The 55,643-nt window shown below is 62.8% G+C and carries 55 protein-coding genes and 1 other RNA gene (2 of these 56 cut by a window edge); 26 read left to right on the top strand and 30 right to left on the bottom strand.

Annotated elements, in window-relative coordinates:
- The 4 genes in view from JAB1_RS26965 to JAB1_RS26950 are tightly spaced (at most 38 nt apart) and all read left to right on the top strand, a layout consistent with a single transcriptional unit that may run on beyond the window.
- Positions 1-882, top strand: the 3' end of a protein-coding gene (locus JAB1_RS26965; protein ID WP_070282677.1) for an FUSC family protein. Its footprint begins 1,263 nt before the window's first position; the window shows 882 of its 2,145 coding nt (coding positions 1,264-2,145); its start codon lies beyond the left edge, outside the window; it ends in the stop codon at positions 880-882.
- Positions 872-1,072, top strand: a complete 201-nt coding sequence (locus JAB1_RS26960; RefSeq protein ID WP_070224633.1) for a DUF1656 domain-containing protein — start codon at positions 872-874, stop codon at positions 1,070-1,072. The genes JAB1_RS26965 and JAB1_RS26960 overlap by 11 nt, the downstream gene beginning before the upstream one ends.
- 38 nt (positions 1,073-1,110) lie before the next feature.
- Positions 1,111-2,007 carry an efflux RND transporter periplasmic adaptor subunit gene (locus tag JAB1_RS26955; RefSeq protein ID WP_034782060.1) on the top strand — a complete coding sequence of 299 codons (897 nt, stop codon included), beginning with the start codon at positions 1,111-1,113 and terminating at the stop codon, positions 2,005-2,007.
- Positions 2,004-2,924 carry a LysR substrate-binding domain-containing protein gene (locus JAB1_RS26950; RefSeq protein WP_070282675.1) on the top strand — a complete coding sequence of 307 codons (921 nt, stop codon included), beginning with the start codon at positions 2,004-2,006 and terminating at the stop codon, positions 2,922-2,924. Before JAB1_RS26955 ends, JAB1_RS26950 begins: the two co-directional genes overlap by 4 nt.
- A gap of 10 nt (positions 2,925-2,934) precedes the next feature.
- On the opposite strand, the gene JAB1_RS26945 is transcribed toward JAB1_RS26950, so the two are convergent.
- The 5 genes from JAB1_RS26945 to JAB1_RS26925 form a co-directional block, all read right to left on the bottom strand.
- Positions 2,935-3,471: an ester cyclase gene (locus JAB1_RS26945; protein WP_070282673.1), complete on the bottom strand. Its 537-nt coding sequence runs from the start codon at positions 3,469-3,471 to the stop codon at positions 2,935-2,937.
- Between the two features lie 131 nt (positions 3,472-3,602).
- A complete protein-coding gene (locus JAB1_RS26940; protein WP_070282671.1) occupies positions 3,603-4,349 on the bottom strand; it encodes an SDR family oxidoreductase in 747 nt (248 codons plus the stop codon).
- A gap of 81 nt (positions 4,350-4,430) precedes the next feature.
- Positions 4,431-4,655, bottom strand: a complete 225-nt coding sequence (locus JAB1_RS26935) for a hypothetical protein (protein WP_070282668.1) — start codon at positions 4,653-4,655, stop codon at positions 4,431-4,433.
- A 12-nt stretch (positions 4,656-4,667) separates the two neighbouring features.
- Positions 4,668-5,339, bottom strand: coding sequence for a thiol:disulfide interchange protein DsbA/DsbL (locus JAB1_RS26930; RefSeq protein WP_070282666.1), 672 nt, complete (start codon positions 5,337-5,339; stop codon positions 4,668-4,670).
- Positions 5,340-5,485: 146 nt separating this feature from the next.
- Positions 5,486-7,021: a TonB-dependent receptor gene (locus tag JAB1_RS26925; RefSeq protein ID WP_070282665.1), complete on the bottom strand. Its 1,536-nt coding sequence runs from the start codon at positions 7,019-7,021 to the stop codon at positions 5,486-5,488.
- A 245-nt stretch (positions 7,022-7,266) separates the two neighbouring features.
- Between JAB1_RS26925 and JAB1_RS26920 the strand changes: the two genes are divergently transcribed.
- On the top strand, positions 7,267-9,555 hold the full coding sequence (locus JAB1_RS26920; RefSeq protein ID WP_217494325.1) for a M1 family metallopeptidase: 2,289 nt from the start codon (positions 7,267-7,269) through the stop codon (positions 9,553-9,555).
- The gene (locus JAB1_RS30050; RefSeq protein WP_070282664.1) at positions 9,552-10,436 is read left to right on the top strand and encodes a hypothetical protein; all 885 of its coding nucleotides are present in this window, start codon (positions 9,552-9,554) and stop codon (positions 10,434-10,436) included. Before JAB1_RS26920 ends, JAB1_RS30050 begins: the two co-directional genes overlap by 4 nt.
- Here the strand turns inward: JAB1_RS30050 and JAB1_RS26910 are convergent, their stop codons facing one another.
- On the bottom strand, positions 10,437-11,327 hold the full coding sequence (locus JAB1_RS26910) for a LysR family transcriptional regulator (RefSeq protein ID WP_034782047.1): 891 nt from the start codon (positions 11,325-11,327) through the stop codon (positions 10,437-10,439). It abuts the gene before it with no gap.
- Positions 11,328-11,440: 113 nt separating this feature from the next.
- Between JAB1_RS26910 and JAB1_RS26905 the strand changes: the two genes are divergently transcribed.
- The gene (locus tag JAB1_RS26905; RefSeq protein ID WP_070282663.1) at positions 11,441-12,256 is read left to right on the top strand and encodes a class III extradiol ring-cleavage dioxygenase; all 816 of its coding nucleotides are present in this window, start codon (positions 11,441-11,443) and stop codon (positions 12,254-12,256) included.
- Between the two features lie 113 nt (positions 12,257-12,369).
- On the opposite strand, the gene ylqF is transcribed toward JAB1_RS26905, so the two are convergent.
- Positions 12,370-13,317, bottom strand: a complete 948-nt coding sequence (ylqF, locus tag JAB1_RS26900; RefSeq protein WP_071653427.1) for a ribosome biogenesis GTPase YlqF — start codon at positions 13,315-13,317, stop codon at positions 12,370-12,372.
- Between the two features lie 257 nt (positions 13,318-13,574).
- Between ylqF and JAB1_RS26895 the strand changes: the two genes are divergently transcribed.
- Positions 13,575-14,315: a hypothetical protein gene (locus JAB1_RS26895; protein ID WP_139144699.1), complete on the top strand. Its 741-nt coding sequence runs from the start codon at positions 13,575-13,577 to the stop codon at positions 14,313-14,315.
- 155 nt (positions 14,316-14,470) lie between these two features.
- Complete coding sequence (locus JAB1_RS26890; protein WP_070257584.1) at positions 14,471-14,797, top strand: hypothetical protein; 327 nt, start codon at positions 14,471-14,473, stop codon at positions 14,795-14,797.
- 13 nt (positions 14,798-14,810) lie between these two features.
- Here the strand turns inward: JAB1_RS26890 and JAB1_RS26885 are convergent, their stop codons facing one another.
- Positions 14,811-15,737 carry a histone deacetylase family protein gene (locus tag JAB1_RS26885; protein ID WP_034782036.1) on the bottom strand — a complete coding sequence of 309 codons (927 nt, stop codon included), beginning with the start codon at positions 15,735-15,737 and terminating at the stop codon, positions 14,811-14,813.
- A 219-nt stretch (positions 15,738-15,956) separates the two neighbouring features.
- On the opposite strand from JAB1_RS26885, the gene JAB1_RS26880 reads away from it, so the two are divergent.
- The 5 genes from JAB1_RS26880 (at position 15,957) to JAB1_RS26860 (ending at position 21,828) form a co-directional block, all read left to right on the top strand.
- Positions 15,957-16,865: an AAA family ATPase gene (locus JAB1_RS26880; RefSeq protein WP_070282660.1), complete on the top strand. Its 909-nt coding sequence runs from the start codon at positions 15,957-15,959 to the stop codon at positions 16,863-16,865.
- A gap of 29 nt (positions 16,866-16,894) precedes the next feature.
- Positions 16,895-17,869, top strand: a complete 975-nt coding sequence (locus tag JAB1_RS26875; RefSeq protein ID WP_139144698.1) for a DUF58 domain-containing protein — start codon at positions 16,895-16,897, stop codon at positions 17,867-17,869.
- Positions 17,866-19,887: a DUF3488 and transglutaminase-like domain-containing protein gene (locus JAB1_RS26870; protein ID WP_070282657.1), complete on the top strand. Its 2,022-nt coding sequence runs from the start codon at positions 17,866-17,868 to the stop codon at positions 19,885-19,887. The genes JAB1_RS26875 and JAB1_RS26870 overlap by 4 nt, the downstream gene beginning before the upstream one ends.
- Before the next feature lie 8 nt (positions 19,888-19,895).
- Positions 19,896-21,056 (top strand): lytic murein transglycosylase B, encoded by a 1,161-nt coding sequence (gene mltB, locus JAB1_RS26865; protein ID WP_083300023.1) that lies wholly within the window; start codon positions 19,896-19,898, stop codon positions 21,054-21,056.
- 439 nt (positions 21,057-21,495) lie between these two features.
- Positions 21,496-21,828 (top strand): hypothetical protein, encoded by a 333-nt coding sequence (locus tag JAB1_RS26860; RefSeq protein WP_034751784.1) that lies wholly within the window; start codon positions 21,496-21,498, stop codon positions 21,826-21,828.
- A gap of 97 nt (positions 21,829-21,925) precedes the next feature.
- Here the strand turns inward: JAB1_RS26860 and cysM are convergent, their stop codons facing one another.
- Positions 21,926-22,828, bottom strand: a complete 903-nt coding sequence (gene cysM, locus JAB1_RS26855) for a cysteine synthase CysM (protein WP_034782030.1) — start codon at positions 22,826-22,828, stop codon at positions 21,926-21,928.
- A 252-nt stretch (positions 22,829-23,080) separates the two neighbouring features.
- Between cysM and JAB1_RS26850 the strand changes: the two genes are divergently transcribed.
- The 4 genes from JAB1_RS26850 to JAB1_RS26835 all read left to right on the top strand — a co-directional run bounded on the left by JAB1_RS26850 (position 23,081) and on the right by JAB1_RS26835 (position 28,447).
- Positions 23,081-24,844, top strand: a complete 1,764-nt coding sequence (locus JAB1_RS26850; protein ID WP_070282653.1) for a cyclic nucleotide-binding domain-containing thioredoxin-disulfide reductase — start codon at positions 23,081-23,083, stop codon at positions 24,842-24,844.
- Positions 24,845-24,969: 125 nt separating this feature from the next.
- Positions 24,970-26,535: a phospholipase D family protein gene (locus JAB1_RS26845; protein WP_070282651.1), complete on the top strand. Its 1,566-nt coding sequence runs from the start codon at positions 24,970-24,972 to the stop codon at positions 26,533-26,535.
- Positions 26,536-26,765: 230 nt separating this feature from the next.
- Complete coding sequence (locus JAB1_RS26840; RefSeq protein ID WP_070282647.1) at positions 26,766-27,524, top strand: PEPxxWA-CTERM sorting domain-containing protein; 759 nt, start codon at positions 26,766-26,768, stop codon at positions 27,522-27,524.
- Between the two features lie 77 nt (positions 27,525-27,601).
- A complete protein-coding gene (locus tag JAB1_RS26835) occupies positions 27,602-28,447 on the top strand; it encodes a sterol desaturase family protein (protein WP_070282645.1) in 846 nt (281 codons plus the stop codon).
- A gap of 85 nt (positions 28,448-28,532) precedes the next feature.
- Here the strand turns inward: JAB1_RS26835 and JAB1_RS26830 are convergent, their stop codons facing one another.
- The 15 genes from JAB1_RS26830 to gyrA all read right to left on the bottom strand — a co-directional run bounded on the left by JAB1_RS26830 (position 28,533) and on the right by gyrA (position 45,523).
- Positions 28,533-29,243, bottom strand: a complete 711-nt coding sequence (locus JAB1_RS26830; RefSeq protein WP_070282643.1) for a helix-hairpin-helix domain-containing protein — start codon at positions 29,241-29,243, stop codon at positions 28,533-28,535.
- 166 nt (positions 29,244-29,409) lie between these two features.
- Positions 29,410-30,363 (bottom strand): D-glycero-beta-D-manno-heptose-7-phosphate kinase, encoded by a 954-nt coding sequence (rfaE1, locus tag JAB1_RS26825; protein ID WP_052140095.1) that lies wholly within the window; start codon positions 30,361-30,363, stop codon positions 29,410-29,412.
- The gene (locus JAB1_RS26820; protein ID WP_070282641.1) at positions 30,360-31,727 is read right to left on the bottom strand and encodes a UDP-glucose/GDP-mannose dehydrogenase family protein; all 1,368 of its coding nucleotides are present in this window, start codon (positions 31,725-31,727) and stop codon (positions 30,360-30,362) included. The genes rfaE1 and JAB1_RS26820 overlap by 4 nt, the downstream gene beginning before the upstream one ends.
- A 79-nt stretch (positions 31,728-31,806) precedes the next feature.
- Entirely contained in the window at positions 31,807-32,982 is a 1,176-nt protein-coding gene (lapB, locus tag JAB1_RS26815) for a lipopolysaccharide assembly protein LapB (protein WP_070282639.1), read from the bottom strand.
- Between the two features lie 46 nt (positions 32,983-33,028).
- On the bottom strand, positions 33,029-33,331 hold the full coding sequence (locus tag JAB1_RS26810) for a LapA family protein (RefSeq protein ID WP_034751796.1): 303 nt from the start codon (positions 33,329-33,331) through the stop codon (positions 33,029-33,031).
- Positions 33,332-33,585: 254 nt separating this feature from the next.
- A complete protein-coding gene (locus JAB1_RS26805; RefSeq protein WP_008446215.1) occupies positions 33,586-33,891 on the bottom strand; it encodes an integration host factor subunit beta in 306 nt (101 codons plus the stop codon).
- Positions 33,892-33,908: 17 nt separating this feature from the next.
- Complete coding sequence (gene rpsA, locus JAB1_RS26800; protein ID WP_071650172.1) at positions 33,909-35,621, bottom strand: 30S ribosomal protein S1; 1,713 nt, start codon at positions 35,619-35,621, stop codon at positions 33,909-33,911.
- Positions 35,622-35,763: 142 nt separating this feature from the next.
- Positions 35,764-36,432 (bottom strand): (d)CMP kinase, encoded by a 669-nt coding sequence (cmk, locus tag JAB1_RS26795; RefSeq protein ID WP_070257574.1) that lies wholly within the window; start codon positions 36,430-36,432, stop codon positions 35,764-35,766.
- 15 nt (positions 36,433-36,447) lie between these two features.
- Complete coding sequence (aroA, locus tag JAB1_RS26790) at positions 36,448-37,803, bottom strand: 3-phosphoshikimate 1-carboxyvinyltransferase (RefSeq protein ID WP_070282638.1); 1,356 nt, start codon at positions 37,801-37,803, stop codon at positions 36,448-36,450.
- Between the two features lie 18 nt (positions 37,804-37,821).
- Complete coding sequence (locus tag JAB1_RS26785; RefSeq protein ID WP_175445122.1) at positions 37,822-38,730, bottom strand: prephenate dehydrogenase/arogenate dehydrogenase family protein; 909 nt, start codon at positions 38,728-38,730, stop codon at positions 37,822-37,824.
- A 4-nt stretch (positions 38,731-38,734) separates the two neighbouring features.
- Positions 38,735-39,841 (bottom strand): histidinol-phosphate transaminase, encoded by a 1,107-nt coding sequence (gene hisC, locus JAB1_RS26780; protein WP_034782010.1) that lies wholly within the window; start codon positions 39,839-39,841, stop codon positions 38,735-38,737.
- A 44-nt stretch (positions 39,842-39,885) separates the two neighbouring features.
- A complete protein-coding gene (pheA, locus tag JAB1_RS26775; protein ID WP_070282825.1) occupies positions 39,886-40,956 on the bottom strand; it encodes a prephenate dehydratase in 1,071 nt (356 codons plus the stop codon).
- An 82-nt stretch (positions 40,957-41,038) separates the two neighbouring features.
- The gene (serC, locus tag JAB1_RS26770) at positions 41,039-42,130 is read right to left on the bottom strand and encodes a 3-phosphoserine/phosphohydroxythreonine transaminase (RefSeq protein WP_034782008.1); all 1,092 of its coding nucleotides are present in this window, start codon (positions 42,128-42,130) and stop codon (positions 41,039-41,041) included.
- A gap of 24 nt (positions 42,131-42,154) precedes the next feature.
- Complete coding sequence (locus tag JAB1_RS26765) at positions 42,155-42,739, bottom strand: DUF2059 domain-containing protein (RefSeq protein WP_070257570.1); 585 nt, start codon at positions 42,737-42,739, stop codon at positions 42,155-42,157.
- A gap of 105 nt (positions 42,740-42,844) precedes the next feature.
- Positions 42,845-45,523 carry a DNA gyrase subunit A gene (gene gyrA / locus JAB1_RS26760; protein ID WP_070257569.1) on the bottom strand — a complete coding sequence of 893 codons (2,679 nt, stop codon included), beginning with the start codon at positions 45,521-45,523 and terminating at the stop codon, positions 42,845-42,847.
- Positions 45,524-46,178: 655 nt separating this feature from the next.
- Between gyrA and ompA the strand changes: the two genes are divergently transcribed.
- The 5 genes from ompA to JAB1_RS26735 all read left to right on the top strand — a co-directional run bounded on the left by ompA (position 46,179) and on the right by JAB1_RS26735 (position 49,705).
- Positions 46,179-46,889: an outer membrane protein OmpA gene (gene ompA / locus JAB1_RS26755; protein WP_034782001.1), complete on the top strand. Its 711-nt coding sequence runs from the start codon at positions 46,179-46,181 to the stop codon at positions 46,887-46,889.
- A gap of 127 nt (positions 46,890-47,016) precedes the next feature.
- On the top strand, positions 47,017-47,712 hold the full coding sequence (gene ubiG / locus JAB1_RS26750) for a bifunctional 2-polyprenyl-6-hydroxyphenol methylase/3-demethylubiquinol 3-O-methyltransferase UbiG (RefSeq protein ID WP_034751812.1): 696 nt from the start codon (positions 47,017-47,019) through the stop codon (positions 47,710-47,712).
- Between the two features lie 68 nt (positions 47,713-47,780).
- Complete coding sequence (locus tag JAB1_RS26745; protein WP_070282823.1) at positions 47,781-48,485, top strand: HAD-IA family hydrolase; 705 nt, start codon at positions 47,781-47,783, stop codon at positions 48,483-48,485.
- Between the two features lie 82 nt (positions 48,486-48,567).
- Positions 48,568-48,928: a transfer-messenger RNA gene (gene ssrA / locus JAB1_RS26740) on the top strand.
- A 474-nt stretch (positions 48,929-49,402) separates the two neighbouring features.
- A complete protein-coding gene (locus tag JAB1_RS26735; RefSeq protein WP_070282821.1) occupies positions 49,403-49,705 on the top strand; it encodes an HNH endonuclease in 303 nt (100 codons plus the stop codon).
- Positions 49,706-49,946: 241 nt separating this feature from the next.
- On the opposite strand, the gene JAB1_RS26730 is transcribed toward JAB1_RS26735, so the two are convergent.
- From JAB1_RS26730 to JAB1_RS26720, 3 genes are all read right to left on the bottom strand, one after another.
- Positions 49,947-50,459 (bottom strand): hypothetical protein, encoded by a 513-nt coding sequence (locus tag JAB1_RS26730; RefSeq protein ID WP_070282636.1) that lies wholly within the window; start codon positions 50,457-50,459, stop codon positions 49,947-49,949.
- A gap of 75 nt (positions 50,460-50,534) precedes the next feature.
- Positions 50,535-50,834 carry a hypothetical protein gene (locus JAB1_RS26725; RefSeq protein ID WP_139144697.1) on the bottom strand — a complete coding sequence of 100 codons (300 nt, stop codon included), beginning with the start codon at positions 50,832-50,834 and terminating at the stop codon, positions 50,535-50,537.
- A gap of 155 nt (positions 50,835-50,989) precedes the next feature.
- Entirely contained in the window at positions 50,990-51,424 is a 435-nt protein-coding gene (locus JAB1_RS26720) for a hypothetical protein (protein ID WP_139144696.1), read from the bottom strand.
- A gap of 476 nt (positions 51,425-51,900) precedes the next feature.
- Between JAB1_RS26720 and JAB1_RS26715 the strand changes: the two genes are divergently transcribed.
- A complete protein-coding gene (locus JAB1_RS26715) occupies positions 51,901-52,320 on the top strand; it encodes a hypothetical protein (RefSeq protein ID WP_070282632.1) in 420 nt (139 codons plus the stop codon).
- A 45-nt stretch (positions 52,321-52,365) separates the two neighbouring features.
- Here the strand turns inward: JAB1_RS26715 and JAB1_RS30610 are convergent, their stop codons facing one another.
- Both JAB1_RS30610 and JAB1_RS26705 read right to left on the bottom strand, forming a co-directional pair.
- A complete protein-coding gene (locus JAB1_RS30610) occupies positions 52,366-52,815 on the bottom strand; it encodes an HD domain-containing protein (protein ID WP_070282623.1) in 450 nt (149 codons plus the stop codon).
- Between the two features lie 13 nt (positions 52,816-52,828).
- Positions 52,829-53,668 (bottom strand): hypothetical protein, encoded by an 840-nt coding sequence (locus tag JAB1_RS26705; RefSeq protein WP_139144695.1) that lies wholly within the window; start codon positions 53,666-53,668, stop codon positions 52,829-52,831.
- Between the two features lie 174 nt (positions 53,669-53,842).
- Between JAB1_RS26705 and JAB1_RS26700 the strand changes: the two genes are divergently transcribed.
- Positions 53,843-54,997 (top strand): HAMP domain-containing sensor histidine kinase, encoded by a 1,155-nt coding sequence (locus JAB1_RS26700; protein ID WP_070282619.1) that lies wholly within the window; start codon positions 53,843-53,845, stop codon positions 54,995-54,997.
- 48 nt (positions 54,998-55,045) lie between these two features.
- On the opposite strand, the gene JAB1_RS26695 is transcribed toward JAB1_RS26700, so the two are convergent.
- Entirely contained in the window at positions 55,046-55,288 is a 243-nt protein-coding gene (locus tag JAB1_RS26695; RefSeq protein ID WP_070282617.1) for a hypothetical protein, read from the bottom strand.
- 272 nt (positions 55,289-55,560) lie between these two features.
- Here JAB1_RS26695 and JAB1_RS26690 point away from each other — a divergent pair, with 272 nt between their 5' ends.
- Positions 55,561-55,643, top strand: the 5' end (the start) of a protein-coding gene (locus JAB1_RS26690; RefSeq protein ID WP_070282615.1) for a hypothetical protein. It continues 667 nt past the right edge of the window; the window shows 83 of its 750 coding nt (coding positions 1-83); it begins with the start codon at positions 55,561-55,563; its stop codon lies beyond the right edge, outside the window.

Here is a 55,643-nt window from a genome sequence, read left to right as displayed (position 1 = left end):
GCGATGCTGATGGCGGCCGTGTTCTGCGCGCTGGCCTCGTCCTCGCCGCGCCCCATCATGATGATCCGCCAGGTGCTGGCGGGCTTCCTCATCGCCATGCCGCTGTCGCTGGTGTGCGTGTATTTCGTGCTGGTGCACGGCGACGGCTTCCCCATGCTGGTGCTCAGTTTTGCGCCCTTCCTCGCCGTCGGCCTGTACCTGATGACGAATCCCGCCAAGCTGGGCGTGGGCCTGGGCGTGTCGACCTTCATCACGCAGATGGCGCCGACGAATCTGATGCATGTCGACGGCGCGGCCTTCTTGAACACGGGCATGGCCCTGATCGTGGGCCTGATGCTGGCGGCCCTCGTGTTTGCCGTGCTGCTGCCCGAGCACACGATGGGCCACAAGGACCACATCGGCCGTGCCCTGTGGCGCGAAGCGCTGCATGCGTGCACGGCGCCCGCGCGGCGCGTGAAACACCGTTTCGACAACCGCGTGCGCGACTTGCTCAGCCAGCTCAATGCGGCGGCCGGACCGGCGCCGGGCGAGGCTGCGCGCGCCGTCGTGCGCCAGGCCTTGACCTTGCTGGAAATCGGCCATTCGGTGATCGAATTGCGCGAACTGATCGCGACGGCCCGGCCAGGCGCCACGCGCCACGCGCTGCAGCAGTGCGTGGACCACATCGCCGCCTGGCTGCGCACGCGCAGCGACACGGCACTGCAGGCGGCGCTGGCAGCCACCCTGCAGGCGGGCGCCGTGGTGCGCGCCGCGCAAAACGAAGCTGGCATTGCACCGGAACGTAGCGCGCGCCTGCACACGGCATTGGCCGACCTGCATTCGATCTACACCTCATTACTCGACCATATGGCGCCTGGCGCCGGAGACCACCATGCCGCGTGAATTCGCCCTGTTCGGAATTCTGATTCCTACCCTGCTGCCCCTGTTCATCCTCAGCATCGGCCTGCAAACCCTGCTCGACCGCGTGCTGGGCTGGCTGGGCGTGTACCGCATGGTGTGGCACCCGTCGCTGGCGCGGCTGTGCATTTTCATCGCCATCTTTGGCGCGCTGGCTTTATCGCTTTACAAATAAAAAAAACTGTTCAACCCCATCAAGGAAAGGCTGCCGACATGGTAAGCAAACTGACCCGCTATGCAATCACCTTGCTGCTCCTGGCCGCCGCGCTGTGGATAGGCAAGACCGTCTGGGACCGCTACATGGAGTCGCCGTGGACGCGCGACGGACGCATCAAGGCCGACATCGTCAACATCAGCGCCGACGTGGCCGGCACCGTCACGGACGTGCTGGTGCGCGACAACCAGGTGGTGCAAAAGGGCGACGTGCTGTTCGTCGTCGACAAGGAACGCTACACGAGCGCACTGGCGCAAGCCGACGCCGTGCTGGCCGCGCAAAGGACGGAACAGGGACGCCGCGGCAAGGAGGCGCAGCGCCGCGCAGGCCTTGACGCCAGCATCATCTCGACGGAAAGCCGCGAAAGCGCCGCCTTTGCCGCCAGCTCCGCCTCGTCGCAGGTGCAGGCCGCCGTGGCCGCGCGCGCGCTGGCGCAATTGAACCTGGAACGCACCACCGTGCGCGCGCCCGTCAGCGGCTACGTGACGAACCTGAACGTGCACAAGGGCGATTTCGCCGCCGTCGGCGCGGCCAAGCTGGCCGTCATCGACAGCGCCTCGTACTACGTCGTCGGCTATTTCGAAGAGACCAAGCTGGGCATGCTGGCGCAGGACGACAAGGCGGAAATGAATCTGATGAGCGGCGGCACCCTGCACGGCCACATCGAGAGCATCGCGCGCGGCATCACCGACCGCGACGCCGCCACGGGCCGCGAACTGCTGGCCGACGTCAATCCCACCTTCAACTGGGTGCGCCTGGCGCAGCGCGTACCCGTGCGCATCCACATCGACGAGCAGCCGAAAGGGCAATTGCTGGTAGCCGGCACCACTTGCACCGTGGTGATCACGCCCCATTCTGCGCCGGCGCCGAAGCCCGCGGCCGCGCACCCGGCATGATCCGCAGCGGCGGCGCCGGGCGCCTGGCGGAAATCGCCCTGTTCCTCGACGCTGCGGTGCTGGGCAGTTTTTCCGCGGCGGGCCGCAAGCACGGCCTGTCGCCGGCCGCCGCCAGCGCCGCCATCGCGCGCCTGGAAACGGCGCTGGGCGTCACCCTGTTCGAGCGCACCACGCGCCAGCTGCGCCTGACGGAAGAGGGTTTGCACTACCGCCATTACAGCGAGCAGGCGCTGGACTTGCTGGCGCAGGCCGAAGACGGCTTGCATGCAGGCGGCGCTGCCGTGCGCGGCGTGGTGCGCATCTCGGCGCCGTCCGACATCGGCCGCCAGCTGCTGCTGCCCATGCTCGACCGCTTTGCCGCCCAGCACCCGCAGGTGCGCCATGCGCTGACCTTGACGGATGCCACGGCCAGGCTGCTGCAGGACGACATCGACCTGGCCATCCGCTACGGCGAACTGCCCGACAGCGACATGGTGGCGCGCCTGCTGCACCCTGGCCGGCGCGTCGTGTGCGTGTCTCCCGCGCTGGCCGCCAGGGTGGGCGTGCCGGCCACGCCGCGCGACCTGGCGATGCTGCCGACCCTCGTACTCACGGCGGGCGACGGCGCGCCGCAGGAGTGGCGCTACCGCGAGGATGGCAAGCGCCACAGCCTGCGCCTGCAGGGCGCCTGGCACAGCAACGATGGCGAAATCATCCGCCGCTGGGCCGTGGCCGGCCATGGCTATGCCTACAAATCCCTGCTCGACATCGGCGGCGACCTGCGCGCTGGGCGCCTGCAGACGGTGCTCGACGATTACTTCGGCGACAGCGTTCCCCTGAACCTGCTGTACCGGCGCAGCCGCTTCCAGCCGCCGCGCGTGGCCCTGCTGATCGAATTCCTGCTGCAGCAGTTCGCGGCCCTGCCGGCGCAAGGCTAGCGGGCCGTCATCAGGGCGCCAGCACGCCCAGCTGGCGCAGCAGGGTCAGATTATCTTCCAGGTGCCAGTTGTCGCTGATGCGGCCCTGCGCATTCACCTGGTACAGATCGAAGGCATGGAAATCGATGGCTTGCCCCTGTCCCTGCAAGGGTCCCTGCGGCGTGGGGAAGACGCCCGTGAAGCGCCCCGTGAAATGCAGGCGCAAGGTGACACGGTCGCCGGCCACCAGCATGTCCTCGATGGCCACCTGCAAATCCGGCACGGCCGCATGGAACACGTCAGATGCCTGCAGCGGACCGGCCAATCCCTGCGGACGCCCGGCGGGCAAGGTGCGGTCGTTGAAATCGTCGGCCAGCGCCTGGCGCGCCAGGGCCGGATCGCCGCTTTGCCAGAACGCGGCAAAGCGGCGCGCAGCCAGTACCACCTTGTCGGTGGCAGCGGCGCCGGCCAGGTGGGCCGGCAGGGGCAGGTGCGTGGCGGATTGGGCGGGCGCGGCGGCCAGCAGCGACAGGGCAAGGATGGCGGGAGCAAGAACAGGTGCGGGCATGGAAAGTCCAGGTAGGTTGATCGGCGTGCCTGCTGCAATGGCACCCCGCCATTCTGGACTCGCTTTCCGCATTTGATAATTGGCCCCGCGCTTGAATCACTTGCTTGCAGAAGTCGAAAATTCGTTAAAAATCAGCGCCCGCCCGCCACGTCGAGGATGCTGCCCGTCACATAGCTGGCGCCCGGTCCCAGCAGGTACAGGATGGCGTCGGCGATTTCTTCCGGCTGGCCGCCCCGCTGCATCGGCACGCCGGACGCCAGGCGCGCCACCCGTCCCGGTTCGCCGCCGGAAGCGTGGATCTCCGTATAGATGATGCCGGGCCGCACGCCGTTGACGCGGATGCCCTCGGCCGCCACTTCCTTCGCCAGGCCGAGGGTCAGGGTATCGACGGCGCCTTTCGAGGCCGCGTAATCGATGTATTCGCCCGGGGAGCCGAGGCGCGCGGCTGCCGACGAGACATTCACGATGCGCCCGCCCTGCCCGCCGCTGGCCGTCGACATGCGCCGCACGGCTTGCTGACAACACAGGAAATAACTGATCACGTTGGTGCGCAGCACGCGTTCCAGGCGCTGCACGGAGATATCGGCCAGCCGGCATTTCTGCTCCAGCACGCCCACATTGTTGACCAGCGCCGTGAGCGTCCCCAGGCGCGCATCGACTTCCGCAAACAGCCGTTCCACGTCTTGCGCGTCGCTGACGTCGGCCTGCACGGCGATGGCTTCGCCCCCATCGGCGACGATGCGCGCGCACAGCGCGTCGGCCGCCTGCGCATCGCGCACATAGTTGACGCACACGGCATAGCCCTGGCGCGCCGCCAGCTGTGCCGTCGCCGCGCCGATGCCGCGGCTGCTACCGGTAATCAAGATCACTTCCTTCATTGTCCCTCCTCGATAGTTGTGGTTCCATCATACGCGGACGAAAAAAAACCCGCGCATGGCGGGTTCTGTATGCAAACACCTTCAGTTCCTGAAGTGCGTCATGGCGTAAGTCAAGTGCTGCCACCAGTGCTCGCGCGACTGCACGGACGCCAGGCATTTCGCGTCGACCTCGTTCTTGAACGCGGGGTCCACGCACGCCTTGGTGGCCAGCGCATTGCGCTGGTTTTCCACGCTGACGACGGCAATCGCCAGCCAGGCAACGAGGGCGAGGGCCAGTGCGCACAAGGTCCAGGGCAGCTGTTTCATGATGCGCTCCGCTTATTTCTTCGCTGGCACCGGTGCGCGCTCTTTCAGCACGCGCGCCACCAGTTCATCCATCACGCGCAGGGTCGCTGTCTGGGTCTGCGGCTCGGACTGCCCCGGACGCGACAGCTGCGCCGGCGACGTCACGAAACGGCCATCGATGACGATGGTCGGCGCGCTGTCGATCTTGCTGGCCGTGATCAGCTGTTCATTGCGTTTCAGCTTGGTCTGCACGCCGAAGGAATTGAACATGTCCAGGTATTTCGCCTTGTCGATGCCATTCTTGACCAGCAGGTCGAGGATGGCGTCATCGCGGTTCAGGCGGTTGCGCTCGACGTGGATGGCGCGGAAGATCTTGTCGTGGAACTGGTCCAGCTGGCCCATCGCCTCCAGGGTGGCATAGGCGTGCGCCTGCGGATCCTTCGGGCCATTGAAGGCCAGGTGGATGCGGCGGAAGGCAATCTTGTCGCCCTGCTTCTTGACCCAGTCGTGCATCAGCGGATCGAGCGCGTAGCAATGCGGGCAGGAATACATGAAGTACTCAACCACTTCCACCTTCTTGCCCGTGTCCGTGCGCACTGGCGTCGGGAGCGTGGTAAAGCCGGTATCGGCCGCCATGGCGCCGCCGGTGGCCGCCACCAGGGTGACGGCGGCAAGCAGGGGACGCAAGAAACGCAGAAAACGCATAATAATCCTTCATCATAAATGGTCGTGAACGGGGCGAGATTACCACTTTTTGCGCCGGGCGATGAAGCCCGGGCGGAAAAAAACCGTCTTTATCGCCCCGGTTTGCGCCCGCTTAAGCCGCATTTAAGCCCCGCCGCGCCCGCGCCTCAAAAATGGTAGCGCGCCGACACGCGCAGCTGGCGCGCATCCTTGAGATAAATGCTGGAGCGGCTGCCTGGCGCATCGCCGTAATGGCGGCGGTTGGCCAGGTTGCTGCCGGCCAGTTCCAGCTCCCAGGCGCCCAGCTTGCGCACATAGCGCCCGTCCACGGTGGCAAACGCGGGCACTTGCGCCAGGCAGCTGTTGGCGAAATCGGGACCGTAGCGCAGCGCGCGCAGCCATTGCACGCCCATGTCGGCACTGGCGCCGCCCTGTCCCGTCCAGTACAGGCGCAGGCTGGCCAGGGTTTTCGGCACGAGGGCGATATCCGGGCCGTCATAGGCGTAATCGTCATAGCGCGCATGCACTTGCCGCAGTTGCCCGTCGAGGCGCCAGTCGCGCGCCAGCGCCATGCTGGCCTCGATGGCGATGCCGTCGCGGCGCGAGGGGTCGAGGTTGCCCGCAAAGCCCAGCTGGCCCAGGCTCTGGTCGAAAACGATCTGGTTGCTCAGGCGCTCGCCGAACACGCGCACGGAAGCGCTGCGCGCCGCGTCGCCGAAGGTGGCGCCCACTTCCATTTCGCGCCGCAGCTGTCCCGCCAGGGGGCGGTAGCCGGCGCGGGTATAGCCATCGTCGTCGATGCGGTAGCTGCGCGCGGCCTTGGCGTACACGCTCAGCTGCGGGCGCAATTGCAGGCTGCCCTGCACGTCCCAGGCATTCTGGTTTTCCCAGTCGCTGCCGCCGGCGGGCATGTCGGCAGGATCGAGCTGGAACTGTTCATGCCGCAGTCCCAGCAACAGGCGCGGCGCATACAGGCCGCCGAAGGCCAGCTCCTCGCGCAGCAGCAGCGCGCGCGAATACTGGCGGCGCTGCCCATCGCCATCGCTGCCCGAGCGCCGCTGCCACTGCATCAGGTCCAGGCCCACTTCCGTATCCGTGCCCACGCCGCCCACCTTGCCGTAATGGCGCAGGCGCGGTGCCAGCTGCCGGCGGCGGCTGCTGTATCTCGATTCGCTGCTGCCCTCCTCGCCCGCATAGTGGGCCGTGGCGCGCTTTTCCCGCTGCGACAGTTCCACGCCCAGCTCGAAACTGCCCACATAGCGCTGCACGAAGGCGCTGGCGCGCCGCACTTCATAGCGGTACAGGTCTTCCGGGCGGGCCGCCAGCATGGCCAGGAACGGCGCCTCGGGCGCGGGATAGCTGGTGTCCTGGTTCAGCTGGTCGGCGCTGAAGCCGAAGCGGCCCTGCCGCACCTTCCATTCCGCGCCGCCATTGAAGCCGCGCTGGTGAAACACGCTGCCATCGCGGTAATTGCCATTGCGCAGTCCGTCCATGGCCACATCGAGCGTCATGCCGCCCTGCTCGCGCGACAAGGCGCCGCGCACGCTGTGCTGGCCGCCCTGCGCCAGTTCGGCGGACAAGTCGCCATGCGTGACGCCGGCCGTGACGCCATCCACGCCATCCTGCGCGCACGCCGGCATGGCCAGGGCGCACAGCAGCAAGGCGCGCGCGGCAATGGTCAGGACGGGAGGGGCAGGCATCATGGCGGCAGGCTTGAGGCGTCATCGCGGCGCGGACGCACGCTGGTGGGACGGGGGGATGGCAAAAGCGAATCATTATACGCACGGCGCGCGGCGCCGCAAGCGCCGGCCCGATGGTACTTTCCTTATGCCAATATTTTATTGGTGATTTGGCATTTTTGTAGGTATATTAAGCTGCGCCCGGCGATCCTGGGCGCAGCCGACTGCATTTGAAAATCAACAATAAGAAGTCACTGTGGGAGTCACGCATGGAAAGTCGTAGCACAACGCGCCAGGGGCAGCCAAGTCCCCGCGGCACGCGCCGCAGCATTGGTTTTTTCCCCATCTCGGGCAAGCTCAAAGCCCTCTCCATCGCCGCCCTGCTGCTGGCCGGCCTGGCCCTGCAGGCCGACCTGTTCGCCCAGCCGGGCCAAGGCAAGCCGGCCAGCGCGCCCTTGCCGCTGGCGCCGTCCGCCGACGGCATCGCCCTGGCGTCGCCGCACGCTTCCGCCGTCAGCACGCCCAGCGCCAGCAACGCCTGGGGCGGTGCGCGCACGGGCGCGCAAGCGACCCTGTCGGACCGCGTGGTCGATTACCAGATCGAAGCGACGCTCGATCCCGTCAAGCACACCATCGACGGCCAGCAGAAACTGCGCTGGCGCAACCGCAGCGCACAAGCCGTCAGCAGCGTCTACCTGCACCTGTACCTGAACGCGTTCGAAGGCGAGCATTCGACCTTCTTCACCGAGAAGCGCAAGCTCGATACGGGCTTCCGCTCGGGCGTCGACACGCGCGACGGCGAATGGGGCTACATCGAACTGCGCAGCATGACGCAGAACGGCGCCAAGGCGCCCTGGTATTTCGTCCAGCCCGACAACGGCCCGGCCACCGACCGCACCGTGGTGCGCGTCGACTTGCCGCAGGCCGTCGCGCCGGGCGCCGAGACGACGCTCGACATCCGCTTCTTCGACCAGCTGCCGCGCGTCATCGCGCGCACCGGCTATTTCGGCAGCTTCCACCTGGTGGGCCAGTGGTTCCCCAAGATCGCGGTGCTGGAATTGCCCGGCGAACGGGGCGCCACCGCGCCGCGCTGGAATGCGCATGAATTCCACCTCAATTCGGAGTTCTACGCCGATTTCGGCAACTATGACGTGAAGCTGACCGTGCCCAAGGAGTACACGGTGGGCGCCACGGGCGAGCTGCAAGGCGCGCCGCAGGAAAAGAACGGCATGCTCACGCATCACTATGTGCAGGGCGACGTGCACGATTTCGCCTGGACGGCCGACAAGCGCAGCGCGCAGCCACTGACGGGCAGCTGGAGCGGCCCCGGCAGTCCGCCGGTGGCCATCAAGGTGCTGTACCCGCCCGAATACGCATCGAACGCGGCGCCGGCGCTGCAGGCGGCCAAGGATGCGCTCACGTATTTCTCGCGCACCCTGGGCCCGTATCCGTACAAGACCCTGACGGTGGTGATCCCGCCGTTCAATGCGGCCGAAGCGGGCGGCATGGAATATCCGACCTTCATCACGGCCTCGAGCTACGCCAACCTGCAGCCAAAGACCATACCCGAATTCGGCCTCGATTTCGTCACCATCCATGAATTCGGCCATGGCTATTTCTACGGCATCCTGGCGTCGAACGAGTTCGAGGAACCCCTTCTCGACGAAGGCTTGAACGAGTACTGGGACCAGCGCATGCTGCGCGCGCGCGGCCAGCACATCCACGCCACCACGCCCCTGCTCAAGCGCCTGGGTTTCGATCCCGTCTTCAAGGTCTTCGAATTCGAGCGCATGGCCGCACCGCGCCAGGATGCGGCAGATCCGCTGGGCCAGAATGCGTGGGACCGCCTGCAGGGCGTGGGGCCCGTCTACAGCCGCACGGCCATCACCATGCGCGACCTGGAAGCGCGCATCGGCAGCGAAGCCATGGAACGGGGCTTCAAGGCCTACTACGAACAGTGGAAATTCCGCCACCCGAGCGTGGCCGACCTGCGCGAAACGTTGGCCGAGGCGACGGGCCAGCGGCGCATCGTGGAACAGGTCTTCGCGCAGCAAGTCTATGCCAGCGCGAATATCGACGACCGCATCGGCACCTTCACCAGCGAAGAGCAGACGCCGCTGGCCGGCATGGCGCTGGTGAACGGCAAACGCGTGGAGCATACGGCCGAAGCGCTGGAAAAAGAGGAAAAAAAGGTACGCGATGCATGGGACAAGGCGCATCCGGACGCCAAGCCGGGCACGGGACCGTACCCTTATCTCACCAGCGTGGTCCTGCGCCGCCGCGGCGCGCCCGTGCCGCAGGTGCTGCTGGTGAAATTCGCCGACGGCAGCTCCGAACGCGTGGTGTGGGATAACGAGCAGCTGTGGCAGCGCTACACCTGGAGCAAGCCCGTGAAGGCCGTCTCGGCCGAACTGGACCCCGACCGCGTGCACTACCTCGACGTCAACAAGCTCGATGACAGCCGCACCTTGAAGGCAGACAAATCCGCCTCACAGCGCTGGAGCTTCGACCTTGCGGCCGCCTTCCAATACCTCCTTTCCCTGATTGCCATCGTATGAGCGCCACTTCCACGACACGGGCCAGCGGCCTGACACTGACCACGCGCGCCAGCCGCGCCGCCCTGCAATGGCGCTTGCTGCTGCTGTGGGCCGGCCTGCTGCTGATCCCCGCCATCCTTGCCGTCATTCCTCTCTGGCGCACCTTGAGCGCCAGCCTCGATAACGCCGTGCATGCGGCGGCCCTGGCGCACAAGCTCGACCTGATGACCCTGGCCGACCTGGTGGCCAATGCGGGACGCAACGGCGCCGCCATCAGCCAGGCCGCCATCACGGGCATCGTGCTGGCCTTGCTGCTGTCGCCGCTGCTGAGCGGCCTGGTGGTGACGGCCGCGCGCGCGCCTGCGCCACCCGGCTTCGGTCCCCTGCTGACGGGCGCCTTCAGCGAATATGGCCGCATGCTGCGCATGCTGCTGTGGAGCATCGTGCCACTGGGCCTGGCGCTGGCGATCGGCGCCGGCGCGCTGAAACTGGCCGACAAGCACGCGGCGAAAGCCATCCTGGAAGCCGATGCGGACCTGGCCCGCCACCTGGCCTTGCTGTTGACGGGTTTGCTGTTCCTGCTGGCCTGCGCCACGCTCGACGCCGGCCGCGCGGCCCTGGCCGTCGACCGTCGCCGCACCTCGGCCGTCAAGGCATGGTGGCGGGGCCTCGGCATGCTGCGCCGGCGTCCGCTGGCCAGCCTGGCCATCTACCTCGTCATCACCGTGCTGGGACTGGCGCTGTATGCGCTGCTGGGCGTGGCGCGCCTGAACCTGGCGGCGCCCGGCCCGCTGGCCATCGTGGCCGGCTTCTTGGTGACGCAGCTGGCGGCGCTGGTGCTGGCGTGGATGCGCAGCGCCCGCCTGTTCGCGCTGATCGACGTCAAGCGCTCGCTCGCGTAATCAACTCCCCAGGCGCCCTTCATCGGCGAGAAAGTCGATGAAGGTGCGCACCTTCGACGACAGGTAGCGGCGGCTCGTGTAGACGGCATACACGCTGCCGCCCGCCAGCTTGAAATCGTCGAAGAGGCGCACCAGCCGCCCCGCCGCCAGGTCCGCATCCGTCTGCCACGACGGCAACAGGGCGATGCCCATGCCATCGAGCGCGGCCGCGTGCAGCAGGCTTTCGTTATTGCATTGCAGGACGGGCGAAAACTTCACCGTCTCGCGTCCCTGTACCCCGTCGAAGGCCAGCTCATTGCCGTTCGCCAACAGGGAATAGCTGATCATGGCGTGCCGCGCCAGGTCCTGCGGCAAGTGCGGGTGACCCGCGCGCGCCAGGTAGACCGGCGCGGCCACCAGGTGGAATTCGATGCTGCCGATGGGCCGCGCGATCAGGGCCGGCGATGGCGCCTGGCTCACGCGCAGGGCCAGGTCGAAACCTTCTTCCACCAGGTTGACCACTCTTCCGCTCAAATCGATGTCGAACGTGACTTCCGGAAAGCGTTCGCGGTAGGCGGCCAGGGTGCGCGTAAAGATGGCGTTGGCGAACCAGACGGGGGCGCTCAGACGCAGCATGCCGCGCGGCACCACCGTCGTGCGGCCGACCGTCGCTTCCACCTCGTCGAGATTGTCGAGCATGTCGCGGCACTGTTCAAAATACACCTTGCCGATTTCCGTCAGGCTCAGGTGGCGGCTGCTGCGGTTCAGCAGGCGCGCGCCCAGGTGGCGCTCCAGGTGCATCACGTGCTTGCTGACCATGGCCGGCGACAGATCGAGGCGCTCGCTGGCGCGCACAAAACTGTCGAGCTCCACGACGGCGCGAAACACGCGCATGCTGCGCAAGGTATCCATGACTATCCAATCATCAACAAATTGGAAATGATATATCAATAATAGCGATCTTGATCAACTGACTGCGCATGACTATCATGGTCCCATCGTTAGCCATTCCCCCAGGAGCCGCCATGCAAGAGCACACCTTCCCCACGTATTTCCTGTCGCACGGCGGCGGCCCGTGGCCGTTCATGAAAGACCAGTTCGGCGGCCGCTACGACGTGCTGGAAGCATCGTTGCAGGATATACCGCGCCAGGTCGGCGCGCGGCCGACAGCTGTGCTGGTGGTCACGGCACACTGGGAAGGGCCGCAATTCCTCGTCTCGGCCAGCCCACGGCCGGGCATGATCTACGATTATTCGGGCTTTCCGCCGCATACGTACCAGATCCAGTACCCGGCACCGGGCGCGCCGGAACTGGCGGCGCAAGTCAAACAGTTGCTCGACGCGGCTGGCCATCCGGCGCGCCTGGACCACGAGCGGGGTTTCGACCACGGCACCTTCAGCGCCCTGTTCCCCATCTACCCGCAGGCCGACATGCCGCTGGTGCAGCTGTCGCTGAAACACGGCTACGACCCGCTCACGCACATCGAGGTGGGCCGCGCGCTGGCCAGCTTGCGCCAGCAAGGCGTGCTGATACTCGGCAGCGGCCTGTCTTACCATAACCTGCGCCAGTTCGGCCAGGCGGGCGCCGTCGCCTCGCACCAGTTCGACGCCTGGCTGCGACAGGCCATGGCCTTGCCGCCAGAACAAAGGCTGGAGCAATTGCTGGCCTGGGACCAGGCGCCGGGCGCGCGCCAGGCCCATCCGCAGGAAGACCATCTGCTGCCGCTGATGGTGGCGCTGGGCGCGGCCGAGCAGGAAGCGGCGCAGGTGGTGTACCACGAGGAGGATTTCTTTGGGGCGCTGGCGGTGACCAGTTTCAGGTTTGGCAACGCAGCCCAATGAAACCCGAACGCGGAAATGCCGGGGTCGGACGGGGACGCCGAGTCCCTCAGGGTCCGACCCCAGTCGTCGCTATTGGGTTTAAAAAAAAGCCGCTAACTAGCGGCTTTTTTTACTTACGTGCCGCGCTTGCCGCGCGCCGCATTCTTCGCCTTCTCGGCGGCGATCTCCGCCGCCTTGGCCGCTTTTTCCGCCATCTCGGCCGCGTGCTGGGCCAGCAGGGCCGCGCGCGTGTCCGGCGTTTCCAGCGAAATGCGCCCCAGGATGCCGCTGCGATAGTCGAGCAGCAGGGTGTGCGACGCTTTCTCGAAATCGTAATCGCCGCCCTTGATGCGGAAACCGCGCTTGGCGGCGATGCCCTCGACCACGCCGATGGCGTCGACTTCATCGACCTTGGTGCCGTAGCGGGTTGCCAGCAAGTCCGGGTAGCGCTTGAGCAATTCCTCGGCCAGGAATACGGCCACTTCCTCTTCGATCAGCGCGTTCGAGCCGATCGCATGGCTGGCCGCCAGCATCAGGCCGTCGCTGGGGATGGCGATCTTTGGCCACAGCATGCCGGGCGTGTCGACGAGAATGGTGTTCTTGTCCAGGTACAGCTTTTGCTGCATTTTGGTGACGGCCGGCTCGTCGCCCACCTTGGCCACGCGCTTTTTCAGCAGCGCGTTCATCAGGGTCGATTTGCCCACGTTGGGGATGCCCATGATCATGATGCGCAGCGGCTTCGTCGGCACGCCGCGGTGCGGCGCCAGCGATTTGGCCAGGTCCGGAATGCGCGCCACGTCACCCGGCTTCTTGGTCGTCATCGCATATGCGGTCACGCCTTCCTGGGCATTGAAATACGCGACCCAGGCGGCAGTGACGGCAGGATCGGCCAGGTCGGTCTTGTTGAGGATTTTCAGGCAAGGGCGCTGGCGGAACAGGCGCAGCTCGTCCACCATGGGATTGCAGCTGGCTGCCGGCAGGCGCGCGTCCACCACTTCAATCACCAGATCGGTGTTTTCCATGGTCTCGGCCGCTTTCTTGCGGGCCGCGTTCATGTGTCCTGGGTACCATTGTATCGCCATGCTCTTGCTTTCAAAATCGTTCGGTCAATCCGCTATTTTACGTGGTTGCCGCCACGACGTCCCATTTTCCGCCGCCAGCGCCAGCCGTGCGACACGAACGAGACAATTGGTGATAATTTGGCAGTTACATGAATGATAAGATTCGCAGTCCGTCCAGCCTGGCCGGTTCCCCATCGCACGCTTAACCTGACACGCATTCCATGCACTTTTCCCGCTTTTGCCTCCTCGCCTCCCTTTATGCCTGCCTGCCGCCCGCCATGGCCCAGGAAAAACCGGCGGCATCAGGCGACGCGGTGAACCAGGAAATGCAGCAGATCGTCGACGTGCAAAGCACGCGCGATCCCGACCTGCGTCCCTACCGCACCATGCTCAAGGGGCTCGACGCGTATGCCGATCACCAGCGCCTGGCGCCGGGCGCGCCGCTGCGCTTCATGCTGATTCCCGCTACGCCCCAGGCCAGGCTCGATGGCGTGACCCTGCACCTGTCGGCCGATAACCTGTCGATCCCCGTGCCGCTGGCAGCGGACGGCGGCTTCACCTTGTCGCGCGACAAGACCGCCTACGATGCGAATGCCGACCTGGTCAGCAACAAGAAGCGCGACACCTTGCGCTGGCGCGCCGACATCCACACGCCGGGCCTGCCACAGAATGTGCGCCGCCTGGGCGACCTGCGCCTGGAATGTGAAATCCGCTGGGCCGTCGAGCAGGATGAATTGTCCTTTGTCCGGCGCAACCTGTTCCGCCTGGCGGGCGGACCGTGCCACTCGTCGCTGATCCACGTGCCGTTTCCCGTGGCCCGCAAGCTCCTTGCCGTGCAGGCGCGCTCGGGCGAGCGCACGCTGGACATCCGCGTCACGGAAGACCGCCAGCGCTATGTGCCGCCGCTGCATGACGTAAACTGGGACGACAATACCCTGCTGACCCTGACCTACGCCGACGACGGCAAAATGGCCGGAGCCGCCCCGGCTGCGCCCTTGCAGGCAGCGCAGCGCCAGTAAGGCGCGCCCGGAAAGCCAGGTCAATTATTTCCACATGGACTCTTATATTTACTGAAAGAAACAAAAAAGTATGCTCTAATATCGCCTCTTAAATGAAAAGCAATTATTTCCAGGCTGGCTCCCGCCAGGGAAATATGCGATGGGGATAGTTCGATATGATGATGGAACACACGGGCACGGCGCCCAAGCGCGTGCCGCGCAATGACTGGAAGAAAGAATGCCGGCAATTGCAGGGACAAGTGGCGCAGCTGGAAGAGCGGTTGAAGCGCCAGAGCGCCGACAGCTATGGCTTGCAAGTGCTGTATGACCAGCTGGTCAATGAAATCAAGCACCACCGCGACATGTTGCAGCTCGACAGCTTCGACGCGGATAAATCATCGCTCGTCTACACGCAAGCCTGGCGCCGCTTCATGGCTGGCGACGCGCTCGACTACCAGACGCACCGCCACACGAATTCCCGCAGCCGGCCCACCTTGCTGTAGTAACCCCGCACCCTTACAGCTCCGCCAGCGCCTTCACGTGCGCGGCCACGCTGCGGCCCAGGGACGACAGGTTGTAGCCCCCTTCCAGGCAGCTGACGATGCGGCCCTTGCCATACTGCCTGGCCACGGCCATCATTTGCTGCGTCATCCACGTGTAGTCGGCCTCTACCAGGCCCATGCCGCCCACGTCGTCTTCGCGGTGGGCATCGAAACCGGCGGAAATGAAAATCATCTGCGGCTGCTGCCGGTGCAGCGCGGGCAGCCAATGGTCGAGTACCAGCTGGCGCACGGCATCGCCTTTCGAGCGGGCCGGCACGGGCACGTTGACGCGCGTGTCCGTATACGATTCCACGTCGCTGTACGGATAGAACGGGTGCTGGAAAAAGCTGACCATCAGGATGCGCGGGTCGTGCGCCACGGACTCGGCCGTGCCATTGCCATGGTGCACATCGAAGTCGACGATAGCGACCCGTTCCAGCCCGCGCACGTCGAGCGCATGCTTGGCGGCGATGGCGATATTGTTGAACAGGCAAAAACCCATGGGTTCGCTGGGCCGCGCATGGTGGCCAGGCGGGCGGATCGCGCAAAAGGCGTTGCTGATCTCGCCGTCGATGACGGCATCGGTGGCTGCCACGGCCGAGCCTGCCGCCGCGAGCGCCGCATCGTAGCTGTGCGCGTTGAGCAGGGTGTCGCCGTCGAGCGGGTAATAGTCGCCCGCGGGCGGCACATTGTCGCGCACGAGGCCGATGGCCGTGGCGCTGTGGTTGCGCTCGATATCGGACAATTGCGCGCGCACGCCGTCGCGGTGCTCGACCAGGTCGCTGATATGCGCCAGGATCAATTGATCGTTGATGGCCTGCAAGCGGGCCGGCGATTCGGGATGCCAGTCGCCCATTTCATGGCGCTGGCAATCGGGATGGGTATAAATGGCTGTGCTCATGCGCTGTACTGGTTACCTCTGTCTCTGTCCATTCTCTGTGCATACTGGAACACTGCATGGCATTCCTGTTCGCCCTGCGCGTTCTCGCATAAAATCACTGGCTGGTCTGTGCCGCCGCTGCACTAATCTACCACGTGCGCGGCACGGGCGGGCGGCACGGCTTGACCTGGCCAAAGCGATTGTAAATTAAATAATCCGTCTTACTGTGATAGAAATAGCATGTTTTCGAAAATACACCAGGCCGCACGGCAGATCGGCGAAGTTCTCGTCGGCAAACACTTGCAGATCCGCCAGACCCTCGCCTGCGTGCTGGCAGGCGGCCACCTGCTGATCGAAGACGTGCCCGGCGTGGGCAAGACGACCCTGGCCCACGCGCTGGCCATCTCGCTGGGCCTGCAATGGAAGCGCCAACAATTTACCAGCGACCTGTTGCCTGCCGACGTGGCCGGCATGAGCGTGTATGACCGGGGCAGTGGCAGTTTCATCTTCCACCCTGGCCCCCTGTTTACCCAAGTGCTGCTGGCCGACGAGATCAACCGCGCCACGCCGAAGACGCAATCGGGCTTGCTCGAAGCGATGGAAGAGCGGCAAGTGAGTCTCGATGGCGTCACGCGCGCCCTGCCGCAGCCGTTTTTCGTCATCGCCACGCAGAACTGCGCGCACCAGCTGGGCACCTTCCCCCTGCCCGAGTCGCAGCTCGACCGTTTTCTCATGTGCGTCACCCTGGGCTACCCCGATGCGGCCGCCGAACGGGAACTGCTGCTGGGCGCCGACCGCCGCGCCATGCTGCAAACCTTGCCGGCCGTGATGAACGCGGAAGAATTGCTGCAGGCGCAAGCGAACCTGCGCGCCATCCACGCCTCGCCTGCCGTCGTCGACTACGTGCTGGCCCTCGTGCATGCCACCCGTGCGCCGGGCGTGTTTGCCGATGGCCTGAGCCCGCGCGCCGCGCTGGCCTTGCTGCAGGCGGCACGCGCCTGGGCCGCCTTGGCCGGACGCGACCACGTCACGCCCGACGATGTGCAAGCCGTACTCATTCCCGTCTGCGCCCACCGCCTGCATGCCGCGCAAGGGTCCACGGACAGCCGCAGCCTGCTGCAGCAATTGCTGCTGGCGACACCCGTCTGACAGCCGTGCGCCTGCGCGATATCCGATGGTTGCCGGCGCGCCCCTGGCTGGGCGCGCAGCGCGTGCACATCCGTCCCTCGCGCGCGGGCCTGGCCTTTGCCGCGCTGCTGCTGGCGCTGTGGATCGCCGCCGTCAATTACCATCTGGGCCTGGGCTACGCGCTGACGTATTTCGCGGCCGCCTGCGCCATCGCCGACATGCTGTTTGCCAGCCGCAACCTGGCGGGCCTGGCGCTGGCCGCCACGCCGGGCGCGCCCGTGTTCGCGGGCAGCCAGGCCACGTTCACCTTGCGCCTGATCAACCGCAGCACGCGCCCGCGCCATGCGATCCGGCTGGCCGTGATCAATTCCACTGCAGCGCCCAGTCAGGCAGATATCGCCGCGCACGGGGAAACGGCCGTCAGCATCGTCGTGGCGGCGCGGCAACGCGGCTGGCTCGATGCGCCCTCCATGCGCCTGTCCGGCAGTTTCCCGCTGGGCCTGTTTATTGCCTGGTGCCATTGGCAACCCGAAGCGCGCTTGCTCGTATATCCGCAGCCCGAGCAGAATGCGCCGCCGCTGCCCTTGCCGGCCGGCACGGTGCAACAGGCGCAGCAAACACAACAATCACGCTCCTCCGGCGGCGCCCTGGAACTGGCGGGCGTGCACGCCTACCAGCCAGGCGATCCCTTGCACCGCCTGGCCTGGCGCCAGATCGCCCGGCATGATGGCGAGCATTTATTCAGCAAGCAATTCCAGCCTGCCGCCGACGCACAGACGGGCGCAGCCCGTGGCAGCATCGTGTTCGATCATGCCGCCCTGCATGCGCTGATGCCGGAAGCGCGCCTGTCACGCCTGGCCGCCTGGGTGCTGCAGGCGGAACGCACGGGCTTGCCGTATGGTTTGCGCCTGGGCACGCTGACTCTGGCGCCTGCCTTGGGCGCCAGCCAGCGCGACGCCTGCCTGCGCGCGCTGGCCCTGCATGATGTGCCACACGATTTGCCACAGGATGAGGCCATGGCATGAGGCAATGGCTGGCCAACTTGCCGCGTGACAAGGCCGACATCCTGCTGCTGTTGCTGGCCGCCGCCATGGTGCTGGCGCCGCACGCGCTGCACCTGCCCCCGTGGCTGTCGGCCGCCGCTGCCGCGCCGCTGCTGTGGCGCGCCGTCATCACCGTGCGGGGCCGGCGCCAGCCTCAGCTAGCCGTGCTCGCGCCGCTGGCTTTGCTCGGCATCGCCGCCGTCTACGCCAGCTATGGCACGCTGCTGGGACGCGATGCGGGCGTGGCCATGCTGGTCCTGCTGCTGGCCTTGAAATCGCTGGAAATGCATGGCCGGCGCGACATTTTCGTCTTTGTCTTCCTCGGTTTTTTCCTCCTGCTGGCAAACTTCTTTCATGCGCAAGGCATCCTCAGCGCCGCCTGGATGCTGGCCACCGTCATCGTCTTGCTGGCCTGCCTGTTGTCGGCCCAGTACGGCGCCGTGCAGCCGCGCCTGGCGCAAAGGCTGGGCTTGCTGGGACGCATGCTGGCGCTGGCCATTCCCCTGTCGGCCCTGATGTTTCTTGCCGTGCCACGCATCGACGGCCCCCTGTGGGGCACGGCACAAGAAGACGCGCAGGCGCGCACGGGCTTGTCCGACAGCATGCAGCCGGGCGCCATCGCCTCGCTGGCCCTGTCAAGCGAACCCGTCTTTACTGCCGATTTCAGCACAGCTATCCCGCCGCAAGACCAGTTGTATTGGCGCGGCGTGGTGCTGGGCGACTACGATGGCGCCACCTGGACGCGCAGGGGCGCCGGCCGGCGCACGCCTGCCGGCGACAGCCGGATCGACATCGCGCTGGAAGGCCAGCCCAGCCAGTACGAAGTGACGTTGCAAGCGAGCGGCCAGCGGCGCATCTTCGCGCTCGACGTGCCGCGCAGCATCGAGCGCTTGCCCGGCAATCCGTATGTCGTGTCGTCCGCGCTGGAAGTGCTGACCGTACAACCCATTACTTCGACCGTACGTTACCGCGCCAGTTCCCAGCCCAGCTACCGGCTGCAGGCAGGCTTGTCGGTCGCGCAGCAGCAGCCATGGCTGGCCTTGCCTGCTGGCAGCAATCCGCGCAGCGTGGCCTGGGCCCGCGCATTGCGCGGCCATGGCGCGCAGGCGCTGGCGCCCGCCGACGCCATCGCCGCCGTGTTGCAGCACTTCCGCCGCCCGCCCTTCCGCTACACCTTGCAGCCACCGCTGCTGAGCAAGCATGGCGTCGATGACTTCCTGTTCACCACGCAGGCGGGCTTTTGCGAGCATTACGCCGGCAGCTTTGTCGTGCTGATGCGTGCCATGGGCATACCCGCGCGCGTTGTCACGGGCTACCAGGGCGGCCTGCGCAACGGGACAGGCAACAGCTTGAGCGTGCGCCAGTCAGACGCCCATGCCTGGAGCGAAGTGTGGCTGGCGGGCCGGGGCTGGGTGCGCATCGATCCCACCAGCGCCGTCGCGCCCCTGCGCACGGAGCGCAACCTTGATGCCGCCCTGCCGCCGGCCCCGTCGCCGCTGACGGCATGGCGCGCCTTGGCCGGCCTCGATGGCGGCGCGCACGGGGCGGTCGCCGCGTGGCGCCAGCAATGGCAGCAAGCCGAGCACGCCTGGAGCAGCTGGGTGCTCGACACCTCGCCGCAACGCCAGCGCGCCATCCTCGATGGCTTGAAAAACGTGCCAGCGAAAAAGCTGGCACTCGCTTGTGCCGTATTGGCCCTGCTGTGCGCCGTGGCGGGCGTACTGGTCTGGTGGTGGCAAGCCCGGCAAGGCGATCCGCTCGACATCCTGTACGCGCAATTTTGCCGCCAGCAGGCGCGGCGCGGCTACAGCCGTGCGCCGCATGAAGGCCCGCACGGTTATGCTGCCCGGCTGGCCGCGGGCAAGGCCACACAAGAGGCGCACGCCGCCATCGCACAGTTTCTGGCAATCTATGCCGCGATGAAGTATGGTAATGCCAACCCAGACGAACAACTCCGCGCGCGGCGCAGCTTGCGCCGCCTGTTAACCCAATGCCGATGAGACGCCCCTTGTTACCGATCAAATACTCCGCCCTGTCCCTGCTCCTCTCCCTTCCCCTGTGCCTGTCCACCGCGCACGCTGGCGAAAACAGCAACATTTCCGCTGCCGACCGCGCACGTGCCGTGCGCGCGGCCAAGGCCCAGCCCATCAAGAAGGTGGCCGGCAAACCGGCGGCGAAGAAAGCACCGGCGAAATTCGACTTCGAAGGCGAATTTGTCGACTATGCCAATTGGAAAGAAGTACGCGCCTTCCTCGACGACATGTCCGCCAAGCACGGCTTTGACCGCGCCGAACTCGATACCCTGATCGGCAAGGTGCGCTATGTTGAGTCGACCGTGCAACTGATGAAGCCAGCCCCGCCGGGCAAGCCAAAGAACTGGCAAGCGTACAGCGCCCGCTTCATCGAGCCGGTGCGCATCAATGCGGGCGTGAAATTCTGGGAAGAGAACACGGAAGCGCTGGCGCGCGCCGAACGCGAATATGGCGTGCCGGCCGAGATCATCGTCGGCATCATCGGCGTGGAAACCGTGTACGGACGCAATACGGGCCGCTTCCGCGTGCTCGACGCGCTGACCACCTTGGCGTTTTCCTATCCGGAAAGCCCGACGCGGGCCGCGCGCATGGAGTTTTTCAAGGGAGAACTGGAAAACGCGCTGCTGTACGCGCGCAAGGATGGCATCGATCCCTTGACCCTGCTCGGCTCGTATGCGGGCGCCATCGGCCTGCCCCAGTTCATGCCTAGCAGCATCATGAAATATGCGGTGGACTTCGATGGCGATAGTCACATCGACCTGCGCAATTCAACGGCCGACGCCATCGGCAGCGTCGCGCATTTCCTCGTCGAACACGGCTGGCGGCGCGACGATCCGGCCATCAGCACGTATCCCGTCACCGTTTCGGCCAGCCGCGCGTGGGAAAAGCTCATCGGCCAGGGCTTGCAGGCGAAGTACCGGCTGGCGGAATTGCAGGAAGCTGGCGTGAGTGCCGCCCCGTCCACGCCCCAGAACATGTTGTTTGGCTTGATCGACTTGCAAAATGGTTCAGAGGCAACTGAGTATCACTTGGCAACCAATAACTTCTTTGCTATAACTCAGTACAACAGAAGTTATTTTTATGCCATGTCAGTGATTGACTTGGGCAAGGCCATCAGTCAAGTGCGCGCACGCTAACCGAAAGTCAGTGTAAAGTTATAATATTACTTGTAAGAAAGCGTAAGCGATATTGAAGCGACCAGAAAACAGGTCTATGGTAAGGGCCGATAACATGTGCCAGCCTTGCTCGCCAGCCTTTGTGCGGCACGGAATACGGAAATGGTTTTATACTTAACTTTTGTCAAAGTACAATTTTTGTTCTATCATAGAGCATAATAAAGAATAAATAGGTGTTGCAACTAGACAACACCTATTCTGTAGCAGGCAAGATTATCGGGCTTTCCCGCCTGAAATTGAATCCTGTTGTACAATTGTGTATATATCATGAAAAACTGTATCCCGGATCGTACCGTGTGTGAATTCGTTCCTTTTAGTAAAGAATGAACATGAACGCAGCAAGAGCGAGCTCCGAGTGTTTTTTACTTTGCAGTGCAACTACAGAAGGAACAATAACATCATGACAAACCAAGTCGGCATTGATATGAACAGCGATTCGGACTCCGACGATCTGCTTCAATATAACCCAAACAGATTGCTCGATACCCTGATCGAAAACCTGCGCCTGAAAAACGATGCAGCCCTGTCCCGCGCGCTGGAAGTAGCGCCACCAGTCATCAGCAAAATCCGCCACCACCGCCTGCCGGTCGGCGCATCGCTGCTGATCCGCATGCACGAAGTCAGCGACCTGAGCATCCGCGACCTGCGTTACCTGATGGGTGACCGCCGCAACAAATTCCGCATCAGCGACAAGCAATTCAAGCCAAAAGAAGGCGAAACGCCACAAGGCTGATCCTGCCAGTTTCGCAGGTTTTCCCTCCCCGCCATGGGGAGGGGGTATTTCCAGCAGTTCCCAGGCCGTTCTGGCCGATATCAATTCAATTACACCATTACGCAGGGAAAACACCTGTGGACAGATAGCGGTCGCCACGGTCGCAGACGACAAACACGATCGTCGCGTTTTCCACCGTTTGCGAGATGCGCAGCGCGATTTCGCAGGCGCCGGCTGCCGAGATGCCGCAGAACAAGCCCTCTTCCGCAGCCAGGCTGCGCGCCATGCGCTCGGCCACGCCCTGGCTCACGTATTCCACCTGGTCGACGCGCGACTTGTCGTAGATTTTCGGCAAGTATGCTTCCGGCCACTTGCGGATGCCGGGGATCTGCGAACCTTCCTCGGGCTGGGCGCCGATGATCTGGATGGCGGGATTCTGCTCTTTCAAATAGCGCGACACGCCCATGATGGTGCCCGTCGTGCCCATGGCGCTGACGAAGTGCGTGATCCGGCCTTCCGTGTCGCGCCAGATTTCCGGTCCCGTGCTTTCATAGTGGGCGCGCGAATTGTCTTCGTTGGCAAACTGGTCGAGGATCACGCCGCGGCCATCCTTCTGCATCTGCTCGGCCAGGTCGCGCGCATATTCCATGCCGCCCGTCCTCGGCGTCAATAAAATGTCGGCGCCGTAGGCAGCCATGCTCTGGCGGCGCTCCACGCTGAGGTTATCCGGCATCAGCAATAGCATCTTGTAGCCGCGCAAGGCGGCGGCCATGGCCAGTGCGATGCCCGTATTGCCGCTGGTCGCCTCGATCAGGGTATCGCCCGGCTTGATGACGCCGCGCTCTTCGGCGCGCTTGAGCATGGACATGGCAGCGCGGTCCTTTACGGAGCCGGCCGGATTATTACCCTCCAGCTTGCCAAGGATGACGTTGTTGCGCGCAAGCGCATCGGCACCCGGCAAGCGCGTCAGCTGCACCAGCGGGGTATTGCCTATCGTATCTTCAAGTGTCTTGTAAGCCATCGTGTCTGTTTGAGTGGATTCAACAAAGACCCATTCTAATATGAGATGCTGGACGGTGTATCGCTCATCGGCACCGGCATCCGGGCCCGCGGGCGCGTCCGGCTGCGCCGCCACATGCCGCATGACGCTTGCCGCGCCGCCATTTCCGGGCGTGCGCCAGGGATATTGCGGCAGGCGCGCGCCGCATGCGCTAGACTCGTCACTGTTAGTTATTTTTGTTATTTGCTTATTCAGTCTTCGAACGGACTCGCCATGGCCAGCAGCACACCCGAATTCATTCCCGAAACGACGCAGGACGATCCCGTCCAGTTCGCCACGCTCGACTTGCAGGGCCGCAGCCACCAGATCTCTCCCGTCTTCAATGCGCCCGAACTGCAGCGCTTGCAGCGCTATGGCACGCGGCAACACTTTGCCGATGGTGATACGCTGTTCGAGGCGGGCAGCAGCAGTTTCGGCATGCTGGTGATACTGTCGGGGCGGGTCAGCATCAAGCGCCACGAGGTGCTGGGGCAGGCGTCGCAGCTGCGCGAAGTGGGTGTCGGCCACTTCATTGCCGAGGTGGCGCAATTGTCCGGCCGCCCTACCCTCGTCAACGGCAGCGCCGTGGGCGCGGTGGAATTGCTCGACATCAGTTCGGAATCCTTGCGCGCGCTGATCGTGGCCGAGGCGGAGATGGGCGAACGCATCGTGCGCGCCCTGATCCTGCGCCGCGTGGCGCTGATCGAGTCCAATTCGGGCGGCCCCGTGCTGGTGGGACCGCGCGGCAATGGCAATCTGTTCCATCTGCAAAGCTTTTTATCGAGCAATGGCCATCCGCACACAGTACTCGACCCGGCCACCGATGCGGCCGCCGCCGCGCTGGCCGAGCGCTACCAGCCCACGCCGCAGGAATGGCCGCTGGTGGTCTGCCCTGATGGCAAGATCATGAAGAATCCCGGCAATGCGGAACTGGGACGCTGCCTGGGCATGCTGCCCGATTTGTCCGGCGACAAGATTTTTGACGTGCTGGTGGTGGGCGCCGGTCCTGCCGGCCTGGCCACGGCCGTGTATGCGGCATCCGAAGGCTTGAGCGTGCTGGCCCTGGAACAGCGCGCGTATGGCGGCCAGGCGGGCGCCAGCGCGCGCATCGAAAATTACCTGGGCTTTCCCACCGGTATTTCCGGCCGTGCACTGGCAGGACGCGCCTACGTGCAGGCGCAAAAATTCGGCGTCGAGATCGCCACTCCGGCCAGCGCCGCCAACTTGCTGTGCGACACCTGGCCGCTGCGCGTCAATCTGTGCGATGGCACGCAGGTGCGCGCCCGCACGGTGGTGCTGTCCTGCGGCGCGCGCTACCGCCGTCCCTCGCTGGCGAACCTGAAAACGTATGAGGGACGGGGCGTGTATTACTGGGCCTCGCCCATCGAAGCCAAGCTGTGCCGGCAGGAAGAGATCATCCTGGTCGGCGGCGGCAATTCGGCCGGCCAGGCGGCCGTGTTTCTCTCCGGCCACGCCGCCAAGGTCCACATGGTGATCCGCGGCGAAGGGCTGGCGGCCAGCATGTCAAGCTACCTGATCGAGCGCATCGCCGCCACGCCCAACATCACCTTGCACACGCACACGGAAATCATCGCCCTCGAAGGCGACGACGATGGCTTGACGGAGGTGCGCTGGCGCAACAACCGTACGGGCGAGGAAGCCGATTGCGCCGTGCGCCGCGTGTTTCTCTTCGTCGGCGCCGATCCGAACACGGACTGGCTGCACGACTGCGCCGTGGCCGTCGATGAGCAGGGTTTCATCCGCACGGGCTTCGACGTCACGCGCGCCGAATGCCGCGCCCATGGCCACGGCCACGTGGTGTATCCCCCCGACTTGCCGGACCGGGCCGCGCTGGAAACGAGCGTGCCGGGCGTGTTCGCCATCGGCGACGTGCGGGCCGGCTCGACCAAGCGCGTGGCCGCCGCCGTCGGCGAAGGGGCGGCCGTGGTGTCGCAGATTCACGGCTTCCTGGCGCGGCTGCCGGCGGGCTCGGCCTGAAAATCGTGCATTGTAGAAACTGCTACAATCGGCTGTTGCCATCCAGCTGAAAGAGTCCGCATGCCCCACACCGCCAAGCTTTCCTCGCGCCGCAGCATGTCCGCGGCCCGCTGACGGTGCGCCGCATGCTCGTCAAATTGCTGCTGCTGGCCACCTTGTTTGCCGTGCTCAGCATCGCCGCCCTGTACAGCTATGGGCGTTTCGCCGAGCGGTCGCTGGGCGCGCCTGGCACGGCCTTGCCCGTGGCGGCAGACGCCACCCTGCTCGACCGCGTGCTGGCGCCGCAACTGGCGCAACGCCCGGGCCACAGCGGCACGGCCCTGATCGACGACAATCTGGAAGCCTTCGCCCTGCGCGCCCTGAGCGCGCGCGAAGCGGGACGCAGCCTCGACCTGCAGTACTACATCTGGCATAACGACGTCACGGGACGGTTGCTGGTGCGCGAACTGCTGCGCGCGGCCGACCGCGGCGTGCGCGTGCGCGTGTTGCTCGACGATATCAACGCGCGCGGCCAGGATGCCGCCATCCTCGCGCTCGACAGCCACCCGCTGATCGACGTGCGCATCTTCAATCCGAGCCGCAACCGCGACGGCATCTGGCTGCGCGCCGTGGAAATGGCCTTGCGCGCCGTCAGCCTGAACCGGCGCATGCACAACAAGGCATGGATCGTCGACAGCAGGGTGGCCCTCGTCGGCGGGCGCAATATCGGCGATGAATACTTTGATGCCGCCGAGCAAGTCAATTTCCAGGATGCGGACTTGCTGCTGGTGGGCCCCGCCGTGCAGCAGACGAGCGATATCTTCGACCGCTTCTGGAACAGCCGCGCCGTCATCCCCATCAGCGCCTTGCACGCCGATAAGAACGCAGGCGCGCCGGAATTGCAGGCTGTGCGCGCCCGCCTCGACGCGCTCACGGGCGAACTGGGCGCCTCGCCCTACCTGCGGCAACTGACGGATACGGGCCAGTTGCAAGCCCACCTCGACGGCCGGATACGCCTGCACTGGAGCGGGCAAGTGCAAGTGCTGTCTGACCCTCCGGAAAAAGCCGCGCCCGTGGCCAGTTTGCAGCGCAGCGAGCACTGGCTCATGCACAGCTTGCTGCCCCTGCTGACGGACGCACGCGAAGAAGCGCTGCTGACCTCACCTTATTTTGTGCCCGGCACGGCGCTGACGCAGACCCTGGCCGAAAAAGTCGCGGCTGGCGTCAAGGTCCAGGTACTGACCAACTCGCTGGCCGCCACCGACGTGGCCCTCGTGCATGCGGGTTATGCGCGCTACCGCCAGGAGCTGCTGGGCGGCGGCATCGAGCTGTATGAATTGAAGACCCTGCACCGCAAGCGCATCAGCCTGATGGGTTCGAGCCGCGCCAGCCTGCATACCAAGGCCGTGGTGGTCGACGGCCAGCGGGGCTTCGTCGGCTCCTTCAACCTCGATCCCCGCTCGGCCCAGCTGAATACGGAGATGGGCGTGCTGTTCAACGACGCCGCACTGGCGGCCGACATGCGCACGCTGTTCCTGCACTCGACGGCTAGCGACACCAGCTATCGTTTGCTCCTCGACAACGGCGCCCTGCGCTGGTCCGACGCCACAGAAGAGCCAGCCAAGGTGTGGACGCACGACCCGGAAGCAGGCATCTGGCGCCGCATGCTGGTGTGCGTGATGCGCTGGCTGCCGATCGAGTCGCAGCTGTAGGCGCGCATGGCATGCAAAAACTTTAAACCTGGCAAGATTGCCATCCAAAAATATTTGTTGTTTTCGAAACATGTTAGATGCCGTTTTGCCAAACACTGCTATAATCGCTTCAACGAGACACCACCGCTGTCTCCGCAATACCTTTCTCGCCCTTCCGCGATTGAATCCAACGTTGGCCAAAAGCTCGCCGACAGACTGCAACACTATCCTGTCACTTTTGGAGCTTTATCATGCGTAAAACATCTATCTTGCTGGCGCTGGCCGCCGCTTCCCTGTGCGTCACTGCTGCCCAGGCCGCCACAACCAACCTGGTCAAGAATGGCGATTTCGAACTGACCAGCAACGGCACCTCGAAACAGCTGAACGAAGGCACCTACGCCCGCGCGGACCGCACCTACCTGAGCGACTGGTCCAGCAAGGGCTATAACTTCGTCTTGAACGGTAACAACATCGACGACACCAACGCCGCGACGGCGCTGGCCTTGTGGGGCCCGAATTCGTATAGCGGTGCGGGACCGAAAAACGGCCTGGGTGTCAGCCCCACGGGCGGCAATGTGCTGGCTGCCGACTGGGATTATTTCCCTGGCCCCGTCACGCAGCTGGTCAGCGGACTGGTGGCCGGCCATGCCTACACCCTGAGTTTTTCGTATGGCGCGGGCCAGCAAGTGGGCTTCCGCGGCGATAACCTCGTCAATTACTGGGACGTTGCGCTGGGCAGCAGCAAGCAGCAGACGGCATCGCTGGCCAACGTCAGCCAGGGCTTCACGGGCTGGCACCAGGCCAGCATGACCTTCACGGCCACGAACAGCAGCGAATTGCTGTCGTTCATGGCCAAGGGCAGCCCGACGGGCGCGCCACCGTTCATGCTGCTCGATGGCGTATCGCTGGTGTCGGCCGTGCCGGAACCATCGACCTGGGGCATGCTGATCGGTGGACTGGGCTTGCTGGGCTTCATGGCGCGCCGCCGCAAGGCTGTTGTTGCAGTCTGAGCCGCCAGCGCGCATAACAGAATCCGGACCAGCCCAGCTTTGTCCGGATTTTTTTTGTTCTTATCTGATGGAATGAAATGAGCCTGCTGCACACCTTGCAAACCCACTTGCCCGGCATCGCCATCGATGTGCTGCGCCTGGTCCTGTGGCTGGTGCTCCTGGCCGTGATTTTCGTGCCGCTCGAGCGCTTCTTTGGCGAGCGTCACGCGGGGCGTTCCCGTACGGAACTGTTCAGTGACCTGGGCTTTTATTTCATCAGCAGTCTGCTACCGGCCGCCTTGCTGGCCGCGCCGCTGGCCCTGATCGCCGTCGCTGGCCAGCGCTTGCTGCCGGATGCCATCCCCGCCGCCCTGTCCGCCCTGCCCCTGTGGGGCAAGATACTGCTGGGCTTGCTGATCGGCGAAGTCGGCACTTACTGGGGCCATCGGCTCAGCCATGAAATTCCATGGCTGTGGCGCCACCATGCCGTGCACCACAGCACGGAACAGCTGTATTTCCTCGCCAATACGCGCACCCATCCAGTCGACATGGTCGTCACGCGCCTGTTCGGCCTGACACCCCTGTATCTGCTGGGCCTGGCCGGCCCAAGTGCGGCAGGCAGCGCCGCCCCCGTGCTGCTGTTGCTGATCGGCACCGTCTGGGGCTTCTTCATCCACGCCAACCTGCGCTGGCGCTTCGGCCCGCTGGAATGGCTGGTGGCCACGCCCGCCTTCCACCACTGGCATCACAGCAAATTCGAGCACATCAACCGCAACTACGCCTCTACCTTACCCGTGCTGGACCGGCTGTTCGGCACATATCACCTGCCGCGCGCCTGGCCGGCCGCCTGCGGCATCGAGGCCGCCATGCCGCAGACGCTGGCGGGGCAACTGGCTGCGCCATTCCGGCGCACTGGCAAGCCGGAAGTCCAGGCTGCGGAATAAAAAAACCCCGCGCGGCCGGTACCACGCGGGGTTTTCTTCTCGTGCTGCGCGGCACCACCACGCAACACGCTTCACAACGACACGCTTACTTTTTCTCGGCTTCGGCCTTCTTCGCGTCGGCAGCAGCCAGTTTGGCTTCCTTCTTCGCCGCCGCTTCCGCAGCCTTGGCTTCTTTCTTGGCGGCCGTTGCCGCTTTCTTCGCGGCAGCGGCTTCCTTCTTCGTTTCGGCAGCCGTTTTCACGGGGGCGGCATCGGCCGCTGCAGCAGCAGGAGCAACGGCTGCTGCAGGCACTACCTTGGCGGCGGCGGCTTCTTTTTTCGCGGCAGCGGCGGCGGCCTTGGCTTCTTTCTTGGCGGCAGCAGCTTCCTTCCTCGTTTCAGCAGCTGTCTTGGCTGGCGCCGCAGCGGTGTCGGTCGCAGCAGCTGGCTTCGGTGCGGCTTCTTTCGCTGCAACTTCCTTCACAGCAGCGTCCTTTTTTGCCGGGGCAGCTTTCGCCGCCGGAGCGGGCGCCGCTGGCGCGCCGGACTTGGCCTGGCCATTCACCTGCAAGCCCGCTTCCGACAGCTTCACGGAACTTTTCGGGCCGATGCCCTTCACGCGTGTTTCGAAATCAGCCCAATCCTTGAAGGCGCCGCCCTTGGCGCGTTCATCGATGATGGCTTTCGACGTGACGGGGCCGATGCCCTTGACGCTGTCGAGTGCCGCCTGATCCGCCTTGTTGACATCGACCTGGGCAAAGGCAAAGCCCATCGTCGCGACCAGGGTGGCGATGGCCAGCAGTATTTTTTTGAACATGGGTATCTCTCCGTAATGTGGTTTCAAGATGACTCGAACGCAAAGGAGGAACAGCGCCTTAACGGCTTTAACGGCTGTGGCGTGATACGGTTGACAAGACGGGACAGCGAAACGGTGGGGAAACCTGCGCCAGATCAAACAGGCCGGCGCAGGTGATACAGCATATTTACTGCGGGAACAGCTCTTCTCGGGTAACGGTGGCCGTGCCCAGCTTGCCGACGACGATGCCGCCGGCGCGGTTGGCCGTGCGCACGGCGTCGCCCAGGCTCATGCCGGCGCCCAGCATGGCCGCCATGGTGGCGATCACCGTGTCGCCGGCGCCCGAGACATCGAACACTTCGCGCGCATCGGTGGGCATGTGCACCACCTCATCGGCCGTGTACAGGCTCATGCCCTCTTCCGAGCGTGTCAGCAGCAAGGCGTCCAGGCCCAGTTGCGCGCGCATCTGCTGCGCGCGCTCCGTGAGCTGCTCTTCCGTGTTCCAGCTGCCGATCACGCGGCGCAGTTCGGATTTATTCGGAGTGAGCACTGACGCACCCGAATAGCGGCTGAAATCATCGCCTTTCGGGTCGACCATGACGATTTTGCCGGCCTTTCTCGCCGCCTTGATCATCTCGGCCACGTTCACCAGGCTGCCTTTGGCGTAATCGGACAGGACCACCACATCGTAGTGCGGCAAGAGGGCATTAAACTGCGCCAGTTTGTCGCGCAGCACCGTATCGCTGGGCGCATCTTCGAAGTCGATGCGCAGCATCTGCTGCTGGCGGCCAATCACGCGCAGCTTGATGATGGTGGAAATGGCCGCATCGCGCTGCAAATAACTGTGGATGCCGCCGCCTTCGAGCAGGCGCTCGACCTGGCTGCCGGCCTCGTCGTCGCCCACCACGCCCAGCAGGCTCGTCTTCGCACCCAGCGCGGCCGCGTTGCGCGCCACGTTGGCCGCGCCGCCCAGGCGCTCTTCGCGCTTCTCGATGCGCACGATGGGCACGGGCGCTTCCGGCGAGATGCGGCTGACATCGCCGAACCAGTAGCGGTCCAGCATCACATCGCCCACCACCAGCAGGCGTACCTGGGCCAATGCGGCCGGCGCCGTCAAGGCGACCACCTCTTGGGCGCTCATGCGCGCGTCAGGATCGAGCGACCGATCCCGTGGTATTCGATGCCATTCTCGGCCATGACGGCCGGCTCGAACAGGTTGCGCCCGTCAAAGATCACGGCCTGCTTCAGGCGCGCCTTGATCTGCTCGAAATCGGGGCTGCGGAAGGCTTTCCATTCGGTCACGATGACCAGCGCATCGGCGTCCTGCAGCGCATCCTTCGGACTGTCGGCAAAGCGCACCTTGGCCAGTTGCTCCGGCGTCAAGTCCAGTTGCAGCACGCGGCGCGCCTCGGCCATGGCGACGGGGTCATACACGGCCACGGTGGCGCCGCGTCCCAGCAGGTCCGCCAGCAGGACACGGGCCGACGCTTCGCGCATGTCATCCGTATTCGGCTTGAAGGCCAGGCCCCACACGGCGAAATGCCGGCCCGTCAGGTCGGCGCCGAAGCGAGTGACCACTTTGCGGCCCAGCACCTGCTTCTGCTGGTCATTGACGGCTTCGACGGCACGCAGGATCAGCAGTTCCTGGCCGTGGCCGCGCGCCGTGCGCTCGAGCGCCTGCACGTCTTTCGGGAAACAGGAACCGCCATAGCCGCAGCCGGCGTACAGGAAGCTGTGGCCGATGCGCGGGTCGGAACCGATGCCGTGGCGCACGGCCTCGATGTCGACGCCCACCTTGTCGGCCAGGTTCGCCAATTCATTCATGAACGAGATGCGCGTGGCCAGCATGGCATTGGCCGCATACTTCGTGAATTCGGCCGAGCGCACATCCATCCAGTAGGTGCGCTCGTGGTTGCGGTTGAACGGCGCATACAGGCTTTTCAGCAATTCGCGCGCGCGCTCGCCGTCCGGCGTCGCATCGACACCGATGACGATGCGGTCGGGGCGCATGAAATCTTCGACGGCAGCGCCTTCCTTGAGGAATTCCGGGTTCGACGCGACCGAAAACGTGGCGGCCACGCCGCGTGCATCGAGTTCGCCCTGGATGGCGGCGCGCACTTTTTCAGCTGTGCCCACGGGCACGGTGGACTTGTCGACGATGACCTTGAAGTCCGTCATGTACTTGCCGATGCCGCGCGCGGCCGCCAGCACATATTGCAGGTCGGCCGAGCCGTCTTCATCGGGCGGCGTGCCGACGGCAATGAATTGCATCACGCCGTGCGCGGCAGCAGCCTCGACGTCGGTGGAAAAGGTCATGCGGCCGGCGGCGCGGTTGCGCGCCACGACTTCTTCCAGGCCAGGTTCATGGATGGGGATGCCGCCGCTGTTGAGCAAGGCGACCTTCTGTCCGTCCAGGTCGAGGCAAAAGACGTCGTTGCCCAGCTCCGCCAGGCAGGCGCCGGTCACGAGGCCAACATAGCCGGTGCCGATAATGGTGATTTTCATGGATGTACCGTATGGATAAAAAGCAGGTCTTACATAGAAGTACACGCCACATTGCTCAGGGCAAGGTGACGTGTACGAATCAGTTCATGACATTGAGTTCTTCTGTGCGGCGTGGTGGGTAAGTCTCCCACTTGTTGCAGCCAGGGCAGTGCCAGTAGAACTGGCGCGCCTTGAAGCCGCAGTGGCTGCACTGATAGCGGGCCAGCTTCTGCGTGTAGCCGTGCACGAGGTTTTTCACCATCGACAGCTCGGACCAGATGGCGGCCGGCGCATCCATCATGCGCGCTTCCAGCAGTTTATCCAGGCCCAGCAAGGTCGGCGTGCGGCGCAGCTCGGCGCTGACCAGCTGCTTCGCCGCTTCCACGCCGTCGAGTTCGATGACGGCCTTGAAGACGACTTCGATCAGGTCGATCGACGACGCCTCTTCCAGGTAGGAGCGCAGCAGGTTGACGCCTTCCTGCGCACGGCCGACCTTGGTATACCCGTCCATCAGGCGCTGCGCCACCAGGGCCACGTGCGGCACGCTTTGCTGCTCCACGCGGCGCCAGGTAGTCAGCGCGCCTTCCACGTCGCCGCGCGCCAGCAGCACGTCGCCCGTCAGGATGGTGGCACGCACGCTCTTGCGGTCCGTCTGCAAGGCTTTTTCCAGCAGCGGCATGGCGTCGTCCGGCTTCATGTGCACGAGGGCGTCATGCGCCAGTTCGCAATAGAACTGGGCGATTTCCTTCTGGCGCGCACCGGCGCCCGATTCCTGCAAGCCCACGGCCGCTTCGATGGCGCGCGGCCATTCCTTTTCGCGCTGGTAGATTTCCAGCAGCGCGCGGCGCGCCTGGGCCGCATATTGCGTGTCGACCAGGCTGTTGAAGGTTTCTTCGGCGCGGTCCAGCAAGCCTGCCTTCAGGTAATCCATGCCCAACTCATAGGCGGCATGGCCCTGCTGTTCCAGCGGCAGGTCCGGGCGCGCCAGCAAATTCTGGTGCACGCGGATGGCGCGTTCCGTTTCGCCGCGGCGGCGGAACAGATTGCCCAGCGCAAAGTGCATATCGGCCGATTCCGGGTCCAGCTTGACGACTTCGATGAAGGCATCGATGGCCTTGTCATGCTGTTCATTGAGCAGGAAATTCAAGCCCCTGAAGTAATTGCGCGGCAGGCTGCGCGATTCGGACACCAGTTGATGAATGTCCACACGCGCGGCAATCCAGCCCAGCGCGAAAAACACCGGGATACCCAAGAGCCACCAGAGTTCAAAATCCATGCGATTGTTTTTATTCGAGTAAGAGAGATAGGAGCGATGGCGCCGCTTACTGCGCGCTCACGCTGTCCGGTTGCGGCTGGACATTGCTGGCCACGCCAACGGTCTGCAGCGCGGCAATGGTGGTTTTTTGCTTGGTCGCTTCGCGGCGGTGACGGAACACGGTCGGCGTCAGGGCCAGTACGCCCAGGCTGGCGCCAGCGACAAAAAAGCCCAGCAGCATCAAGACCAGGGGGCCGCGAATTTCATAATTGAGGAATACATGCAAGTCGACAACCTGCGCATTCTTCAGCGCAAAACTGAAGAACAGGACGAAAAGAACACAGCCAACGATGGTGGAGATGATTTTCATCGATAGGTCCAGAGTGAACAAAAAAAATGCCCGTGCCACATGACACAAACGTAGAGCGCTGATCAAACCGTAGCGAGCGTCAGCGAGGCTCGGCGCCCCCTTTGGTCCGAGAAGCGCAACCGTACTGAAGTACGGTGAGCATCGCAGGCCGCAAAGCGCGACGCGCAGTAGCTGATGTCAGGCATTCTCAGCATATTAACAAAAAAAAGCGGCATCCAAGGACGCCGCTTTCTATGTCGCCTTCCAGCAGACGATTAATCCTCGATAATCGGTTGCCCGACCATCGCGTCCACCCGCTCGCGCAACTGTTTGCCCGGCTTGAAGTGGGGTACCCGTTTTTCGGGAACCATCACCTTGTCGCCGGACTTCGGGTTGCGGCCGATGCGCGGGGGCCTGCTGTTCAGGGCAAAACTGCCAAAACCGCGGATCTCGATACGCTGACCGGTCGCCAGGGCGTTGGTCATCGCATCGAGAATGGTCTTGACGGCATACTCCGCATCTTTCGCCACCAGCTGAGAATAACGCTCAGCGAGGCGGTTGATCAGCTCGGACTTTGTCATCTGCCGTATCCGCAGTCTTAGTTCTTGTTATCGAACTTAGCTTTCAACAAGGCGCCCAGGCTGGTGGTGCCCGAAGCTGCGTTGTTGTCGGTAGCTGCCATTTTTTGCATAGCTTCCTGGGTTTCAACGTTGTCTTTCGCTTTGATCGACAGTTGGATACCACGGGCTTTGCGGTCGATGTTCAACACCATTGCTTCGACGGTGTCGCCGACTTTCAGGTGCGTACCAGCATCTTCAACGCGGTCGCGCGAGATTTCGGAAGCGCGCAGGTAGCCTTCAACTTCTTCGGACAGTTGGATCACGGCGCCTTTAGGCTCAACCGATTTAACGGTACCGGTTACCAGCGAGCCTTTGTCGTTCATGGCTGCGAAGTTGTTGAATGGGTCACCTTCCAGTTGCTTGACGCCCAGGGAAACGCGCTCGCGCTCAACGTCGATGGCCAGAACGATGGCTTCCAATTCGTCACCTTTCTTGAAGCGACGCACGGCTTCTTCGCCGGTTTCGGTCCAGGACAGGTCGGACAGGTGCACCAGACCGTCGATGTTGCCGGCCAGGCCGATGAACACGCCGAAGTCGGTGATCGATTTGATCGCGCCGCGGACTTTGTCACCTTTCTTATGGGTAACACCGAAGTCGTCCCATGGATTGGCTTTGCACTGTTTCATGCCCAGCGAAATACGACGACGCTCTTCGTCGATTTCCAGAACCATCACTTCTACTTCGTCGCCCAGTTGGACAACTTTGTTAGGAGCAACGTTTTTGTTCGTCCAGTCCATTTCGGAAACGTGTACCAGACCTTCGATACCCTGTTCCACTTCAACGAACGCGCCGTAGTCGGTCAGGTTCGTTACTTTACCGAACAGACGGGTGCTTTGTGGGTAACGACGGGACAGACCGGTCCAAGGATCGTCGCCCAGTTGTTTCACGCCCAGCGAAACACGGTTTTTCTCTTGATCGTATTTCAGGACTTTGGCGGTGATTTCCTGGCCAACCGTCAGTACTTCCGACGGGTGACGTACACGGCGCCATGCCAGGTCGGTGATGTGCAGCAGGCCATCGATACCGCCCAGATCCACGAACGCGCCGTAGTCGGTGATATTTTTGACGACGCCGGTCACGACCGTGCCTTCTTTCAGCGTTTCCATCAGTTTCTGACGCTCTTCGCCCATCGAAGCTTCGATGACGGCGCGGCGGGACAGAACCACGTTGTTACGCTTGCGATCCAGCTTGATCACCTTGAATTCGAGGGTTTTGCCTTCGAATGGGGTGGTGTCTTTGACAGGACGGGTATCAACCAGCGAGCCCGGCAGGAATGCGCGGATGCCGTTGGTCAACACGGTCAGACCGCCTTTGACTTTACCATTGACGGTACCGACGACGATTTCGCCCGATTCCATCGCTTTTTCCAGAGCCAGCCACGAAGCCAGACGCTTGGCTTTATCGCGCGACAGGATGGTATCGCCGAAACCGTTTTCCAGCGATTCGATCGCCACGGAAACGAAGTCACCAACTTTGACTTCCAGTTCGCCGTGGTCGTTCTTGAATTCTTCGACAGGGATGAATGCTTCGGATTTGAGGCCAGCGTTCACGATCACGAAATTGTGGTCGAGGCGCACGACTTCAGCGGAAATAACTTCGCCGGAGCGCATATCTTGACGCGACAACGATTCCTCGAAGAGCGCAGCAAAACTTTCCATACCGGTAGATTCGTTAGTTGTAACAGTAGACATAGGGTTCACACAGGTTATCCAGCAGAGATCGCACGATGCGACTTAAACTGGGTTAGGTTTTTGACACACCCGGACAGGCCAGGAGCCGTCAACGGGCACCACATAGCATGCACTACACATCTAATACACGCTATTTTGCTGCTTATTTTGCAACTGCGGCATACCATTTCAACACGGTTTCGACAGCTTCATCAGCTGTCATGGCCGAGGTATCGAGGACATGCGCCCCTTCCGCGGGGACCAGCGGCGCAATCGCACGGTGAGTATCACGTTCGTCCCGCGCCTGCAAATCCATCAGAAGGTCTTCCATATTAGCAGAAAAACCCTTGTCTATCAATTGCTTGTAGCGCCGTTGCGCGCGCGCCTCGACGCTGGCCGTCAGGAAGACCTTCAATTGCGCATGCGGGAAGATCACCGTGCCCATGTCGCGCCCGTCGGCCACCAGGCCCGGCGTCTTGCGAAAGCCCAGCTGCAAGCCCACGAGGGCATGGCGCACCGTTGGCAATACGGCAATCTTCGACGCCGTATTGCCCACCTCTTCGGCACGGATCTGCTCGGTGACGTTTTCATGCGCCAGCAGGATCTCGCCGCCCGCAAAATGGCAGGGCAAGTGTTCGGCCAGCTTGGCCAGCGCGTGCTCGTCGCGCAAGTCCGTGCCGCGGCGCAGCGCGCTCAAGGCCGTCAGGCGGTACAGCGCGCCCGAGTCCAGGTAATGAAAGCCCAGCTTGTCGGCCACGCGGTGCGCCACCGTGCCCTTGCCGGAAGCGGTGGGGCCGTCGATGGCGATGACTGGGATGTGGGAGGTCGGCATAGTATGAGCAATCAATTAAATCAGGGTGTCTTTTGCAATCCCCGCAAACGCGGCGAAATACTCGGGGAAGGTCTTGGCCACGCATTTCGGGTCGTTGATGCGCATCTCATTGCCGCGGCGCGCGGCGCCGTCCAGCGAGGCGAGCGAGAAGCACATGGCCATGCGGTGGTCGTCATACGTGTCGATGGTGGCGGCAAGAATCTCGGCCGGCGGCGTCACGCGCAGGTAATCGGCGCCCTCTTCCACTTCCGCGCCGAGTTTACGCAATTCCGTCGCCATGGCGGCCAGGCGGTCCGTTTCCTTCACCCTCCAGCTGGCGATATTGCGCAAAGTGCTGGTGCCGTCCGCGTACAGGGCAGCCACGGCGATCGTCATGGCCGCGTCGGGAATATGGTTGAAATCCATGTCGACGGCTTTCAGCACGCCGTTGGAACGGGCTTCGATCCAGTTCTCGCCCATGGTGATGGTCGCGCCCATCTGCTGCAAGGCTTCGACGAAGCGCACGTCGCCCTGGATGCTGTCGCGCCCCACGCCTTCCACGCGCACGGGACCGCCGCCGATGGCGCCAGCCGCCAGGAAATACGAGGCCGACGACGCATCGCCTTCCACGTGGATCGTGCCCGGGCTTTGATATTGCTGGCCCGGCTGCACGGTGAACGACTGCCAGCCGTCATGCTCGACCGTCACGCCGAAACGGCGCATCAGGTTCAGCGTAATCTCGATGTACGGCTTCGAAATCAGCTCGCCCGTCACGTCGATGGTGACAGCATGGTCGCGCGCCATCAGCGGCGCCACCATCAGCAAGGCCGTCAAAAACTGGCTCGACACGTTGCCGCGCACGGCGATGCGCTGCGCGTGGATGTGGCCACGGCGGATGCGCAACGGCGGGAAGCCCTGCTCGCCCGTGTATTCGATCTGCGTACCGACGGCGTTCAGCGCGTCGACCAGGTCGCCGATGGGGCGCTCGTGCATGCGCGATACGCCATGCAGGGTATAGTCGCCGCCGATCACGGCCAGCGCCGCCGTCAGCGGGCGGATCGCCGTGCCGGCGTTCCCCATGAACAGGTCCGCCTCGTGGTGCGGGAACACGCCGCCGCAGCCTTCCACGTGGTGGATCTGATGCGCCGTGGCCGGATCGCCCGTCAGCTCGTCCTGCGTCCATTTCACGCCCAGCGACGTCAATGCCGTCAGCATGACGAAGGTGTCGTCGGAGGCGAGCAGGTCGACGATCTTCGTCGTGCCCTTGGCCAGCGCGGCCAGCAGCAGCACGCGATTGGAAATGCTTTTCGAGCCGGGCAAGCGCACCGTGCCTTCGGCATGCATCACCGGCTTCAAATCGATATGGTGGGGGTAGTGCTTGGTCTGGGTCATGCTGGAATCCTTGAGTATTTATCGTGAGGGCGAGGCTGGTACTTCCGCCGTTTCAATCGCCTCGATCCATTGCTGCCGCGCGTGCTGGGCGTTCGCATACACGCCTTCGATGGCGGCGCCATCATTCGCGGCCAGATGGGCGCGCAAGGTCGTCAACTGCGCCAGGTAGGCATCCAGTTCGTGCAGCAGCGCCGGCTGGTTGGCCAGGCTGATGTCGCGCCACATTTCCGGCGATGAGCCAGCGATGCGCGTAAAGTCGCGAAAGCCGCTGGCCGCGTATTGGAACAGCAGGCCCGCGTGCGGTTTGTTGGCGATGTCGTCGACCAGCGCAAAGGCCAGCAGATGCGGCAGATGGCTGACGGCGGCAAACACCTTGTCATGTTCTTCGGGGCTCAAAGTGTGCAGGATGGCGCCGCAGGCGCGCCACGCGGCCGCCACGCGCGCCACGTCGGCCACGGCGTTTTCCGCCAGCGGCGTGAGCACCACTTTCTTGCCCTGATACAGATCGATAATGGCCGCGTCGGGGCCATTCGTCTCGCGTCCCGCGATCGGGTGGCCGGGCACGAATTGCCCGACTTTTCCACCCAGCGCCGCGCGCGCGGCCGCCACCACGTCGCTCTTCGTGCTGCCCGCATCGGTGACGATGGTGCCCGGCTGCAGGTGCGGCGCGATGGCTGCCAGGATGGCGCCCGTTTGCGCCACGGGCGCGGCCAGCAGCACCAGATCGGCGCCATGCAAGGCTTGCGCCATGTCGCCGCCGATTTCATCGATGATGCCCAGTTCGAGCGCGCGCACCATCGACGCCTGCGAGCGGCCCATGCCGACCACGGTGGCCGCCACGCCCGCATGTTTCAGGGCGCGCGCGAACGAACCGCCGATCAGGCCTACGCCAAAGATGACTACCTTGTTCAGTGCAGGCGTCGTCATATCGTCAGGCCAGCGCTTTCGTCAGCGCGGCGATGAAGATGGCGTTTTCCTGCGGCAGGCCGATGGAAATGCGCAGCCATTGCGGCAAGCCATAGCTGCCCACGGGACGCACGATCACGCCCTGCTTGAGCAGCGCCAGGTTCACGCGCGCGCCGGCGCCATCGTCGTCGCCCACCTTGACCAGCACGAAATTGCCGTGCGACGGCACGTATTCCAGGCCCAGTTGCGTAAACGCTTCCGTAAACTGCTGGTAGCCGGCCGCGTTGTTGCGCGCGCTTTGCTCGAGGAAGGCCTTGTCGTTCAGGGCGGCAATCGCGGCCGCCTGCGCCAGCGAGTTGACGTTGAACGGCTGGCGGATGCGGTTCATCAGGTCCGTCAGCACAGGCTGGGCGATGGCGAAGCCGATGCGCAGGCCGGCCAGGCCGTAGGCCTTCGACAGGGTGCGCGAGACCACCAGGTTCGGATACTGGCGCACCCACGCCGTCGACTCGTACTGGTCGTCGGCCGACAGGAATTCGTTGTAGGCCTCGTCCAGCACGACGACCACATGCGCCGGCACTTTCTGCAGGAAGGCTTCGAGCTGCGCCGCCGTCAGGAAGGTGCCGGTCGGGTTATTCGGGTTGGCGATGAAAACCAGACGCGTGTCGTCGGCAATCGCCGCCGCCATGGCGTCCAGGTCATGGCCGTAGGCTTGCGCCGGGACGACGATGTGGCGCGCGCCCAGGCCTTGCGTGGCCAGCGCGTACACGGCGAACGAATACTGCGAGTACACGACGGATTCGCCATGCTGCACGAAGGCGTGCGCGGCGATTTCCAGGATGTCGTTGCTGCCATTGCCCAGGGTGATCCAGTCGGCCGGCACGTCATAGCGCTTCGACAGCACGGCTTTCAAGTCAAAGCCGTTGGCGTCCGGGTAGCGGCCCAGGTCATCGATGGCGGCGATCATCGCCTGCTTGGCCGATTCCGGCATGCCGTACGGGTTTTCATTCGACGCCAGCTTGACGATGGCTGCCTCGTCGAGGCCGAATTCGCGCGCGACTTCCGCGATCGGTTTGCCGCTCTGGTAAGGGGCGATGGCGCGGACGTATTCTGGACCGATATTTTTAGACATGGTGTTCTTTAAAAAAGTGGGTGATTGTAAGAATAGCTACAGTTTCACAGGCTGACCGGATACGACCCCAGCACCTTGAAAAACGCCGCATTGCTTTGCAGCTCGGCCAGCGCCTGGGCGACGGCCGCGTCGTGCACGTGGCCTTCCACATCGACATAGAAATAATACTCCCAGCTGCCCATGCGCGCCGGGCGCGACTCGAAGCGCGTCATCGACACGCCGTGTTTCGCCAGGGGCGCCAGCAACTGGTACACGGCGCCCGCCTTGTTCGGCACGGCCAGCACCAGCGACGTCTGGTCCTTGCCCGACGGCGCCGTCTGCAAGGTGCCCACGACGGCAAAGCGCGTGCGGTTGTGCGGGTCGTCCTGGATATGGCCCTTGACCACGCCCAGCTTGTACTGCGCGCCGGCCAGTTCGCTGGCAATCGCGGCCACCGTGCCATCTTCGCCGGCCATGCGGGCCGCCTCGGCGTTCGATGCCACGGCGTGGCGCGCGACGTGCGGATAATTCTGGTTCAGCCACACCTGGCACTGCGCCAGCGCCTGCGAATGGGCGCAGATCGCGGTGACGCCATCCATGTTGCCGCTCTTCGTCATCAGGCTGTGGTGCACGGCGATCGCCACCTCGCCGCTGATGATGAGGCTCGTCTGCAGCATCATGTCGAGGGTGCGGTTGACGGCGCCTTCCGAGGAATTCTCGATCGGCACCACGCCGAAGTCTGCCGTTCCCGCTTCGGCGGAACGGAACACTTCATCGATGGATGCGCACGGCAAGCCTTCGACGGCGCTGCCGAACTGCTGGTACACGGCCTGTTCGCTGAAGGTGCCGGCCGGGCCCAGATACGCCACGGTGACCCGCTTTTCCAGCGAGCGGCAGGACGACATGATTTCGCGGAAGATGGTCTGTACTTCGCGGTCGCCCATGGGGCCGGGATTGCGCTCGGCCACGCCGCGCAGCACCTGCGCCTCGCGCTCGGGACGGAATACGGGCGCCTGCGTCTCGGCCTTCACATGGCCCACTTGCTGGGCGATTTGCGCGCGGCGGTTCAGCAGCTCGAGGATTTGCGCGTCGATCGCATCGATCTGTTCGCGCAGCGGTTTCAATTTATCGGTCATGGTGGTTTGTTTCGTCAGCTGTACTTCAATCATGGCCGCGCGGCCTGCGCCGGCGGCGGGCCGGCGCGGTCGTCTAGGCGACTCAGCGTCCGGCAAACTCGTTCAAATAGTTGACCAGGGCTTGCACGCCCTCGATCGGCATCGCGTTATAGATCGATGCACGCATGCCGCCGACGGACTTGTGGCCCTTCAGTTGCAGCAGGCCGCGCTGCTTGGCGCCGGCCAGGAATGCATCGTTCAGACTTTCGTCGCGCAGATAGAACGGGATGGTCATGCGCGAGCGGTATGCGGGGTCGACCCGGTTCTGGTAAAAGTCGTCCGCATCGAGCGCCGCGTACAGCAGCGCCGCTTTCTCAATATTACGCTGTTCCATGGCTGCAACGCCACCCTGGCGTTTGAGCCACTGGAAAACCAGGCCGGCGATATAGATGCCGTAGGTGGGCGGCGTGTTGTACATCGACTCATGTTCGGCAACGATGGTCCAGTCGAAGGCCGACGGGCAGATCGGCAAGGCCTTGCCCAGCAAGTCTTCGCGCACGATGACCAGGGTCAGGCCGGCCGGGCCGATATTTTTCTGCGCGCCGCCGAAGATGACGCCATATTGCGACACGTCGATCACGCGCGACAGAATGTGCGAGGACATGTCTGCCACGATGGTGGTCCCTGCCGGCACGTCTGGCGCCTGCTGGAATTCCACACCGTCGATGGTTTCATTGGTGCAGATGTGCAGGTAGGCGGCGCCTGGCGTCAGCTTCCATTCGGAGACTGGCGGCACGCCCGTGAAACGGGCAGCCTTGGACGACGCGGCCACGTTGACGTTCGCATACTTGGCCGCTTCCTGGATCGACTTGCCCGACCACGAACCCGTGTGCACGAAGTCCACGGTGGCCGGCTGCTGCGCGGCCAGGCCCGCCAGGTTCATCGGGATGATGGCGTTCTCGCCCAGTCCACCGCCCTGCAGGAACAGGATTTTGTAGTTCGCGGGCACGGCCAGCAGCTCGCGCAGGTCGGCCACTGCCTGCTTGTAGATGGAAATGAATTCGGGACCACGGTGGCTCATTTCCATCACCGACATGCCACTGCCATGCCAGTCCTGCATCTCGGCGGCCGCTTGCGCCAGCACTTCCTTGGGCAGGACGGCGGGGCCGGCGGAGAAGTTGTAGATATGGGTCACGATACGGTCCTTAGTAAAATGAAATTATTGGGGCGACTGCGTGGCCGCCCGCATGACCTGGTCAAGCACGGCATTCACGCGGGGGATCAGCACGCGCTGGCTGATGGCCATCGATTCGGCGGACAGTTGCGGCATGGTGGCCAGCATCTTGCGGCCCAGCGGCGTCTTGTAGAAGGCCGTCAGCTGCTCGACTTCCGGCACCGTGTAAAAGCGCGCGTACAGGGGCACCATTTCATCGCCCAGTTCATCGATCAGGGTCGGATCGGCCAGCACCTGCGTCAGAGTGGCGATGGCCAGGGGAATTTCCTCTTCGGCGCTGGCCAGCGCGCGCGCCTTGCGCTGCTCGTCCAGCTTCGGGTTGCCGTTGATTTGCTGCTGCGCCGACTGGCGGATCATGGCGGGCACCGATTGCAGCATCTGGTCGAAGATATTGCGCGTCAGTTGCGGGAACTGCATCGCGTCGAGCATGCGCCGCACGGCCACTTTCATGGCGGGGCTGGGCGCCGCCTGGCGCGAAGGCGTGGCTTGCGTGCTCTGGGCCAGGGCCGGCAGGGTCGCAAGGAAGGCCAGCGAAAACGCGGCAAAGAAGGTGGCAACGATTTTTCTCATGGCATGCGGGACTTTATAAAAGCGGGGAACAAATGGGACACGCAGGCTGGCGCCGCAACTGGCGCGCCAATAGCAATTGGGGCTCCCGAAAGAGCCCCAATCATCTTACTCCGGCTGGGCCGGATCGACCGGATCGACCGGGTCGGCCGCCGCCGGCGCGGCCTCCGTGCCCGCCTCCGTCGTCAGTTCGACTTCGTCGATATCCGTTTCCACCACGCGCTGCAGGCCGGACAGCTTGGTGCCGTCTTCCACGGCGATCAGGGTCACGCCCTGCGTCGCGCGGCCCATCTCGCGGATTTCCGACACGCGGGTGCGGATCAATACGCCACCGGTGGTGATCAGCATGATTTCATCGCTGGTATCGACCAGGGTCGCGGCAACCACTTTACCGTTGCGTTCGCTGGTCTGGATGGCGATCATGCCTTTCGTGCCACGGCCATGGCGCGTGTACTCGGTGATCGGCGTACGCTTGCCGTAGCCGTTTTCCGTTGCCGTCAGCACCGATTGCTGCTCGTTCTCGGCCACCAGCAGGGCGATCACGTGCTGGCCTTCTTCCAGGTTCATGCCGCGCACGCCGCGCGCCGTACGGCCCATCGGACGCACATCGTTTTCATCGAAGCGCACTGCCTTGCCCGAATCGGAGAACAGCATCACGTCGTGCTGGCCGTCGGTCAGCGCCGCGCCGATCAGGAAGTCGCCGTCGTCCAGGTCGACCGCGATGATGCCGGCCTTGCGTGGATTGCTGAAGTCCTTCAGCGGCGTTTTCTTGACGGTACCGAGGCTGGTCGACATGAACACGTAATGGTCTTCCGGGAACGTGCGGTTCTCGCCCGACAGCGGCAGGATCACGGTGATCTTTTCGTTGTCCTGCAGCGGGAACATGTTGACGATCGGCTTGCCGCGCGAATTGCGCGAGCCTTGCGGCACTTCCCACACCTTCAGCCAGTACATGCGGCCACGATCCGAGAAGCACAGGATGTAGTCGTGCGTGTTGGCGATGAACAGCTGGTCGATCCAGTCTTCCTCTTTCGTCGCCATGGCCTGCTTGCCGCGGCCACCGCGCTTCTGCGCGCGGTATTCGGTGATCGGCTGGGCCTTCATGTAGCCGGTATGCGACAGGGTCACGACCATGTCCTGCGGCGTGATCAGGTCTTCCGTTTCCAGGTCGGTCGCGTTCAACTCGATCTGCGAGCGGCGCGCGTCCTTGTTGCCAATGCCGTATTCGTTCTTCGCCGCCGTCATTTCATCGGTGATGATGACGGTCACGCGTTCAGGCTTGGCCAGGATGTCGAGCAAGTCGGCGATATGCTCCATCACGTCCTTGTACTCGTTGACGATCTTGTCCTGCTCCAGGCCGGTCAGGCGCTGCAGGCGCATTTGCAGAATTTCCTGCGCCTGGTCGTCCGACAGCTTGTACAGGCCATCCGTTTGCATGCCATAGTGTTTCGGCAGGTTTTCCGGACGGTAGGCATCGATGCCGCCTGGCGTCGTGCCGTCGCCCGTGCGGGCCAGCATTTCGCGCACGACGGACGAATCCCAGGCCTTGGCCATCAGCTCGACCTTGGCGATCGGCGGCGTCGGCGCAGCCTTGATGATGGCGATGAAGTCATCGATGTTGGCCAGCGCGACAGCCAGGCCTTCGAGCACGTGGCCGCGTTCGCGCGCCTTGCGCAGTTCAAACACGGTACGGCGCGTCACCACTTCGCGGCGGTGCGACAGGAAGCACTGCAGCATCTGCTTGAGGTTCAGCAGCTTCGGCTGTCCATCGACCAGGGCCACCATGTTCATGCCGAAGGTATCTTGCAACTGGGTCTGCTTGTACAGATTGTTCAGCACCACTTCCGGCACTTCGCCCCGTTTCAGCTCGATCACCACGCGCATGCCCGACTTGTCGGATTCGTCGCGGATGTCGGAAATGCCGTCGAGCTTCTTGTCGCGCACGTTTTCAGCGATGCGTTCCAGCAAGGACTTCTTGTTGACCTGGAATGGCAGTTCGTCGACGATGATGGCGATGCGGCCGCCATCCTTGCCGTATTCTTCGAAGTGGGTCTTGGCGCGCATGACCACGCGGCCGCGGCCCGTGCGGTAGCCGTCGCGCACGCCGGACACGCCATAGATGATGCCGGCCGTCGGGAAGTCCGGCGCCGGGATCAGCTCGATCAATTCATCGATCGTGCAATCGGGGTTGCGCAGCACGTGCAGCGCGCCGTCGATGACTTCGGTGATGTTGTGTGGCGGAATGTTCGTCGCCATGCCGACGGCGATACCGGACGAGCCATTGATCAGCAGGTTCGGGATACGCGTCGGCAAGACCGTCGGTTCCTTTTCCTTGCCATCGTAGTTGGGCTGGAAGTCGACGGTATCCTTGTCGATATCGGCCAGCAGTTCGCCGGCGATCTTGTCCAGGCGGCACTCGGTGTAACGCATCGCCGCGGCGCCGTCGCCGTCGACGGAACCGAAGTTGCCCTGGCCATCGACGAGCATGTAGCGCAGCGAAAAATCTTGCGCCATGCGCACCAGCGTGTCGTAGATCGATGCATCGCCGTGGGGATGGTATTTACCCATGGTTTCGCCGACCACGCGGGCGCACTTGACGTAAGGGCGGTTCCACACGTTATTCATTTCATGCATCGCGAACAAGACGCGGCGGTGCACTGGCTTCAAGCCATCGCGCGCATCGGGCAAGGCGCGACCGACGATCACGCTCATGGCGTAATCGAGGTAGCTCTTGCGCATCTCTTCTTCGAGGGAAATAGGAATTGTTTCTTTTGCGAATTGATCCATTGGCGGTTCGACTGATCTCAGGCTGTGGTTAACTTATCTGTTACGCAATGTATGACGCAATACTGCATATCCTGGGTGGCTGTCGTCGTGGACGCCGCGCCGCGCGCTGCTGGCGCGGCCCGGCTTCCATGTCGCAGAGTGCCAGACAAATCGGCGGGCTGGCGGCACGGCCAGTACGGGTACCGCAAGGGTACGTCCTGGCCATGCAGTGCCGCCGTGGGCATTTGCTCGACACTCTTAACAGTCAAGCGCACGATTTTAGCATGCGCGCCCAGCTACCTGTACAAATTGGCCATACCAACAAGATTGGCAGTTTGCACCGGGGACGTGCACGTTGACCTGTCGATAATGCACAATGGCAATATCAGTTCAAGATACCTGCCCTTAAAAGAGGCAAAAAAAGCGATCAATTGTTACAGGCGCGTTACAAATGGGCATTTTCGTTGCGCAAAAACAACGCACGGTCTAAAATCGGGCAAGCTTTGATTTAACCACGGTCGTGTGCCCCTGATGCGTGTGGCAAAATGACTGGGAAGTTAATTGCTAGTTTCGCAATCTGAAACGAGCGCATATGGTCTACATGATAAAATCTTGGCACGTAGCACCAGTAGCGCAGTGTTGTTCTGCGGATATCACCCCCCGAAAGGAAAAAAGAATGAATAAATTTGTAACGCTGTTTTTCGCTGCATCCGCAGTGATTGCTGGCTCGGCTTCGGCCCAAACCCCAACCTCCCCACCATTCGCGCCAGTTACCACTGACATCAAAGCACCAAGCCCAAAAAGCGCTTACGTGCAAGATGCCCGCGGCGTAATCGTGCGTGACCCATTCGGCCTGTGCTGGCGTACCGGCTACTGGACACCTGCTGACGCAGTGCCAGGTTGCGACGTGCCACTGTGCGTAGAGCCAGAAACCCTGCAAGACGGCAAATGCGTGGCTCCTCCAGCACCAGTCGTACCAGCACCGGCACCAGTCGTTGTCGTACCAGTACCAGTCGTCGTTGCTCCTACCTCGGAAAAAGTCAGCTTCGCTGCTGATGCATTCTTCGATTTCGACAAAGCTACGCTGAAGCCAGAAGGCAAAGCCAAGCTGGACGAGCTGTCCGCACAACTGGGCGGCATCAACCTGGAAGTCATCATCGCTGTGGGTCACACCGACTCCGTCGGCACCGATGCTTACAACCAAAAACTGTCGGTACGTCGTGCTGATGCTGTCAAAGCCTACCTGGTCACCAAAGGCGTTGAAAGCAACCGCGTGTACACCGAAGGCAAAGGCGAGAAACAACCTGTTGCTGATAACAAAACTGCCGAAGGCCGTGCGAAAAACCGTCGCGTGGAAATCGAAGTTGTTGGTACCCGCAACAAGTAATAGCTGATTCCCTGGACTTGCCGCAAGTCATCGCGCAAGTCAAGAACAGCATGAAAAACCCCGCTACGGCGGGGTTTTTTTTCGTCCGTGGCTGCCCAATTGTAAAATTGCCGCTATTATTCGACCTATGAACGCCGACCCTCTTGAAATCCAAAAATTCAGTGAGCTGGCCCACCGCTGGTGGGACCCCACTTCCGAGTTTCGTCCCCTGCACGAAATTAACCCCCTGCGCCTGGAATGGATCAACGCAAAAGTGCCGCTGGCCGGCAAGCGCGTGATCGACATCGGCTGCGGCGGCGGCATCCTGGCCGAATCGATGGCCCGCAAGGGCGCCGACGTGACGGGCATCGACCTGTCCGACAAGGCATTGAAAGTTGCCGACCTGCACAGCCTGGAATCGGGCGCCAAGGTGCGCTACAAGCTGATCGCCGCCGAAGCCATGGCCGAGGAAGAGCCGGGCCAGTACGACGTCGTGACCTGCATGGAAATGCTCGAGCACGTGCCGGACCCCGCCGCCATCGTCAAGGCCTGCGCCGCACTGGTGAAACCGGGCGGCCACGTGTTCCTGTCGACCCTGAACCGCAACCCGAAAGCGTATCTGTTCGCCATCCTGGGCGCCGAATACCTGCTGCGTCTGTTGCCGAAAGGCACGCACGACTATGACAAATTCATCACCCCGGCGGAACTGTCGCAATACCTGCGCAGCGCCGGGCTGGACGTCAACAGCATGCGCGGCATGGGCTACAATCCATTGACCAAGATTTACTCACTTAATAGCGATACCAGCGTCAATTACCTGGTGGCCTGCACCCGGCCGCTGTAACCATCACGCACAATACAAGGCGGCTGCGGCCGCCATTTTTCATTCCCACTTGACACACTTTGCCCGCCATGATCACAGACCATCTGCCAGCACCGCGCGCCATCCTGTTCGACCTCGACGGCACCCTGGCCGACACCGCGCCCGACCTGGCGGCGGCCATCAACCTGCTGCGCGCGCGTGCCGGCCTGGCGCCGACCCCGTATGACATCCTGCGCCCCACGGCCTCGGCCGGCGCGCGCGGCATGATAGGCGCGTCGTATGGCGTCCAACCGGGCGAAAGCGGCTACGAAGCCCTGAAAGACGGCTTCCTGAACAATTACGAAGCGGCCCTGGCCGTGGAAAGCCGTTTATTCGACGGCATCCCCGCCCTGCTGGAAGGCCTGCAAGCCCTGGGCCTGGCCTGGGGCGTGGTCACCAACAAGGCCGCCCGCTTCACCGACCCGCTGGTCGGCCAGATCGGCCTGGGCGCCGCCGGCTGCGTGATCTCGGGCGACACCATGGCGCACCCGAAACCACACCCGGCCCCCCTGCTGGAAGCGGCGCGTCGCCTGGACCTGGCGCCGGAAGACTGCTGGTACGTGGGCGACGACCTGCGCGACATCCAGGCCGGCCGCGCCGCCGGCATGCGCACGGTCGCCTGCGCCTGGGGCTACTGCGGCCCCGTCGAGCCGCAGCACTGGAACGCCGACCATTTGCTGGACACGCCGCAAGCGTTGCTCGAGCTGGTCAGCGCCGTGGTGAAGGCGGCGCAGGCGCGGCAGCTGGCGGCATAAATGGCCTGCGCTTGATCTGGCACGCCGGCATGCGAATGCATCATGCAAGAGTGGGCAGATTGCGCTACAATGAAGGTTCTGTGGGGACGACCTGGTTTCGACGTGGGTTGCAAAGCAGCGCAGGGCATACCGAGGGCGGGCTACCTCGTAAATACAACCTGAAAAAACTTAACTGCAAACGATAACTCGTACGCACTGGCAGCTTAATCGCTGTTAGCTCTAGAACACCTCGTCCCTGGGGTGGGCCGTCAAAAGCTCTAGAGTCATTTACAGGGACTCGTCGTATGCTGGGTTACTTAGCGTCCGACTAAATAATAGGTAACTCGCTTGCCCATAACGTGCACATCCGTGCTGGCTGAGTTAAATTAAATGATAGTGCTAAGTATGTAGAACTGTCTGTAGAGTGCTTGCGGACGCGGGTTCGATTCCCGCCGTCTCCACCACTGAATAAATAAAAGGGCTTCCCCGTTTTGGCGGGGAGGCCCTTTTTATTTATTCCATGCATGCAGAACGCGGACGTCGAATCCGCGTCCGGTACGGACGCGGGGTTTTGCGGGACTTCGGCGAGCGCAGCTCGGTGCCGCAAAACCGGGTTGCGCTTGCAAGCGCAACCCTCTCCGATTCCTCTGACTAGCTCTTGCGCCGCAGGCGGTTTCCTAGCAACAACATCAGCTGCTCAGGCCATGTGCCAATGACGGACCTGCCCCTCTATGTGGGAAGCAAAACAGATGAGGCATGCTGACTGGACGATGATTGCCAGAATATATGGACGTTGGATGCCGGATGCAGATCAGGCGGCCGACTCAACAGCAGAAATTGTGTTCGGTCTTTACTGATTAAATCTAGCGGCTGTCTGTCCTGCAACATAAGGGGCCAATGATATAGTGGCGGGAATGTACTCACTGAAGAAAACTGCCATGAAAAACGACACAAACGCTCGCCCGCAAGCAACCCAAGCACCTGCCAGGCTCAGCAAAGGGGACTTCGTCGCCGCACTGCGCAAGCTGCTGCAAGAGGAAGGAAAGGCCGGCAAGTCCAGCGTGGACGTACGCGCTGCGAACCTGCACACCGACGTTGGCGTTTATCCGGCGCGCGGCCACTCGATGCCGACCTGTTGCACGGTAATGTATGAAGAGATGCGGCCGGGTGACGAGATACTGCTGACGCCACCCGGCGGCAAAGGACCTACGCTCCTGGTACGGTATAAATTCCCGCGCTGAGAATCGCGACCTTAGGCTACTGATGGCGATTCGCAGCGCTAATCGGCTCCGTCCGCTTCCGCCCCACAGCGGACATGGAGCGTCCGAGCAGGCCGGGTTTCATAACAGCGACCTCGGCAGCCCAGTCTCATTGTGTTTTTGGGTCATGACGATTGATGCCGCCTGGACTGCAACAGTTTCAGCGTCGTTACCGCCATCAGTATTGCTTGATACGGCCACTTAGACAGAAAAACCCCATGCATCAATGCAGCCGCGCCGAAGGCGTCGAATTAAACGGTTCAGATCTCTTATGGAACATGAAATACGCAAATGGCACAAAGTAGAACACTAGCCAGTGTCCGGAGAAACCTCGCACTTGATTTACCTTGAAAGTGGAATACTCCACGGCGGTCAGTTCGCGAATGAAATTTCCACGGTTCAATAGCACAAATCTCCCGTCAACGATCGAAGGATTACCGCCCGCCGCGTTCATCATGAAGAGTGCAAAATTCACCAATGCGTAAGCAGCTATACAGAGTCCCAGTCCGACCACCCACTTCGGAAAAGCTGCGCGTAGTTCAGCGAACGTTGGTTTGGGGCCGAGTGACCTTCGACTGGAGAAGACAAACGGAATGAACACAAGGAAAATGCCGCCGTGCAGCCACCAGATCGCAGGAAAATTATCAGATACATTGACTCCCATCAATGCCGCAATGTGCACAATCAGTGCGGTTGCAAAGCCAATTAGTGAGGCAAAGCCAAGAATTTGGTTCATAGAATCGGATTACATATATCGTAAAGATGTCGGTCTGCAACTAAATTCGTAAGTGATGCAACTTCACAAAGTATATTAACTGTCCGGCTTGCGCCCAGTGAAAAAAGGCCAAGCAAACACCACAATGCCTGCAACGACACATCCGGCCAGGCTAACGGCGACACCAAAAATGTACCACGCCACATCGACTCCGTGACTGTAGAGCGTTCCGACAAATAGTCCACTCACCAGCCAGACTAACACCGCTAATTTAAGCAGAAAATATTTTACTTTACCGATGGGACGATTCAGCCGCATTTGTTGAATAGCGGCCATGCCCATGACTAAACACGCCACACCAGCCGCAATTATCAAGCGTGAAACCGAATGCTCCATGTCGCAACCTGACTTGTAGTTGAGCCAGCGGGCCCAGAGATTAAAAGATCGAGGGGCTTAAATCCAGCAGCCAATTATCGCTTGCCACGACATCGCCGGCTTGATTCTGCACTACGGAACCCGTGCGGCCAGAGAGCGGAGGCGCAGCGTTCACTTTACAAATTCCCGTCCTTAGCGCCATGGATCGAAGGACTCGCAAGCAGAAGCCTTGCTTCCCTTATTGGAGTACCAAACCGAAATACGGCACCTGACGTTGACAGCACCACAACCCAGCCAGCCTTGATTGTTATTTGATCAAATGGATTGGATTGATCCGAAACAAACGTCCAAACAGGTTCATGATTTTGCAGCGATTCCAAAACGACTACGCCGATTGAGCCGTGTTCCATAGCCTCTCCGCACTTGACTATGTACTGTCCACCATACAGCTCTTCTTGCGCCAGAATCGCGACATTGAGCCAACTGCCAAGCTCCTGTTCTTCATGTACTTTGGCCATCCAGGTTTCGTGTACTTCGTAGATATCACCGTTGGTGCACACGAGGCCATTGTAGCTTCGCACCTCTTGGTTCTTCCACTTTTCTGCCATCACTATGATTGATTCCATATTTAGAAATGAGCGACTGCACGCCCTGAATTAAACAACTTGTATTCTTGCCCGTAACGGAATGCAAGAAGCAGCGCAAGCTTATTCCACATCCGCTCTTGGCCGGTTAATTGTCTGCACTTTGCCAGCAAAACTTTCAAGACGCCTAATGCGCTGCAGCGCGGCGGCTCCACCCAGAATTAAAACCAGCCATACCCGAGCACCAGCTTAACGCTAATACAATTAATAAATATGCTATATTTACTAACACTAAAAATCTAGACTCAAGTCTGCGTCCGTTGTTATCGGTCACGCCGACCAGGCCAACCCGAACATCAATGGCGGCGGCGAAAAAATAGCGAGCAGGATTACAGGCATGGCCAGCGAGTTATCTTCAGCAAAGGCAAGATTATCCAAGTCACCAAGCAGAAGCGCCATCTGGCCGAACGCGATCTCGAAGCATTGGCAAAGAAATCCCAACCATGAAAATTGCTCGCCTGCTTTCCTCCAGTTTCCTCGTGCTGGCTGTGGCCCTCGTCGCTTATGGTCTTTTCGGCTTCTCCCGTTTTGCCTGGTACACCGGCGCATACTATGATGAGCGCATGATCTTGTTCGATCACGGCTTCTATCCTTTTGCGTGGGGTATCGCGCTGCTGCTGATGGGGCAAATCGCCCGCTTGCACCATCGTCGACCGGCGATGCTGCTCGCCGCTGGCGCCGCCCTGGTGCTGCTTCTCTGGAAGCGTGCAACAGTGCCCGCCCCTATCGCCAATCAGCAACTTTTCCCTGATCCAGCTTTACTGGAGGGACTGATTGTTACCGCTGTCGTGGTCATCGTCCTGGCGCTGATAGACCGCCCCGTCGAGCAGGCCATCCGCAAGGCTCTTGCCCGTACCCCGTGATCCCGGGGGCCAGAGCCACTCGGATACGCTCTCGGCATGAAAGAATCATTGCTGCGATATGAGTTGCTGAATAGCCCTCCGATACTTTGCCACCCGCTCCAAATCCTTCGGCGTCGGATTCTCTATCCTCGACAAGTCGCTATTCTCTGCCAGATCAGCCAGCTTGACGGCCTTGCCGACGGGGTTCAAGGCCGCGCGGGCGATGAACGCTTCGTAGGACTCGCCTTCGATCTTGGTCACGGCGCGCACGCCGTCGATGACTTCCTGCGAGAACCCTTCGCGTGCCAGGTCGTCGAAGGTGACTTTGCCGTCGCTGTCTTCCACCACATCATGCAGCACGGCGACAATCTGCTGGGCGCCGGGGGCGACGCGCAGCATGACGCGCAAGGGGTGGAGGATGTACGGCGCACCGCCCTTGTCCGTCTGGCCGGCATGGGTGGCGGCGGCGATTTCAATCGCGCGCTCCAGGGTGGCGCGTCTTGCGTTTTCACTCATATTCACTCCTTGTTCACTTCACGTTGATCGGTGACTCCGTTGCGCGCCAGCCGCGGCGCTGCAAATGGCAAACGCTGGTGCACAGTATGGCCGGCAACAATAAATTGAGGACCGGCACGAGCATCAGCAAGCACAGCAACAGTCCCAAGGCAAAAATCGCCGGGCGCTGTTCGCGGCGCAACGCCGCTTGCTGTTCCGCGCCGAGCACATTTTCAGCTGCCGCGCCGTAGACCATCTGGACATTCCAGGCCAGCAAGTACGAGATCAGCACGCACATGGCCCACACGGGGATCAGCAGGGAAAGCAGCAGCAACAGGCGACGCCGCCAGGCGGGACGCACGGCGGACAGCTCCAGGCCGGCCGGTGCTTGCCACGCTGCATAGCGGCGCGCCGCCACAGCCTTGGCGCGCTCCAGCAACAGCCAGCGCAGCGGCAAGCGCGCCGTACCGATGGCGCCGACGATAAAAACCATCACATAGAAAAAGGCAGCCAGCGCCAGCAAGGCCAGGGCGATCTGGCCGATCGACAGCATGGCCTTGGCGGCACTGCCCATGCCGCCGGCGATATTGCCCATCTGCGAGAGCGTGGCAGGCCCATTGGCCAGTGTCCCGACGCCATCCATCACGCCCAGGCCCAGCAAGCCGGTAACGGATACCAGCGCCAGCATGGCGCTCAGCTCGACAAAGAAGCGGCCGAAATAGCTATACAGCCCCAGCCACAGTGCCACGACAGCCATGCACCACAGCGCGGAGCGCCACCACAGCCCCGCATGACGCGCATCGCGCAATCCCAGGCCGATGCACGTGAAGGCTTCCCGCCAGGCCAGCAGCCAGGTTTGCAATGTTTGTGTCACGCTCAGGCGTACTCCGCAATGAAGGGGCGGATACGTCGATCCGGATGTTGCCGATTGTACATGGACAAAGCCGGCACACGCGCCGCCGGGAGCGAAGGACAAGCATGCGCAATCCCCCATCCCCCGCCGCAACGGCGTACACTGGCCCCTCTTCCATCAACGCATTGGTCCACCGTGAAACTATCACGCTTTATTACCGGCCATCTGGAGCCGATCCTGGAAGAGTGGGAACTCTTCGCCAGGTCGCTTCCCATTCCTGGCGCCGCCATCTCGAAAGCAGAATTACGCGATCATGCCAAGCAGATGCTGCAAACCATCGTGCGTGACATGGACGTGATCGAGAACGCGGCGCAGCGAAAGAAGAAATCGACCACGGACGTGTCGGAAATCACGGGCAAGGAAACGGCCGCCGCCACGCATGGCTCGCTGCGCCAGCAGATCGGCTTCACGCTGCCGCAGCTGACGGCGGAATTTCGCGCGATGCGGGCCAGCGTTCTGCGGCTGTGGATGGCACAGGTGTCGGTGACATCGAAAACGGCAACGGACGACATCTTGCGCTTCAATGAAGCGATAGACCAGGCGCTGCAGGAATCGGCCATACGCTATTCGCAGCAGAGCGACCGCACCCGCAATACCTTTCTCGCCATCCTCAGCCACGATCTGCGCAGTCCGCTAAGCACCATGACGATGGCAGGTGCGCTGCTAAGCCGGCCGAGCGCGACCTCGTCTTCCACGGTGCAGATCGGTGCACGGGTTGCCCGCAGCGCAGCGACCATGACAACCATGGTGAACGACCTGCTGGAATTCGCCAGGACGCAGCTGGGGGGCCACATGCCCGTTTCACCCACCTTGGGCGACCTGGGGGAAATCTGCAAGACGGCCGTCGAGGATGCCTCGGCCGCTCACCCGGAATGCAAGTTTGAACTGAGTACCACGGGCGAAATGATCGGCGACTTCGATGCGCCCCGCCTGGCCCAGCTGTTTTCCAATTTGCTCAACAATGCTGCGCAATATCGCACCGACGACCAGCCAGTGACCATCACAGCCTGCGGCGATGCCGATACGACCGTGGTGCAAGTCAAGAATTTCGGCCGCCAGATCCCGGAAGCCTCGCTGAAGAGCATTTTCGATCCCCTGGTGCAACTGGCCATTTCCGACGAACACAAAGCGCCGAATGCCACCAGCATCGGGCTGGGTCTGTTTATCGCGCGTGAAATCGCCAGCGCGCACGGCGGCACCATCGGCGCCGAGTCCAGCCTGGAATGCGGCACGGTGTTTACCGTGCGCCTGCCCAGGGTGTCGCTGAACGAGGGAGCGAACGGCGGCTAGCCGTGCCCCCCCGCAGAAGACGACCTCCCCTACCGGGACAAACCCGCCTTACCTGCGGCTAAGCGGCACATACTCGCCCGGCAAGCCCGCCGCCTCCAGCGCATCGGCAAAGGCCAGCAAGAACTTGGCCGGGCCATGCTCCGACACCAGCAGGGAGGCGCCCTTGTGGCGCAGCAGTTTCAATACTTCCTGCTGGTGCGCCTGGTATTCGCTGGAGTGGCCATAAAAGGTTTGATACATCTCAAGCGTTTCCATGGCCTTGGCGGCCAGGATGAATTCGGGTTTGTCCATGATGTCTCCTCGTTGTCATTGCTGCCAAAACCACGAAAAAAACCTGCAAGACGTGCGGCCCATGCCGGTCGCACTGCATTGCGGCAACCACATCCGTATTTCCATCATACGCCTCAACCCGGCCATTGCGCCGTCCTGTCGCGCATCTTTTTCTATCCCGCCTCTGCGGCATCGCCACCTTGCATCCAGACTTGCGCCATTCCTCGCGTGCGCGCTGGCCGCACGCTCCCGCACATGGCATCATGCGCGTTGCCCATTCACTCTGGCGACACATGGACCAATATCACTTCCTGGTAGGCGAATTCAAGAAAAATACCCCCTTCATTGCCGCCGCGGCCAGCGCCAAGCTGTTCGC

Source organism: Janthinobacterium sp. MP5059B, from assembly GCF_001758645.1.
Classification (GTDB): Bacteria; Pseudomonadota; Gammaproteobacteria; order Burkholderiales; family Burkholderiaceae_D; genus Janthinobacterium; species Janthinobacterium lividum.
Note: the sequence above shows the minus strand (reverse complement) of the source record. Positions and strands in the feature narration are given on the sequence as shown.

What these genes read in the sequence shown, in the direction of transcription:
- JAB1_RS26960 (WP_070224633.1), top strand. Translation starts at nt 872, where the DNA reads ATGCCGCGTGAATTCGCCCTGTTCGGAATTCTGATTCCTACCCTGCTG.
- JAB1_RS26955 (WP_034782060.1), top strand. Translation starts at nt 1,111, where the DNA reads ATGGTAAGCAAACTGACCCGCTATGCAATCACCTTGCTGCTCCTGGCC.
- JAB1_RS26950 (WP_070282675.1), top strand. Translation starts at nt 2,004, where the DNA reads ATGATCCGCAGCGGCGGCGCCGGGCGCCTGGCGGAAATCGCCCTGTTC.
- JAB1_RS26945 (WP_070282673.1), bottom strand. Translation starts at nt 3,471, where the DNA reads ATGCCCGCACCTGTTCTTGCTCCCGCCATCCTTGCCCTGTCGCTGCTG.
- JAB1_RS26940 (WP_070282671.1), bottom strand. Translation starts at nt 4,349, where the DNA reads ATGAAGGAAGTGATCTTGATTACCGGTAGCAGCCGCGGCATCGGCGCG.
- JAB1_RS26935 (WP_070282668.1), bottom strand. Translation starts at nt 4,655, where the DNA reads ATGAAACAGCTGCCCTGGACCTTGTGCGCACTGGCCCTCGCCCTCGTT.
- JAB1_RS26930 (WP_070282666.1), bottom strand. Translation starts at nt 5,339, where the DNA reads ATGCGTTTTCTGCGTTTCTTGCGTCCCCTGCTTGCCGCCGTCACCCTG.
- JAB1_RS26925 (WP_070282665.1), bottom strand. Translation starts at nt 7,021, where the DNA reads ATGATGCCTGCCCCTCCCGTCCTGACCATTGCCGCGCGCGCCTTGCTG.
- JAB1_RS26920 (WP_217494325.1), top strand. Translation starts at nt 7,267, where the DNA reads ATGGAAAGTCGTAGCACAACGCGCCAGGGGCAGCCAAGTCCCCGCGGC.
- JAB1_RS30050 (WP_070282664.1), top strand. Translation starts at nt 9,552, where the DNA reads ATGAGCGCCACTTCCACGACACGGGCCAGCGGCCTGACACTGACCACG.
- JAB1_RS26910 (WP_034782047.1), bottom strand. Translation starts at nt 11,327, where the DNA reads ATGGATACCTTGCGCAGCATGCGCGTGTTTCGCGCCGTCGTGGAGCTC.
- JAB1_RS26905 (WP_070282663.1), top strand. Translation starts at nt 11,441, where the DNA reads ATGCAAGAGCACACCTTCCCCACGTATTTCCTGTCGCACGGCGGCGGC.
- ylqF (WP_071653427.1), bottom strand. Translation starts at nt 13,317, where the DNA reads ATGGCGATACAATGGTACCCAGGACACATGAACGCGGCCCGCAAGAAA.
- JAB1_RS26895 (WP_139144699.1), top strand. Translation starts at nt 13,575, where the DNA reads ATGGCCCAGGAAAAACCGGCGGCATCAGGCGACGCGGTGAACCAGGAA.
- JAB1_RS26890 (WP_070257584.1), top strand. Translation starts at nt 14,471, where the DNA reads ATGATGATGGAACACACGGGCACGGCGCCCAAGCGCGTGCCGCGCAAT.
- JAB1_RS26885 (WP_034782036.1), bottom strand. Translation starts at nt 15,737, where the DNA reads ATGAGCACAGCCATTTATACCCATCCCGATTGCCAGCGCCATGAAATG.
- JAB1_RS26880 (WP_070282660.1), top strand. Translation starts at nt 15,957, where the DNA reads ATGTTTTCGAAAATACACCAGGCCGCACGGCAGATCGGCGAAGTTCTC.
- JAB1_RS26870 (WP_070282657.1), top strand. Translation starts at nt 17,866, where the DNA reads ATGAGGCAATGGCTGGCCAACTTGCCGCGTGACAAGGCCGACATCCTG.
- JAB1_RS26860 (WP_034751784.1), top strand. Translation starts at nt 21,496, where the DNA reads ATGACAAACCAAGTCGGCATTGATATGAACAGCGATTCGGACTCCGAC.
- cysM (WP_034782030.1), bottom strand. Translation starts at nt 22,828, where the DNA reads ATGGCTTACAAGACACTTGAAGATACGATAGGCAATACCCCGCTGGTG.
- JAB1_RS26850 (WP_070282653.1), top strand. Translation starts at nt 23,081, where the DNA reads ATGGCCAGCAGCACACCCGAATTCATTCCCGAAACGACGCAGGACGAT.
- JAB1_RS26845 (WP_070282651.1), top strand. Translation starts at nt 24,970, where the DNA reads ATGCTCGTCAAATTGCTGCTGCTGGCCACCTTGTTTGCCGTGCTCAGC.
- JAB1_RS26840 (WP_070282647.1), top strand. Translation starts at nt 26,766, where the DNA reads ATGCGTAAAACATCTATCTTGCTGGCGCTGGCCGCCGCTTCCCTGTGC.
- JAB1_RS26835 (WP_070282645.1), top strand. Translation starts at nt 27,602, where the DNA reads ATGAGCCTGCTGCACACCTTGCAAACCCACTTGCCCGGCATCGCCATC.
- JAB1_RS26830 (WP_070282643.1), bottom strand. Translation starts at nt 29,243, where the DNA reads ATGTTCAAAAAAATACTGCTGGCCATCGCCACCCTGGTCGCGACGATG.
- rfaE1 (WP_052140095.1), bottom strand. Translation starts at nt 30,363, where the DNA reads ATGAGCGCCCAAGAGGTGGTCGCCTTGACGGCGCCGGCCGCATTGGCC.
- JAB1_RS26820 (WP_070282641.1), bottom strand. Translation starts at nt 31,727, where the DNA reads ATGAAAATCACCATTATCGGCACCGGCTATGTTGGCCTCGTGACCGGC.
- lapB (WP_070282639.1), bottom strand. Translation starts at nt 32,982, where the DNA reads ATGGATTTTGAACTCTGGTGGCTCTTGGGTATCCCGGTGTTTTTCGCG.
- JAB1_RS26810 (WP_034751796.1), bottom strand. Translation starts at nt 33,331, where the DNA reads ATGAAAATCATCTCCACCATCGTTGGCTGTGTTCTTTTCGTCCTGTTC.
- JAB1_RS26805 (WP_008446215.1), bottom strand. Translation starts at nt 33,891, where the DNA reads ATGACAAAGTCCGAGCTGATCAACCGCCTCGCTGAGCGTTATTCTCAG.
- rpsA (WP_071650172.1), bottom strand. Translation starts at nt 35,621, where the DNA reads ATGTCTACTGTTACAACTAACGAATCTACCGGTATGGAAAGTTTTGCT.
- cmk (WP_070257574.1), bottom strand. Translation starts at nt 36,432, where the DNA reads ATGCCGACCTCCCACATCCCAGTCATCGCCATCGACGGCCCCACCGCT.
- aroA (WP_070282638.1), bottom strand. Translation starts at nt 37,803, where the DNA reads ATGACCCAGACCAAGCACTACCCCCACCATATCGATTTGAAGCCGGTG.
- JAB1_RS26785 (WP_175445122.1), bottom strand. Translation starts at nt 38,730, where the DNA reads ATGACGACGCCTGCACTGAACAAGGTAGTCATCTTTGGCGTAGGCCTG.
- hisC (WP_034782010.1), bottom strand. Translation starts at nt 39,841, where the DNA reads ATGTCTAAAAATATCGGTCCAGAATACGTCCGCGCCATCGCCCCTTAC.
- pheA (WP_070282825.1), bottom strand. Translation starts at nt 40,956, where the DNA reads ATGACCGATAAATTGAAACCGCTGCGCGAACAGATCGATGCGATCGAC.
- JAB1_RS26765 (WP_070257570.1), bottom strand. Translation starts at nt 42,739, where the DNA reads ATGAGAAAAATCGTTGCCACCTTCTTTGCCGCGTTTTCGCTGGCCTTC.
- gyrA (WP_070257569.1), bottom strand. Translation starts at nt 45,523, where the DNA reads ATGGATCAATTCGCAAAAGAAACAATTCCTATTTCCCTCGAAGAAGAG.
- ompA (WP_034782001.1), top strand. Translation starts at nt 46,179, where the DNA reads ATGAATAAATTTGTAACGCTGTTTTTCGCTGCATCCGCAGTGATTGCT.
- ubiG (WP_034751812.1), top strand. Translation starts at nt 47,017, where the DNA reads ATGAACGCCGACCCTCTTGAAATCCAAAAATTCAGTGAGCTGGCCCAC.
- JAB1_RS26745 (WP_070282823.1), top strand. Translation starts at nt 47,781, where the DNA reads ATGATCACAGACCATCTGCCAGCACCGCGCGCCATCCTGTTCGACCTC.
- JAB1_RS26735 (WP_070282821.1), top strand. Translation starts at nt 49,403, where the DNA reads ATGAAAAACGACACAAACGCTCGCCCGCAAGCAACCCAAGCACCTGCC.
- JAB1_RS26730 (WP_070282636.1), bottom strand. Translation starts at nt 50,459, where the DNA reads ATGAACCAAATTCTTGGCTTTGCCTCACTAATTGGCTTTGCAACCGCA.
- JAB1_RS26725 (WP_139144697.1), bottom strand. Translation starts at nt 50,834, where the DNA reads ATGGAGCATTCGGTTTCACGCTTGATAATTGCGGCTGGTGTGGCGTGT.
- JAB1_RS26715 (WP_070282632.1), top strand. Translation starts at nt 51,901, where the DNA reads ATGAAAATTGCTCGCCTGCTTTCCTCCAGTTTCCTCGTGCTGGCTGTG.
- JAB1_RS30610 (WP_070282623.1), bottom strand. Translation starts at nt 52,815, where the DNA reads ATGAGTGAAAACGCAAGACGCGCCACCCTGGAGCGCGCGATTGAAATC.
- JAB1_RS26695 (WP_070282617.1), bottom strand. Translation starts at nt 55,288, where the DNA reads ATGGACAAACCCGAATTCATCCTGGCCGCCAAGGCCATGGAAACGCTT.